The sequence below is a fragment of the Nocardioides pyridinolyticus genome, from assembly GCF_054653575.1.
The window spans coordinates 1-54,956 of sequence record NZ_BAAIFY010000021.1; the positions used below are offsets into that span (position 1 = coordinate 1).

At 69.8% G+C, this 54,956-nt stretch carries 59 protein-coding genes and 1 riboswitch (1 of these 60 running past the window's edge); of the genes, 36 read left to right on the forward strand and 23 right to left on the reverse strand.

Annotated elements, in window-relative coordinates; translation table 11 throughout:
- Positions 1-189 precede the first annotated feature (189 nt).
- Positions 190-1,956, reverse strand: coding sequence for a Fic family protein (locus ACYQ0U_RS16730; RefSeq protein ID WP_459974941.1), 1,767 nt, complete (start codon positions 1,954-1,956; stop codon positions 190-192).
- A 188-nt stretch (positions 1,957-2,144) separates the two neighbouring features.
- A complete protein-coding gene (locus tag ACYQ0U_RS16735; protein ID WP_459974943.1) occupies positions 2,145-3,098 on the reverse strand; it encodes a hypothetical protein in 954 nt (317 codons plus the stop codon).
- 521 nt (positions 3,099-3,619) lie between these two features.
- On the opposite strand from ACYQ0U_RS16735, the gene ACYQ0U_RS16740 reads away from it, so the two are divergent.
- The 20 genes from ACYQ0U_RS16740 to ACYQ0U_RS16835 all read left to right on the forward strand — a co-directional run bounded on the left by ACYQ0U_RS16740 (position 3,620) and on the right by ACYQ0U_RS16835 (position 25,070).
- Positions 3,620-4,573 carry a hypothetical protein gene (locus tag ACYQ0U_RS16740; protein ID WP_459974945.1) on the forward strand — a complete coding sequence of 318 codons (954 nt, stop codon included), beginning with the start codon at positions 3,620-3,622 and terminating at the stop codon, positions 4,571-4,573.
- Positions 4,574-4,622: 49 nt separating this feature from the next.
- The gene (locus ACYQ0U_RS16745) at positions 4,623-4,856 is read left to right on the forward strand and encodes a hypothetical protein (RefSeq protein WP_085894327.1); all 234 of its coding nucleotides are present in this window, start codon (positions 4,623-4,625) and stop codon (positions 4,854-4,856) included.
- On the forward strand, positions 4,853-5,707 hold the full coding sequence (locus ACYQ0U_RS16750) for a hypothetical protein (RefSeq protein ID WP_459974947.1): 855 nt from the start codon (positions 4,853-4,855) through the stop codon (positions 5,705-5,707). The genes ACYQ0U_RS16745 and ACYQ0U_RS16750 overlap by 4 nt, the downstream gene beginning before the upstream one ends.
- 48 nt (positions 5,708-5,755) lie before the next feature.
- Positions 5,756-6,040 carry a hypothetical protein gene (locus ACYQ0U_RS16755; RefSeq protein WP_041547548.1) on the forward strand — a complete coding sequence of 95 codons (285 nt, stop codon included), beginning with the start codon at positions 5,756-5,758 and terminating at the stop codon, positions 6,038-6,040.
- Entirely contained in the window at positions 6,040-6,906 is an 867-nt protein-coding gene (locus ACYQ0U_RS16760; RefSeq protein ID WP_459974950.1) for a hypothetical protein, read from the forward strand. Before ACYQ0U_RS16755 ends, ACYQ0U_RS16760 begins: the two co-directional genes overlap by 1 nt.
- A complete protein-coding gene (locus ACYQ0U_RS16765; RefSeq protein WP_459974952.1) occupies positions 6,906-7,682 on the forward strand; it encodes a hypothetical protein in 777 nt (258 codons plus the stop codon). The genes ACYQ0U_RS16760 and ACYQ0U_RS16765 overlap by 1 nt, the downstream gene beginning before the upstream one ends.
- Positions 7,679-9,649: a type IV secretion system protein gene (locus tag ACYQ0U_RS16770; protein ID WP_459974953.1), complete on the forward strand. Its 1,971-nt coding sequence runs from the start codon at positions 7,679-7,681 to the stop codon at positions 9,647-9,649. Before ACYQ0U_RS16765 ends, ACYQ0U_RS16770 begins: the two co-directional genes overlap by 4 nt.
- A 74-nt stretch (positions 9,650-9,723) precedes the next feature.
- On the forward strand, positions 9,724-11,229 hold the full coding sequence (locus tag ACYQ0U_RS16775) for an SCO6880 family protein (protein WP_459974955.1): 1,506 nt from the start codon (positions 9,724-9,726) through the stop codon (positions 11,227-11,229).
- Positions 11,229-12,764, forward strand: coding sequence for an ATP-binding protein (locus ACYQ0U_RS16780; RefSeq protein ID WP_170286127.1), 1,536 nt, complete (start codon positions 11,229-11,231; stop codon positions 12,762-12,764). The genes ACYQ0U_RS16775 and ACYQ0U_RS16780 overlap by 1 nt, the downstream gene beginning before the upstream one ends.
- A 28-nt stretch (positions 12,765-12,792) precedes the next feature.
- The gene (locus tag ACYQ0U_RS16785; protein WP_459974957.1) at positions 12,793-15,939 is read left to right on the forward strand and encodes a VldE C-terminal domain-containing protein; all 3,147 of its coding nucleotides are present in this window, start codon (positions 12,793-12,795) and stop codon (positions 15,937-15,939) included.
- 134 nt (positions 15,940-16,073) lie between these two features.
- Positions 16,074-16,619, forward strand: a complete 546-nt coding sequence (locus ACYQ0U_RS16790; protein ID WP_459974958.1) for a hypothetical protein — start codon at positions 16,074-16,076, stop codon at positions 16,617-16,619.
- Positions 16,616-16,897 carry a hypothetical protein gene (locus ACYQ0U_RS16795; protein WP_148615166.1) on the forward strand — a complete coding sequence of 94 codons (282 nt, stop codon included), beginning with the start codon at positions 16,616-16,618 and terminating at the stop codon, positions 16,895-16,897. Before ACYQ0U_RS16790 ends, ACYQ0U_RS16795 begins: the two co-directional genes overlap by 4 nt.
- The gene (locus tag ACYQ0U_RS16800; protein ID WP_459974959.1) at positions 16,894-18,372 is read left to right on the forward strand and encodes a type IV secretory system conjugative DNA transfer family protein; all 1,479 of its coding nucleotides are present in this window, start codon (positions 16,894-16,896) and stop codon (positions 18,370-18,372) included. Before ACYQ0U_RS16795 ends, ACYQ0U_RS16800 begins: the two co-directional genes overlap by 4 nt.
- Positions 18,369-19,070: a hypothetical protein gene (locus ACYQ0U_RS16805; RefSeq protein WP_056886535.1), complete on the forward strand. Its 702-nt coding sequence runs from the start codon at positions 18,369-18,371 to the stop codon at positions 19,068-19,070. Before ACYQ0U_RS16800 ends, ACYQ0U_RS16805 begins: the two co-directional genes overlap by 4 nt.
- Before the next feature lie 5 nt (positions 19,071-19,075).
- Positions 19,076-19,423, forward strand: a complete 348-nt coding sequence (locus ACYQ0U_RS16810) for a hypothetical protein (protein WP_459974962.1) — start codon at positions 19,076-19,078, stop codon at positions 19,421-19,423.
- A gap of 142 nt (positions 19,424-19,565) precedes the next feature.
- Positions 19,566-19,991, forward strand: a complete 426-nt coding sequence (locus ACYQ0U_RS16815) for a hypothetical protein (RefSeq protein ID WP_459974963.1) — start codon at positions 19,566-19,568, stop codon at positions 19,989-19,991.
- A gap of 72 nt (positions 19,992-20,063) precedes the next feature.
- Complete coding sequence (locus ACYQ0U_RS16820) at positions 20,064-21,263, forward strand: tyrosine-type recombinase/integrase (protein ID WP_459974964.1); 1,200 nt, start codon at positions 20,064-20,066, stop codon at positions 21,261-21,263.
- A 116-nt stretch (positions 21,264-21,379) separates the two neighbouring features.
- Complete coding sequence (locus ACYQ0U_RS16825) at positions 21,380-23,734, forward strand: tyrosine-type recombinase/integrase (protein WP_459974966.1); 2,355 nt, start codon at positions 21,380-21,382, stop codon at positions 23,732-23,734.
- Positions 23,735-23,943: 209 nt separating this feature from the next.
- Positions 23,944-24,552, forward strand: coding sequence for a hypothetical protein (locus ACYQ0U_RS16830; protein WP_459974968.1), 609 nt, complete (start codon positions 23,944-23,946; stop codon positions 24,550-24,552).
- Positions 24,549-25,070 carry an RNA polymerase sigma factor gene (locus ACYQ0U_RS16835; protein WP_459974970.1) on the forward strand — a complete coding sequence of 174 codons (522 nt, stop codon included), beginning with the start codon at positions 24,549-24,551 and terminating at the stop codon, positions 25,068-25,070. Before ACYQ0U_RS16830 ends, ACYQ0U_RS16835 begins: the two co-directional genes overlap by 4 nt.
- Positions 25,071-25,241: 171 nt before the next feature.
- Here the strand turns inward: ACYQ0U_RS16835 and ACYQ0U_RS16840 are convergent, their stop codons facing one another.
- On the reverse strand, positions 25,242-25,571 hold the full coding sequence (locus tag ACYQ0U_RS16840) for a hypothetical protein (RefSeq protein ID WP_459974972.1): 330 nt from the start codon (positions 25,569-25,571) through the stop codon (positions 25,242-25,244).
- A 97-nt stretch (positions 25,572-25,668) separates the two neighbouring features.
- On the opposite strand from ACYQ0U_RS16840, the gene ACYQ0U_RS16845 reads away from it, so the two are divergent.
- Positions 25,669-26,121 (forward strand): M48 family metalloprotease, encoded by a 453-nt coding sequence (locus ACYQ0U_RS16845; RefSeq protein ID WP_459974974.1) that lies wholly within the window; start codon positions 25,669-25,671, stop codon positions 26,119-26,121.
- 466 nt (positions 26,122-26,587) lie between these two features.
- Here ACYQ0U_RS16845 and mobF read toward each other — a convergent pair whose 3' ends face one another.
- The gene (mobF, locus tag ACYQ0U_RS16850) at positions 26,588-32,497 is read right to left on the reverse strand and encodes a MobF family relaxase (protein ID WP_459974976.1); all 5,910 of its coding nucleotides are present in this window, start codon (positions 32,495-32,497) and stop codon (positions 26,588-26,590) included.
- A 311-nt stretch (positions 32,498-32,808) separates the two neighbouring features.
- Between mobF and ACYQ0U_RS16855 the strand changes: the two genes are divergently transcribed.
- Both ACYQ0U_RS16855 and ACYQ0U_RS16860 read left to right on the forward strand, forming a co-directional pair.
- Positions 32,809-33,198, forward strand: a complete 390-nt coding sequence (locus ACYQ0U_RS16855; RefSeq protein ID WP_459974978.1) for a hypothetical protein — start codon at positions 32,809-32,811, stop codon at positions 33,196-33,198.
- On the forward strand, positions 33,176-33,703 hold the full coding sequence (locus tag ACYQ0U_RS16860; protein WP_459974980.1) for a hypothetical protein: 528 nt from the start codon (positions 33,176-33,178) through the stop codon (positions 33,701-33,703). The genes ACYQ0U_RS16855 and ACYQ0U_RS16860 overlap by 23 nt, the downstream gene beginning before the upstream one ends.
- A 67-nt stretch (positions 33,704-33,770) precedes the next feature.
- Here the strand turns inward: ACYQ0U_RS16860 and ACYQ0U_RS16865 are convergent, their stop codons facing one another.
- Together ACYQ0U_RS16865 and ACYQ0U_RS16870 are read right to left on the reverse strand one after the other, a co-directional pair.
- On the reverse strand, positions 33,771-34,115 hold the full coding sequence (locus ACYQ0U_RS16865; RefSeq protein WP_459974982.1) for a hypothetical protein: 345 nt from the start codon (positions 34,113-34,115) through the stop codon (positions 33,771-33,773).
- Complete coding sequence (locus tag ACYQ0U_RS16870) at positions 34,112-34,291, reverse strand: hypothetical protein (protein ID WP_459974984.1); 180 nt, start codon at positions 34,289-34,291, stop codon at positions 34,112-34,114. Before ACYQ0U_RS16870 ends, ACYQ0U_RS16865 begins: the two co-directional genes overlap by 4 nt.
- Before the next feature lie 153 nt (positions 34,292-34,444).
- On the opposite strand from ACYQ0U_RS16870, the gene ACYQ0U_RS16875 reads away from it, so the two are divergent.
- A complete protein-coding gene (locus ACYQ0U_RS16875; RefSeq protein ID WP_459974986.1) occupies positions 34,445-34,576 on the forward strand; it encodes a hypothetical protein in 132 nt (43 codons plus the stop codon).
- Positions 34,577-34,658: 82 nt separating this feature from the next.
- On the opposite strand, the gene ACYQ0U_RS16880 is transcribed toward ACYQ0U_RS16875, so the two are convergent.
- From ACYQ0U_RS16880 to ACYQ0U_RS16895, 4 genes are all read right to left on the reverse strand, one after another.
- Complete coding sequence (locus ACYQ0U_RS16880; protein WP_459974988.1) at positions 34,659-34,898, reverse strand: hypothetical protein; 240 nt, start codon at positions 34,896-34,898, stop codon at positions 34,659-34,661.
- Positions 34,895-35,191 (reverse strand): hypothetical protein, encoded by a 297-nt coding sequence (locus ACYQ0U_RS16885; RefSeq protein ID WP_459974990.1) that lies wholly within the window; start codon positions 35,189-35,191, stop codon positions 34,895-34,897. Before ACYQ0U_RS16885 ends, ACYQ0U_RS16880 begins: the two co-directional genes overlap by 4 nt.
- Before the next feature lie 76 nt (positions 35,192-35,267).
- Positions 35,268-36,272: a DUF932 domain-containing protein gene (locus tag ACYQ0U_RS16890; RefSeq protein ID WP_459974992.1), complete on the reverse strand. Its 1,005-nt coding sequence runs from the start codon at positions 36,270-36,272 to the stop codon at positions 35,268-35,270.
- A 116-nt stretch (positions 36,273-36,388) separates the two neighbouring features.
- A complete protein-coding gene (locus tag ACYQ0U_RS16895; protein ID WP_459974994.1) occupies positions 36,389-37,930 on the reverse strand; it encodes a ParB/RepB/Spo0J family partition protein in 1,542 nt (513 codons plus the stop codon).
- A 311-nt stretch (positions 37,931-38,241) separates the two neighbouring features.
- Between ACYQ0U_RS16895 and ACYQ0U_RS16900 the strand changes: the two genes are divergently transcribed.
- The 5 genes from ACYQ0U_RS16900 to ACYQ0U_RS16920 all read left to right on the forward strand — a co-directional run bounded on the left by ACYQ0U_RS16900 (position 38,242) and on the right by ACYQ0U_RS16920 (position 41,362).
- Positions 38,242-38,697, forward strand: coding sequence for a hypothetical protein (locus tag ACYQ0U_RS16900; RefSeq protein WP_459974996.1), 456 nt, complete (start codon positions 38,242-38,244; stop codon positions 38,695-38,697).
- Between the two features lie 242 nt (positions 38,698-38,939).
- Positions 38,940-39,329, forward strand: a complete 390-nt coding sequence (locus tag ACYQ0U_RS16905; RefSeq protein WP_459974998.1) for a single-stranded DNA-binding protein — start codon at positions 38,940-38,942, stop codon at positions 39,327-39,329.
- 14 nt (positions 39,330-39,343) lie between these two features.
- Positions 39,344-40,372, forward strand: coding sequence for a DUF4192 domain-containing protein (locus ACYQ0U_RS16910; RefSeq protein ID WP_459975000.1), 1,029 nt, complete (start codon positions 39,344-39,346; stop codon positions 40,370-40,372).
- Positions 40,373-40,383: 11 nt separating this feature from the next.
- Positions 40,384-40,539 carry a hypothetical protein gene (locus ACYQ0U_RS16915; protein ID WP_459975001.1) on the forward strand — a complete coding sequence of 52 codons (156 nt, stop codon included), beginning with the start codon at positions 40,384-40,386 and terminating at the stop codon, positions 40,537-40,539.
- Between the two features lie 253 nt (positions 40,540-40,792).
- On the forward strand, positions 40,793-41,362 hold the full coding sequence (locus ACYQ0U_RS16920; RefSeq protein ID WP_459975003.1) for a hypothetical protein: 570 nt from the start codon (positions 40,793-40,795) through the stop codon (positions 41,360-41,362).
- A 26-nt stretch (positions 41,363-41,388) separates the two neighbouring features.
- Here ACYQ0U_RS16920 and ACYQ0U_RS16925 read toward each other — a convergent pair whose 3' ends face one another.
- A complete protein-coding gene (locus tag ACYQ0U_RS16925) occupies positions 41,389-41,700 on the reverse strand; it encodes a hypothetical protein (RefSeq protein WP_459975005.1) in 312 nt (103 codons plus the stop codon).
- Between the two features lie 152 nt (positions 41,701-41,852).
- Between ACYQ0U_RS16925 and ACYQ0U_RS16930 the strand changes: the two genes are divergently transcribed.
- Entirely contained in the window at positions 41,853-42,332 is a 480-nt protein-coding gene (locus ACYQ0U_RS16930) for a DNA-processing protein DprA (protein WP_459975006.1), read from the forward strand.
- A 147-nt stretch (positions 42,333-42,479) separates the two neighbouring features.
- Positions 42,480-42,758, forward strand: a complete 279-nt coding sequence (locus ACYQ0U_RS16935) for a M28 family peptidase (protein WP_459975008.1) — start codon at positions 42,480-42,482, stop codon at positions 42,756-42,758.
- Here ACYQ0U_RS16935 and ACYQ0U_RS16940 read toward each other — a convergent pair.
- Together ACYQ0U_RS16940 and ACYQ0U_RS16945 are read right to left on the reverse strand one after the other, a co-directional pair.
- Positions 42,755-43,012: a hypothetical protein gene (locus ACYQ0U_RS16940; RefSeq protein ID WP_211730936.1), complete on the reverse strand. Its 258-nt coding sequence runs from the start codon at positions 43,010-43,012 to the stop codon at positions 42,755-42,757. The genes ACYQ0U_RS16935 and ACYQ0U_RS16940 overlap by 4 nt on opposite strands.
- Positions 43,013-43,020: 8 nt before the next feature.
- Entirely contained in the window at positions 43,021-43,182 is a 162-nt protein-coding gene (locus ACYQ0U_RS16945; protein WP_459975010.1) for a hypothetical protein, read from the reverse strand.
- Between the two features lie 206 nt (positions 43,183-43,388).
- On the opposite strand from ACYQ0U_RS16945, the gene ACYQ0U_RS16950 reads away from it, so the two are divergent.
- Positions 43,389-43,895, forward strand: coding sequence for an ATP-dependent DNA ligase (locus tag ACYQ0U_RS16950; protein WP_459975012.1), 507 nt, complete (start codon positions 43,389-43,391; stop codon positions 43,893-43,895).
- A 91-nt stretch (positions 43,896-43,986) separates the two neighbouring features.
- Here ACYQ0U_RS16950 and ACYQ0U_RS16955 read toward each other — a convergent pair whose 3' ends face one another.
- Both ACYQ0U_RS16955 and ACYQ0U_RS16960 read right to left on the reverse strand, forming a co-directional pair.
- Positions 43,987-44,193 carry a heavy-metal-associated domain-containing protein gene (locus tag ACYQ0U_RS16955; RefSeq protein WP_459975014.1) on the reverse strand — a complete coding sequence of 69 codons (207 nt, stop codon included), beginning with the start codon at positions 44,191-44,193 and terminating at the stop codon, positions 43,987-43,989.
- 23 nt (positions 44,194-44,216) lie between these two features.
- Positions 44,217-44,585, reverse strand: a complete 369-nt coding sequence (locus ACYQ0U_RS16960) for a DUF2752 domain-containing protein (protein WP_459975016.1) — start codon at positions 44,583-44,585, stop codon at positions 44,217-44,219.
- 750 nt (positions 44,586-45,335) lie between these two features.
- On the opposite strand from ACYQ0U_RS16960, the gene ACYQ0U_RS16965 reads away from it, so the two are divergent.
- Positions 45,336-45,716, forward strand: a complete 381-nt coding sequence (locus tag ACYQ0U_RS16965; RefSeq protein ID WP_459975018.1) for a M23 family metallopeptidase — start codon at positions 45,336-45,338, stop codon at positions 45,714-45,716.
- A 298-nt stretch (positions 45,717-46,014) separates the two neighbouring features.
- Here the strand turns inward: ACYQ0U_RS16965 and ccsB are convergent, their stop codons facing one another.
- The 7 genes from ccsB to ACYQ0U_RS17000 all read right to left on the reverse strand — a co-directional run bounded on the left by ccsB (position 46,015) and on the right by ACYQ0U_RS17000 (position 51,944).
- Positions 46,015-46,959, reverse strand: a complete 945-nt coding sequence (ccsB, locus tag ACYQ0U_RS16970; RefSeq protein ID WP_459975020.1) for a c-type cytochrome biogenesis protein CcsB — start codon at positions 46,957-46,959, stop codon at positions 46,015-46,017.
- Entirely contained in the window at positions 46,956-48,248 is a 1,293-nt protein-coding gene (gene resB / locus ACYQ0U_RS16975) for a cytochrome c biogenesis protein ResB (RefSeq protein ID WP_459975022.1), read from the reverse strand. The genes ccsB and resB overlap by 4 nt, the downstream gene beginning before the upstream one ends.
- Before the next feature lie 33 nt (positions 48,249-48,281).
- A riboswitch (NiCo riboswitch) is annotated at positions 48,282-48,390 on the forward strand.
- A 169-nt stretch (positions 48,391-48,559) separates the two neighbouring features.
- A complete protein-coding gene (gene lgt, locus ACYQ0U_RS16980) occupies positions 48,560-49,399 on the reverse strand; it encodes a prolipoprotein diacylglyceryl transferase (RefSeq protein WP_459975024.1) in 840 nt (279 codons plus the stop codon).
- Between the two features lie 9 nt (positions 49,400-49,408).
- Positions 49,409-49,660, reverse strand: coding sequence for a hypothetical protein (locus ACYQ0U_RS16985; protein ID WP_459975026.1), 252 nt, complete (start codon positions 49,658-49,660; stop codon positions 49,409-49,411).
- An 85-nt stretch (positions 49,661-49,745) separates the two neighbouring features.
- Positions 49,746-50,597, reverse strand: a complete 852-nt coding sequence (locus ACYQ0U_RS16990) for a M56 family metallopeptidase (RefSeq protein ID WP_459975028.1) — start codon at positions 50,595-50,597, stop codon at positions 49,746-49,748.
- A 91-nt stretch (positions 50,598-50,688) separates the two neighbouring features.
- Complete coding sequence (locus ACYQ0U_RS16995) at positions 50,689-51,084, reverse strand: BlaI/MecI/CopY family transcriptional regulator (protein ID WP_459975030.1); 396 nt, start codon at positions 51,082-51,084, stop codon at positions 50,689-50,691.
- Positions 51,081-51,944 carry a WD40/YVTN/BNR-like repeat-containing protein gene (locus tag ACYQ0U_RS17000; RefSeq protein WP_459975032.1) on the reverse strand — a complete coding sequence of 288 codons (864 nt, stop codon included), beginning with the start codon at positions 51,942-51,944 and terminating at the stop codon, positions 51,081-51,083. Before ACYQ0U_RS17000 ends, ACYQ0U_RS16995 begins: the two co-directional genes overlap by 4 nt.
- A gap of 83 nt (positions 51,945-52,027) precedes the next feature.
- Between ACYQ0U_RS17000 and ACYQ0U_RS17005 the strand changes: the two genes are divergently transcribed.
- The 3 genes from ACYQ0U_RS17005 to ACYQ0U_RS17015 are packed head-to-tail and all read left to right on the forward strand — an operon-like array spanning position 52,028 to position 53,867.
- Positions 52,028-52,624 carry a TlpA family protein disulfide reductase gene (locus tag ACYQ0U_RS17005; RefSeq protein ID WP_459975033.1) on the forward strand — a complete coding sequence of 199 codons (597 nt, stop codon included), beginning with the start codon at positions 52,028-52,030 and terminating at the stop codon, positions 52,622-52,624.
- A 14-nt stretch (positions 52,625-52,638) separates the two neighbouring features.
- Positions 52,639-53,394 (forward strand): cytochrome c biogenesis CcdA family protein, encoded by a 756-nt coding sequence (locus ACYQ0U_RS17010; protein WP_459975035.1) that lies wholly within the window; start codon positions 52,639-52,641, stop codon positions 53,392-53,394.
- Positions 53,395-53,441: 47 nt separating this feature from the next.
- On the forward strand, positions 53,442-53,867 hold the full coding sequence (locus tag ACYQ0U_RS17015; RefSeq protein ID WP_459975037.1) for a hypothetical protein: 426 nt from the start codon (positions 53,442-53,444) through the stop codon (positions 53,865-53,867).
- A gap of 63 nt (positions 53,868-53,930) precedes the next feature.
- Here the strand turns inward: ACYQ0U_RS17015 and nicT are convergent, their stop codons facing one another.
- A protein-coding gene (nicT, locus tag ACYQ0U_RS17020) for a Nickel transporter NicT (protein WP_459975077.1) crosses the window boundary here: on the reverse strand, positions 53,931-54,956 show its 3' portion. 66 nt of this gene lie beyond the right edge of the window; only the last 1,026 of its 1,092 coding nucleotides appear in the window; its start codon lies off the right edge, out of view; the stop codon is at positions 53,931-53,933.

Genomic DNA, 54,956 nt, shown 5'->3' on the forward strand with positions numbered 1-54,956 from the left:
GAGCCCATCCCGCACCGGGTCGCTCCGCGAGCCCATCCCCGTGGGGGACGGCAGTGGCAACCTCGTCAATGGCGGATAGACGCATCATCGCGGCATAGGACGTTCGCGTCGCAGGCTGCGGAGGTACGTCGAGCCGTGGGTTCAAACAGCGATGGGAGGAGTCCAGCGGCGACGAGTGCGGTGCGACAATTAGGACGGCCTGCCGATGAGCTGACGATGAGCGCGAGCGAGATGTTCTGCTGCCTTGTTCGCGGCCTCGTGGACTGGATAGCGGTTGACCGCTGCGTTGCGACGGATGAGCACCTCGCCTGTGTCGACGAGTGGATGGAACTCGTAGGCGAAGGACCCTTGGCTGCCGACTGGGAGGTACTGGCGTGCGTCGAGCGGTCGGGTGTTTCTGATGCTCACGAAGATGGACGGGGAGGGCGCGGTGGCGGCGGTGCTGCGGCGCGGTCGAATGGTTGCAGCGGCGACGTGGAGCAGCAGGTCGCGGCTGGTGGCGTCGGTGGCGATCTTGGCGACCCAAGCGTTCTCGAGTCTTCCGCGGCCGATGCGTGTGAGGTCTGCTGCGGTGATGTCGCCGATGAGGTACGTGTTGAGACGGTGGAGGAGGAGGTGGGGTGCGAGCTCGGTGAGGAACTCGGTGAGTATGTCGCTCCATCGAGCTTGCACGGACTCGGGACTGGGTTGCGTTTCGGTCTTGTAGACCTGCGTTGCGAGCGCGGGGTCGGCAAGGTCTTGTACGCCTCGGCTGAGGACGTCGCGGAAGACGCGGGCGAGGGGGAGGATGTCGCCGCCCTCGTCGGAGGAGGCGAGCGCGTCGAGGTATGCGCCCCGGTCTGAAGCGGCGCTGACGATCAGTGGCGGCATTCCGTTGCGGATGAGGACGAGGTTGGCGAGTAGTCGTGCGACTCGGCCGTTACCGTCGTGAAACGGGTGGATGTGGGTGAGCCAGGCGTGTGCGACGGCGGCACGCCAGAGCGGCGAAAGTTGCGTGTCGGCGAGCCAGGTGACGAGGTGGGACATGGCCGCCGGGGTGTCGGATGGCAGGAGCGGGATGTGGCTTGATCCGCCGATCTCGTTGGTGAAGGCCTTGTAGCTTCCGCCGCGTCGGTCGCCGACGAGGATGAGTTCGTGCAACTCGCGGATGTCGCTGCCGGTGAGAGGCCTGGTCGGGTCGGCGCAGAAGTGTTCGGCGAGTAGTCGTGCCGCGCCGAGGCCGACGACGTCTCTGATCTTCGGCTCGGCGTTGAGGCAGCGCTCGATGGCGCGTTCGGCCGCCCAGACGCCGGTCGTCGCCCGCAGCAGGTCGTGGTCGTGCAGGACCTGGTCGGTGGTGGCGAGGTCTGGTCCGAGGCCTTCGATCTTGTTGCTTTCGTAGATCTCGGTCGAGCGGGCGATGCGCTTGAGGCGTGCGGTCCGGGTTGTCGCTATCCGGCTCTGTTCACGTTGCGCACGGAGGGACAGCGCTGCCACGCGTGGGAGGAAGTTAGTGGTGAGGTAGGTGGCTTGCTCGTCCGGGAGGGAGTAGGGCGACCCGGCCAGGCCGTTGTGTACGTGGGTCAGGTCGAGGCCCGCGTATTCTGCGGCGCTCGTTCCGAGTGCCGGCTCTTCGCGTTGTGAGCGACGCCGGGTCTCGCGTGGCCAGGCGTTCTCGAAGGCAAGCGTCGCCTCGAAGCGTCGCGACCTCCATGACTGCCAGCCTGTTCGTGGCCGTGGAGCGTCATACCGGATGGTCGCCCGGTTCGGCAGCAGGTTGTCGACGACGCGGACCGGGGGCAGAGGTACGGGCTGGTCGATGGTGAACTCGAATTTGAGCCACTCCACGGCCTGGGCGTCGAGCCGTGACGTGGTGCTTCGGACGGGAAAGCCGCGTCGCCACAGGATCTTCAGGAGGGCCTCGGGGGTGGTTCCGAACTCGTGCGCCAGCTCGCTGACGCGTGCACGTTCCTTCACAACCTGCTCTCCCGTCGCATCGCTGGCCCGGGTGGCTGGCCCGGCGTCTGCGACTCGGCGCCGGCGCGACATACGCCGACCTCTGCAGAGTGCGCCTCCTTGACCATGTCGCGAAAGTACCGGCCGTCACCGACACTCGCTGGGCAGACGGTGGATGACGACACCTCATAGCTCAGCCCGGGCACCTTTCACATGAGGTTGGTGAACCACTCGATTGCGCGGCGGGTGCCTTCGCTCGTGGCCGTCGTCAAGGCGACGTCACCGACGCGACCAGCGGCGCGGTTCAACATATTGGCCCGCCTCTTCACCTGCTCCACGTCGACCTGCTCCGCATCAACCGCAGTGATGAAGTCGTCGACGTGCGTCTGCAGTTCGTCGCGGTCTTCCGCGTTAGCCACGGCTTGCACCGCGGCTGTGAGGAGGTCCCGAATCGCTGCGATGTCGGCGGCGCTTGGGCCATTGGTCGCTACGGCCTGCGCGTGGTTGCCCTGAGCGACCGGGCCCGAAGGCTGGTAGTTCACCTGCATGTACGTCGGGGAATCAGGCGACTGCGGGCGTCTCATCTGAGCGGGATCGGCGTCGAAATCCTCCACACAACGCACACCATCCGGCGTGAGCGCCGTGCGGATGGGGGCGCCTTGCGAGCCCCATGCGGTGGGTCCGTGGATGAGCCCCGCGTCGAGGAGGTACCTACCGGCGTTGATGACATCCTTCTCGGTGAACGCCTCGCCGTAGAACAGCGACGGCGGGTCCTGGTCTAGCAACCTGGTCGTGACCGGCATCGCCGCTCCCGCGTCGTAGAGCCACATCAGCAGTTCACAGCGCGCGGCCCTCGCCCTTGCAACAGCGTCGGTGCGGCGGCTTCGGACATCTTCCACGTACGACGCACCCTGCCCGGTTAGCCGGGCACCCGGGTACGCCTGCGCCAAATTCATGATGCGCCGCGGCTGCAGCTCCACCAAGTGGCGCCGCTCGAGGTCGTTGAGGAACGCGTACAGGTCGTCACGTTCGACGCCTAGACCGTCGAGGTCCTCAACGAACTGCCGGCTGGTGTCCGCGAGGTGCTCCAGCACTCGCACCGCCTGACGTTCTACCGCACCCAGCCGCCACGGTCTCGACATAGACGAACCCTCGACACCCATGCGCGCAGCCTAGGCGTCACGAGTGCACAAGGCCGGCCAGCCGGAAGATGTCGCCGTCGTGGCAGAAGCCGCATGCCACCCACCATGAGTCGCTCCCCCGGCATCTCGCATCGACTTGAAGCGCACCCGACCTCCCACCTGCCCATAAAAGTCGACCACCCTTGTAGATCTTGACGTTGACAGCGAATTGTCAAAGTTCGCTGCATCTCGACACCATCACGCCACGGAGTGACGAGCTAGCACCTTCGACTTCGCCGTCACTGACCGTGAATAGTCGACCACGCCAGTAGATCTTGAGCGACTTGTCGTTTGCTCAAGATTGGCTGCATCTCGACAACAGGCCTCGCGCCACCCTGGTCAAGAAGTTTCTGCAACTTTCGGGGGGACGCCCTCTGACCTGCGGAAACGCGCGTCCCCCCTCTGCGTCCCCCTCCAAATCAGGGGTTTGGGGGGACGGATGCGGGGACGCCCGCTCGCGACCTTTCTGCCGTGCACAGCCACGGACGAAAGGAGCGAGTGCGATGAGTGTGGGTGACCAGCTCGGCCTCGACGACAACAGCGAACTGCTCGACCAGGCCCGCCAGAAGTGGCCGGCCTGGGTGGCCGCGGATCCACGGCTTGGAGTCGTCGAGGAGTTCGACGACCTCCGGGCCTGGCTGCCCTCGGTGGGCAGCGCAGCCTCTGACGAGGTCCTCTTGGCGCTGGCCATGCTGGCGGCTCCCGAGGGCGGCGACGACATCGCCGCTGCGGCCGCGCTCGCCAAGTGCCTACTGCCCGGCGCGTGTCGGCTGGCCGGCTGGCTGAGCACCCTCCCTCCCCGCGAGGTCTTTCGCGACAGCCAGCCCGTCGCGGCAGGCTCCTGGTCGGCCGTCGAGCGGATCGACGAGCTCGTGGCCTCCCAGCTGTGGATCGAGGTCCGGACCTTCAAGTGGCGCCGGCTGCGCAAGGTTGCCGCGAACATCCTGATCAACACCCGCGTCGGCGTCCTCCGCGAGGTCGGTGACTTCTTCTACGTCTCCCGGGCCGACCGCACGTGGGCGAACACCACCCTCGTGGAGTCCTTCTCGTCCGGCGACTTGGCCGACGGCGACGCAGGAGCGTGGAGCGCCGCCGCGATGCCGACCGAACGGGTTGCCGGCGCCCTGTTCCACCGTCCCGAGATCCTCGCCGACGCCGGTCCCGAGCAGGAGGAGCCGTCGGCTACCGAGGAGCTCCTCGAGCTGTTGGCGTGGGCCTGCGACAACCAGGTGATCAGCCCGGCCGACCGGTACCTGCTGCTGTGCCTGGTCGACGAGGCCGACCGAGTCGAGACCCGCAACCTCGCTCGCGGCTACGGCGGCCTGCTCAGCAACGAGGTGTCCAGCCGGGTCGCGCCGCGGGTCGGGGTGTCCGAGGCAACCGTCCGTCGCCACGGCTCGCGCAGCATGCGCGCCCTCGCCGCGGCCGTCCCGAGGAAGTTCGGCCATGACGAATGACCGCAACCGTGATCGCTCCCACCGCCCCACGACACATAGGCGACTGGAGGTGGTGAAGCCCATGACAAACACCCAGGACGACGGCGAGTGCCGGACGCCGGAGAAGATCGCCGAGCTGTTCGCGATCGCCGGCCGCGAGATCGAGGCGATCGAGCAGCTCACCGGCTGCGTCGCCCAACTGCACGAAGTCCAGGCCGCCAAGGCAGAGCTGGCAAGCCTGACACCGGCTGAGGTCCGTGCCGCGCTCGAGTTCCGCCGCGGCGGTATCGGGGAGGCCAAGTGAGCACCCAGACCTCGAGCCGCCCGGTCGGCGTCGACGAGCTCAAGCGAGCCTGGGACGCCGTGAACGCCGGCGAGTTCCGCGCCGGCGCCGGCGCCGGCACCGGCAAGGGACCCCGCGGCCGCGGCACCGCCGCCGCGGGCGACTGGTCGCCAGCCGCGGGGGAGCACACCATCGCCGTGTTCGGATGCGCCGGGTCGGTGGGAGCCAGCACCATCGCCCTGGCAGCCGGCCTGGCCGCCGCCGCCCCGGTCCGGGTGATCGAGTGCTGCTCGGTCACCGCCTCTGGTCTCGCCGCGGCAAGTACCGCCGAGCTCGGCCTTCACCCGACCGACTGGCGTCAGGGCAAGCGCGACCACGTCCTGCTCGAGCGGGCCAGCGAGGTCCTCGCCGGCGTCGACGAGATCCCGCTGCCGATCGACGCAGAGAACGAGATCCAGCTGACGATCCTCGACGTCGGCTGGGAAGCCGGTCAGCTGCTGGCCACCGACTGCTGGCTCGCCGAGGCCGTCCGCACCGCCGACCAGATCGTCCTGGTCACCACCGCCACCGTCCCCGGGATGCGCCGCGCCTCGGTCGCGCTCGAGCTGCTGGCTAACCACTGGCAGCCCGAGCAGATCGCCCTCGCCGTGCGTGGGCCGCGCCGCAAGAAGTGGCCCCGGGGCCTCGAGCACGCCGGCGGCCCCGCCGTACGCCGCGCCCTGGTCGCGGACCGGTGCGTGGAGATCCCCGAGGACCGCGAGCTCGAGGTCAACGGCCTGGACTCCCGGCCCGTCCCGGCCCCCCTCATCTCGGCAGCCCGTCAGCTGCTCGAGCCCGCCCACCTACCCACCGACACCAGCGAAAGCGCCTGACCCGCACCGGGTCAGCAAACCCAGAAGGGAAGTCCACCCATGGACGTCATGACCGCTCTCCTCCCGATGGCCGCCCAGGTCTGCCCGAAGGCGCCGCCGGGTGCCGTCGGACCCACCAACGAGATCACCAGCTACGTGCTGTGGGGCGTCATCGTCCTGTTCGGCCTCGGCATCGTGATCGCCATCGGCGCGATCATCGCCGGCCGCGTGTTCTCACTGCCGCACGCCTCCAAGGTCGGGGTGATCTCGGTGGTGGTCGTGTTCGCCTGCGCGATCGCCTACCTGGTCCTGCCCGGCATGCTCAACGGGATCCTCGGCAAGGGCTGCATCTGATGCGGCGCGCAGCCACGAAGAAGGCCGAAGGCGCCACGGAGTGGGGCCGGCGCCGCCTGCTCGGAATCCTGGTCGCCGCCGCCGTCGTGGCTGCGCTCCTGCTCGGTGGCCTCGGCTACGCGCTCTACCTGGCCGTCGCCGGGATCGGCGAGGAAGCCAGCGCCAACACCGACGTCGCCACCGGCGAGACCGATCGCTCGACGGTGGCCCAGGGTGCCGTGCACCGCGACCAGGTAGCGGCCGAGCCGATGCTGGCCGTTCCCGAGAACGCCGCCTTCCCGGCCGAGACCACCAGCGCCAAGGCGCCCCTCATCAAGATCCCGGCTGGCACCGGTGTGAACGGACCGGCGTTCGTGATGACCGGGTTCCCGCACACCCCCGAGGGCGCGATCGGGCAACTCGCGCAGATCGACCTCGCGGTCCTTCAGTCGATGAGCCTGACGACGGCGGCGGAGGTCTACAACGCCTGGGCCCTGCCCGGCGGGGTCCGCGCCGACGAGTGGTGGATCACCGCCAGCGTCCAGGCCTTCTTGACCAGCACCGGAATGGGCGAGGTCAAGGACCCCAGCTCCTCGGTCTCCCTTGAGCCGGCCGCCGCGCTCGTGAAGGGCACCGACGGGCCCGACTGGACCACCGTCTGCGTGCTGATGAAGGTCACCGCCTCCTACAAGCAGGAAGGCCAGATCGCCTTCGCTCACTGCGAGCGCATGCAGTGGGTCGGCGGCCGCTGGATGGTCGCCCCCGGCGCCCCGCCCGCACCCGCCCCCGCGACCTGGCCCGGCACGCAGCTGGCCCACGAGGCCGGCTGGCGCACCTGGTCGACCGACGACACCACTGACCCTGACCACATCGAAGGGGACCACTGATGAAGAACCTGACGACCGGCAACGACGACTCACGGGCCACCCTGGTGCACATCGGCATCCTGGTGGCGATCGCCTGCATGGTGGCCACCGTCGTCTGGCTCGGTGCTCGCACCCGGGCCGACGACGACTCCGGCGGCCCCGACACCACCGGCGGGGACAACTCGAGCCAGACGGTCGAGAACGCATCGGTCGAGCAGGTCGCACCGGACACCGCACCGGCCGACGGCGTCGTGATCCCGACCGGCGACGACCAGGTCGACGGCTACCCGACAGGATTCCCGGCCACCGACCTGGGCGCCGTGGCGCTTCAGGTCGAGCTGGCCAAGGCACAGCTCGGGTTCGACTACGACCAGGCCGTCACCGTCGCCCGCCTCTACGCCAACCCCGAGGACAAGGCCGTCTTCGAGGAGCGCTCCCGCGCCGCAATCGCGCTGCGCCGCCAGCAGGCCGGCGTCGCGAAGGAGGGCGACGTGCCCGCCCCCGCGTCGTACGCCGTCACCCCGGTCGCCTACACCCTCGAGCAGCTCGACACCGGCTACTACGCGGTGAACCTGCTCAGCTACGTCACCCTCACCACCGCCGACGGCCAGGTCAAGGACAGCCTCTACGCCGGCACCCAGCTGATGCGGTGGCTGGACGGTGACTGGCGACTGGTCCAGGGCAGCGACGCGGACATCGAGCACCTGGTCTCGGAGGGCCAGCCGCAGGCGGTGTCGCCCGGCACCCCCGAGTTTGAGAAGGCCGGCTGGATCCGGATCAACGGAGCTCCCCAGTGAACACCGTCATCACCGCCGTGCGCCGGGCGAGCCGACTCGGCATCGCCACCCTGGCGCTCCTGGTGCTCACCACGCTCCTCGGAGCTGCCTCGACCCTCCAGCCTCCCGCCGCAGCGGCCAGCGAGCCAGCCGCCAGCACAGCGCACCTCGCTCCAGTCGCCCCGGTGGCGACCAGCGGCACTTTGCCGGCCCGCAACCTCAAGATGGGCTGCCCGGGGCCCGACGCCCTGTGCGACCTCGGCGGCGACGCCGTCGACTGCGCCAAAGCCCCGATCGATTGCGGCAAGGACGCCGCCGGCGATGTGAAGGACGGTGCCAGCGACCTGCTCGACGGCGCGGGAGATCTGCTCCCCGACGGCTGCGGGATCCTCGACGCGATCTGCGGCAACATCGGCGGACTGCCCGGGCTTCCGGGCGTCCCTGGGCTGCCCGGGATCCCCGGTCTGCCGAACGTCGGTGACCTCTTCGGCGGCGGCATCCCCGGACTGGGCGACATCCCCAACCCGTTCGAGGCCATCGGGGACGTCATCGCCAAGGCCGCAGCCGACGCCTGGACCGCGGCCATGCTTGCGATCTGGAACTCCGGCCTGTTCGTGCTGCGCATCGTGCTCACGTTCAGCGAGCTATTCTTGACTCCGGACCTGAGCGCCGACGGCCCGGGCAAGGACGTCTACGCCTTCACCCTGTGGCTGGCGCTGGCCCTGGTGGTCATCTTGGCGATGATCCAGCTCGGCGCCGCGGCCTTCAAGCGCGAGGGCAAGAGCCTCGCCCGGGCCTTCATCGGGTCCGGCCAGTTCGTCTTGGTGTGCGCCTGCTGGTTCGGGTATTGCGTCATGATCATCGCTGCCTGCGGGGCGCTGACCAAGGCGCTGATGAAGTCGCTACTCAAGGTGCAGAGCTGGCCCGACTGGGACCCGCTCGGCGGACTCGGCATCGACGACATCACCGACGCCGGCGTGGCCACCGCTCTTGCCTTCCTCGGGATCTTCCTGTGGCTGGCCGCCATCGGGCACGTCCTGGTCTACCTGGCCCGCGCGGCGTCCCTGCTGGTGCTCACCGCCACCGGGCCGCTCGCGGCCGCCGGCCTGGTCTCGGAGTTCACCCGCTCCTGGTTCTGGAAGTCGCTGCGCTGGTTCCACGCCGCGGCGTTCACCCCGGTGCTGATGGTGATGGTGCTGGGCATCGGCGTGCAGTTCGCCAACGGAGTCGCCGCCCACCTCGCCGAAGACACCGCCAAGGCGTTCGGCACCGCGCTGCCGGCCGTGATGACGATTCTGATCAGCGTCGTCGCCCCGCTGTCCCTGTTCAAGCTCCTGGCCTTCGTCGACCCCGGCACCCCCAGCGGCGCGTCGTTCCGCCAGGGCATGGCCATCCAGGGCGGCCTCCAGGGCCTGCTCAGCGGCGGCGGCGCAGGTGGCGGCTCGTCGGCTGCGTCGACCACCGACGCCAACGGCCGCTCCTCAGGCGAGCAGAGCGCCGAAGCCTCGACCGGCGACCGGTTCAGCAAGTCGACCCAGGGCGCCCTGGGCAGCTTCGGCCCGGTCGGCCAGGCCATGTCGAGCGGCATGGGCTGGATCAACTCCGCCGGCGCGAAGGCGACCTCGCTGATGTCGGACGAGACCAACCAGGCCGGTGTCGGCCAGAGCACCTACGGCCCCGACTTCAGCGGCCTGGGTGGACGGCAGTCCGGTGGCCAGTCCGGCGGCCAGGGCGGGACCCACCCCGGGTCGCAGAACGGCGACCAGAGCGACGAGGACTCGTCGATGCCGACCCCGCCCACGCCTCCTGCGCCGCCCACCCCGCCGACGCTGCCCACCGGCGGCGGCCACGGCGGCGGTTCAGGCGGCCAGGGCGGCGGACGAGCTGACGCCGCTCCCAAGATGCCGGCCGCCGGCGGCGGGGGAGCAGCAGGAGGTGCCGGCGGCGCCGGCGCGGCAGCTGGCGGCATCCCACCGGTGGCGGTGTAACCGATGCGCCGACCGCCCCACCTCGAGCGCCGATCGACACCCACCGACCTCACTGACCAGAAGGGAAGCCGACGATGACCACCTACGCCGACTACCAGCGCGACCGCATCGGCTGGTTCTTCGGCCTCTCCGGAGGCCAGCTGATGTTCCTGGCGCTGGCCAGCCTGCCGGCGTTCTGGGCAATCAGCCGCGGAGCGTGGTTCTCCGCGTTTCTGTTCGCCCTGGTCTGGGTGTTCCTGCTGGCCATCACCGTGATCCCGGTGCGCGGCCGCTCGGCCACCGGCTGGGTGTTCGCCTCGACGATGTACGCCGTCGGCGGCCTGTTCGGCTGGACCTCGTTCCGTGCCAAGGCCACCCAAGGCCGCGGCGAGGACCTCGACACCCCGGACCTGCCCGGGGTCCTCCAGGGCGTCCAGATCCACGACGGCCCGCCGCACGGCTCGCAGCTGCAGCGCGTAGCGATCATCGAGGACCACGCCATGAAGACCTGGGCGGTCACGGCCTCGATCGTGCACCCCGGCATCGGCATGAAGGACACCGAAGAGCGCGCCCGCTACGGCGAGGCCCTGGCCGGGCTGCTCGACGTCGCCGGTCGCACAGAGAAGCTCGACGAGATCCTCTTCATGGTGCGCACCGTCCCCGAGGACGGCGCCGAGCGCGACCTGTGGGTCAACCGTCACCGCCGCCCCAACGCCCCGGAGCTGTCGGAGCTCGTCAACAGCGACCTGGCCCACGGCCTCACCCAGGCATCGGTGCGCACCGAGCAGTTCGTGACGATCCTGGTCCCGGAGACCCGGATCGCGAGGTCGGCCAAAGAGTCCGGGGGCGGCTTCGAGGGCCGCTGCCGCGAGCTCTACCTGCTCATGGCCGAGATCGAGGCCCAGCTGCGCGGCCCGATGGGGATGACGACGGTGCGCTGGCTCACCAGCCCCGAGCTCGCGCTGGCCTGCCGGACCGGATTCGCGCCCGGCGACCGCGCCGGCATCGTCGAGGCCCTCTCGCTGCGGGAGAAGGACCCAAGCGTCAACGCCGACGTCCCGTGGGCGATGGCCGGCCCCTCGGGTGCCGACGCCGCAGTGCGGCACTACAGCCACGACGCCTGGAACTCGGTCAGCGCCACCATCAAGCTGCCGACCCGCGGCGTCGCGATGGGTACCGTGGCACCGATCCTCACCCCCAGCGAGTTCGGTGAGCGGCGATCGTTCGTCGTCGCGTACCCGATCGTTTCCCAGACCAAGGCCGACCGGCAGTCCGGCAACGCCGAGTGGGCCGCCGACCTGGCCGAGGGGATGAACGAGAAGCTCGGCCGCAAGACCCGCGCCAAGCAGCGCGACGAAGCCCACAAGGCCCGCGGCCTGGACGCCAAGCTGGCCCGCGGCAACTCGCTCACCCGGCCCTACGGCGTGTGCACGGTCACCGTCCCCAAGTCGATGCGGATCACCGAGTTCGGCCGCCGCCTGGACGCCTCGGTCCGACGCGCCGGGTTCGCCCCGCTGCGCCTCGACCTCGCCCAGGACGTCGGGTTCGCCGCGTCCACCATCCCCCTCGGCACGAGCCTGACCCGGAGCGGAGACGCCTGATGACCACCACCCGCCGGAACCGCCGTGGCGGCCGCGACATGGCAGCCCTGCTCTCCGACTTCGGGCACGACCTGCCCACGATCCCCACGCTCGCCCCGGAGGCCAAGGAGCCCCGGCTCTTCCGCTACGCGCCGCGCCGCGGTGCCACCCGCCGCGGCCGAGGCTGGGCCGCCGCCACCGCCCCGGCGATGGCCTGGCGGATGACCAGCGACCAGGCCCCGGTGTTCTGGCCCTTCGTCTCCGCTCCCGCCCTGCCCCCGACGGGCGCCCAGATGGGCGTCGACCAGCTCTCCGGCGGCAGCTTCTACTGCGACCCGTTCGGTTGGGTGCTGCGCGACGACGTACCTGCGACCAACCCCAACATCTTCCAGTTCGCCAAGCCGGGAAGTGGCAAGTCCGGCACCACCAAGGCGTTCTGCACCCGGATGATGCCGTTCGGCTACCGCACCCTGGTCACTGGCGACGTCAAGGACGAGTACGAATCGCTGTGCCGCGCGCTCGGTGTCGAACCCTTCGTCATCGCCCCCGGCTTCTGGGCCCGGGTCAACCCGCTGTCCATGGGGCCGCTCGGCGACGGGTGGGAGAAGCTCTCGGCCGAGGAGGCGCAGCGCCGAGCCACGATCATCTTCAAGCGGTGGCTCGTCCTGGTCCGAGGCCTGGTCGGCAGCATGAAGATCGACGACGAGCGCCGGGTGCCGTTCGGCCCCGACGAGAGCGACGTCGTGCGCAACGCGCTGGCGATCCTCACCGGCTACGCCGCCGGCAACAGCGTCCTGCAGGAGACGACCATCCCGCGGCTGTGGGACCTGCTGCGCAACCCCACCGAGGAGCTCGTCCGGGCCTGCGAATACGCGAACACCCGCCAGTTCCTCGACGAGACCCGGCTGCTGCGCAACGCGCTCGGCGAGCTGGTCACCGGCACCCTGGCCGGCCTCTTCGACGACTTCACCAACATCGAGGTCGACTGGCGGGCCCCGATCCAGTCGTTCAGCCTCTCCCGGCTCGACGGCCTGGGCGATGAGGCCGTGGGCATCGCGCTGCTGTGCATGAACTCCTGGGGGCGTGGTCTGCGGGAGATCGCCGAGCCAGGCGACCTGCGCATCGTGGTGCGCGACGAGGTCTGGAAGCAGATGCGCCTCGGAACCGCCGCAGTGGCGAGCTTCGACGCCGACCTGCGGCTCTCACGCGGCATGGCCGGCAAGGGCGGCGACATCCAGTTCTGCAACCTCCACAAGCCCTCCGACCTGCTCTCGGTCGGCGACGCCGACTCCCAGGCCGCGATGATCGCCAAGGACCTCCTCGAGCTGGCCGACATCAAGATCCTCGGTGCCCAGAAGCCCCGTGTCGCCCGCGAGCTCGACTTCATGCTCGGGCTTGGCCCGATCGCCCAAGACCTCGTCTCCGGGTGGGCCATGCAGGACAAGGGCCGCGCCCTGTGGTGCATCGGCGACGCCACCTACAAGGTCCAGACGGTGCTCCACCCGCTGGAGAAGAAGCTCTACTACACCAACGAGGCCATCGAGTCCGCCGCCTGAGCGCGCGCGACCTCGGGACTGACCTGTCATGAAGAAGCTGCTGCTCGCGGGACTGCCCGTCCTGATCATCTTCATGGGGCTGCCATTCCTCGTGACGCTGATGGTGGTGATGACGACCACCGCGGCCGCCGAGTGCCGCACCCAGAGCAGCCAAGGCACCGTACCTACCGAGCTCGGTGACCTCGGAGCCATCGACGGCCCGGTGGGCGGCCCGGTCAACGGCAAGATCACCATGGCGCAGGCCAACATCCCGCGCCGCTCCGGCCTCGACGGGTTCCGGGCCTCCATGCCCAAGGTCCTGTCCCAGAACCCCGAGTTCGTCACCCTCAACGAGGCCAGCGGCTGGAGCCTGGAGCAGATCGAAGCCGCCACGCCGGGCTACTCAGCCTTCCGGGTGGCAGCCCCGGCCGGCACCGGCACGGGCGCCGAGCAGGCCATGGGCAACGTCGTCCTCTGGAAGAACGCGACCTGGACGAAGGTCAACGGCGGCCGGGTCCAACTCGTCGACGACGACAAGACCTTCTACGACGGGCGTCCGGTCACGTGGGACCGCTTCGCGACATGGGTGATGCTGCGCCGCGCCGACGGCTCCGTGGTCTCGGTGGTCTCCACCCACCACATGACCAACCCGCACCGTTGGCCGAAGCAGCACGGCAACCCGCCGCTGACCCGGCCCCAGCAGTACGGCGCCGGAATGGACATCCTGCTGCAGCTGCGCAACTCACTGGCCGCCCACGGTCCGGTGCTGATAGGCGGCGACATGAACACCCAGGCCTCCTACACCGACATCCCCTGGACAGCGGCCGCGAAGATGAAGGCCGCCGGCTACGGATGGCACAACCACGGAGTCGACTTCATCTTCTTCCCGCACCACCAGGGCGCCCGTCTCGAGCAGGGCTGGGACGGCACGATGGTGTCGGACCACCACTGGCTCTCGGCTCGCATCGCCATGAACGGCGCCGGCCCGGAGAGCGCGCCCGAGACCACCACCACGACCGACGGGATCGTGCCCGCGGCGACCACCCCCCGGACGTCCGCCGAGCCGCCGGTCGGCGACGTGCTCGCCCAGCTGATGCGCCTGCGGTTCGCGTCCAACTACCCGACCATGACCGCCGACCAGGCCCGCAACGCGATCACCATCGCCCAGGTCGCCCGCGACCTCGAGATTCCCCGCTACGGGCTGCAGATCGCGATCGCCGCCGCGATCCAGGAGTCCAAGCTCGTCAACCTCACCGGAGGTGACCGCGACTCCGGCGGCCTGTTCCAGCAGCGCCCCTCGGCCGGCTGGGGAAGCCGGGCCGAGATCACCAACCCCGTCCTCGCGGCCCGCGCGTTCTTCGGCCAGGCCCAGCACACCGGCAACCCCGGCCTCCTCGACATCCCCGGCTGGCAGAACATGCCGCTCACCCAGGCCGCGCAGGCCGTCCAGCGCTCGGGCTACCCCGACGCCTACGCCCAGTGGGAGGACGTCGCCGGCGACATCACCGATCTGCTCGGCGGCGACCTGCCCGACCTGCCCGACGACGGCTTCACCACGAACGTCGCCAACTGCCAGGGCGAGACAGTCAACCCCATCACCGTCGGCACCCTCAACCTGCTCGGCGCCGGCCACACCGACAAGCCGGGGGAGCGGCCCGGGTACGACACCTGGGACAAGCGACTGCCCGGCGCCATGCGCACGATCGAGAACGCCGACATCTCGATCGCCGGCCTCCAGGAGGTGCATGGCCCGCAGGCCCAAGCGCTGGAGAACCAGTACGCGGCCAAGTGGGGGATGTACCCGGCCAGCGGGAAGGCACAGAACCGGGTGATCTGGGACCGCAACGAGTGGGAGCAGACCGACGGCCGCCTCGTCGACATCCCCTACTTCGGCGGCAAGGACGTCGGCATGCCCCTGGTGCAACTGACCTCGACGACCACCGGGCAGGTGATCTGGGTCTGGAGCATTCACAACCCGGCCAACACTCAAGGAAACGCCGCCGGGCACCGCGAGGAGGCGCTGCGCCGCCAGCTGGCCACGATGACCGAGCTCGCAGGCGCCGGCACCCCTGCGGTGATCCTGGGCGACTTCAACGACGGCAAGGACGGCAACAACTCCTCGCACTGCGCACTGACCCCTGAGCTGAGCAACGCCTTCGGCGGCTCTGCCGAGCCCTGCAAGAAGCCCAAGCAGGACGCGCCGATCGACCACGTCTACGGCGCGAACCTCACCTGGGCCAGCGCCGCGGTCGACACCAGCACCCAGGCCAGCAAGATCGCCGACCACCCGCTGGTGACCGCCACCACCGCCGGCAGCAGCGCCGGGTGCGCAGTTGACTCCGGCACCGCGGAGGCCACGTACAACCTCGGCCCGGTCAAGCCGCAGCTGACCCAGCTGGTCAACATCCTCGGCCCTATGTTCGACATCAAGACCGTCGGCGGCTACCGCGAGAGCGCCACCGACCCCAACGGCCACCCGGCCGGGCTCGCGGCCGACTTCATGGTGCCACTCACCGCGGCGGGCCGCGCGCAGGGCGACCGTCTCGCCGCCTACGCCAAGGCCAATGCCCAGAAGCTCGGCATCGACTACATCATCTGGTACCAGCGGATCTGGTCGGTCGCCCGCGCAGGCGAGGGCTGGCGGCCGATGGAGGACCGCGGTAGCGCTACCGAGAACCACCTCGACCATGTCCACATCAACGTCAAGCCCGGCGCCTCCGTCCAGCCGGTCGGCCTCGAGGGCGCCTCCTGCGACGAGGTCGTCTATCCGGTGCCCGCGCAGTACGTCGGGACCGATAACCACAACTGGCACGAGACCGGCCCTTCCTGGTCCAAGTGGCACACCGGCACCGACTTCTCCGCACCTTGCGGAACCACCGTCTACGCCGCCCACGCCGGCACCATCGAGATCGACACCACCCAGCGTTCCTGGGCTGGGCCGCAGCTGGTCAAGGTCACCACCGGCGCCGGGTCCCTGACCACCTGGTACGCCCACATGGCGACCGTCAGCGTCAGCCGCGGCCAGACCGTCGCAGCCGGCGAGCCGATCGGCCAGGTCGGCAAGGAGGGCAACGTCTCCGGCTGCCACCTCCACTTCGAGGTCCACCTCAAGAACGGCTCCATCTACGGCCCCGACAACGTCGACCCCTCGACCTGGCTCGCAGAGAACGCATCACGCCCGAGTCACGCCGTGTGATCGCACCGGAGCCCTGACAGCACATAGGTGACCAGCGAGGCCCAACGACCCACGACCGCCTGGAGGTGGCCAGACCGATGCAGCGTGAGCGACGACGAGACCCCTACCCGTGGACCTGGGAGATCCCCGTAGCGGTGGCTTTGGCGACCCTGTTCGTCATTGTCATCGGCATCCAACTCGGACGATCAGTCGCGAACCTGGTCGCCGGCGCCGGATGGACATGGCCCGACGCCAACGCCGGCGCGTTCCCCTCACCCATCGGCACCGCCTTCTGGACCAGCCTTCCCGGCGTCCTCGGCGGACACGCCGACGCCGGGCTGCCCAGCCCCACTCCCGACGGTCTGGCCGGTCGCGGCCTGGTCTGGGTCAGCCTCGCCCTGACTGAGGTCGCGCTGCTCACCGCGACCGTCTGGCTCGGCGCGTGGGCCTACCAGCGCTGGGGCCCGGGCCGCATGCGCGGCATGGCGACCGCAGCCGAGGCCGAGAAGCTGCTCGGCGTCACCCGGCTCCGCAAGGTCGCCGGCATCGTCCGCCCGGACCTCTACGGCAAGCACGCCGCCGCGACACCAGCACCGGTCCAGCGCACCGCCGGCGACCTCACCGAACAACCCGGCCCGCATCTGGGTCACGGCCTCAGCCCGTGGCTCCTGCACGGCCGGCGAACGAAGGAAGACCGATGAGCAACGAGACCCCACTGCACGGCAACCCGACACTTCGCACCCGCGGCCGCCGCCTGGGCGGCAGCAGCTGTCGCCGCCGCGGACACCGGCCGGTCCTCGTCGAGCGCCACTACGTGGCTGCCGGCCAGGTGGAACTCCTCTGCGAGGCGCGCGACCTGCTGTCCGACGCCTCTTTCCTGCTCCTCGGTCGCCGAGCAGAAGAACGCCGCGGCAGTGCGGTGATCTGCCGTCGATGCCTCGCCCCGTGCGGGGACACCGTTCCGGAGGTGGCGCCATGAAGCTGAGGTTCGACCCCTGGGACATGGGCTGGCGCATCGGTGATGCCCACGAGCCGCGAGGCGGCGAACTGTGGGTGCCGTGGGACCGCACCGCCGGCGTAATCGGCCCGCAGGGATCCGGAAAGACCCTCGACCTGCTCACCCCTGCGCTGCTCGGCGCTCCGGGTGCCGCCCTGGTGACACTGACGAAGGTCGAGGACCTGCTGCTCAGCCTCACCGAGCGTTCTCGCGACGACCGACCCTGCGTGGTGCTGGACCCCTTCGGCCTGGCCGAGGGCGTCGTCGACGAGCTGATCTGGGACCCGATCGCCGGCTGCGTGGACCCGAAGGTCGCCGAGCGGCGCGCCAAGGCTTTCACCGCCGGCACCGTCAAGGGCGCGATCACCGGCGGCACCGGCGACGATGCTGCGCGGTTCTACGCCGCCGAGTCCGCGAAGGTGCTGCAGGGCTACTTCCACGCCGCGGCGCTGACCGATAGGACGCTCGAGGACGTGCTGCAGTGGGTCGCCAACCCCACGGCAGCCACCCAGCCGATGGAGATCCTGCGGCGGCACCCGCACGCCGAGCCGTTTTGGCACGGCCTCCTGCACGGGGCGCTGAACGGTGACGACCGCACCGCCGGAAACACCGTCACCACGGTGCAGCAGTCGGTCTCGCTGTTCTTCCAGGCCGACATCCGGCGACGCTGCATTCCCAGCCCCGGACGGCCAGCCACCGACCTGGCCGACGTGATCCGTCGACGCGGCACCATCTACCTGCTCGGCCGCGAAGACCCCTACGCCTCGGCGAGCCCGCTGATGACCGCCGTGGCCGAGCACGTCTTGGACACCGGCCTGCTGCTGGCCAACAGCTCCTCGTGGGGCGGCCGGCTGTGCCCGCCCCTGGTCTCGGTGCTCGACGAGCTGCCGTCGACCGCTCCGCTTCCGACGCTGCGTACCCGGATGGCCAACGAGCGCGCCCTGGGGCTGTCGTTCATTTGGGCCGCCCAGACTCGGCCCCAGCTGACCAGCATCTTCGGTGAGCACGAGGCCCGAGCACTGCTCGGCCTCACCAACGCCCTGGTGATGTTCGGCGGCTCCAAGGACGTCGCCTTTAACCAGGAGATCTCCGACCTGCTCGGAACGGTCCGCATCGGGCGGGTCACCCATTCCTCGGGCGGGTTCAACGGCGGCGGCCGGAGCTTCTCCGGCGACGACATCCCGATCATGCGGCCCGAGGAAGTCCGGCAACTGCCCGAACGCCAAGCTCTGGTCGTCGCCGAGAACGGCAAGCCGATCATCGCCAAGCTGCACCGCTGCGTCGAAGGCAAGGCCGGCGAACGACTGCTGGCCGACCAGCGGGCGCTGCGCGAGCGCCTCACCAACGACCGGCGCATGGTCATCACCCCCGAGGCCCGAGCCACCGCCGCGCTCGTCGAGGCACGCCGTCTCGGCTTCGTCGACGACGAGACCGACCACGCAAGGAGTGAACTGTGACCACCGAGCAACAGACCGGCCGGGCGGCACCCACGCTGATGGTCTTCCCGTTCCCCGTCCCCGGGGACCACGTCCGGCTCGCCTACCGCGAGCTCCACATCGCCATCAACGGCACCGAGGAGGAGAAGAAGGCCCTCGGCCACCACGCGCTGCTGTCGCGGCCCTGGGAGCCGGCGACCTGCCTGGACCCCGAGCTGCGTCACGACCTGTGGGAGTGGCTCGAGGACGTCGTGATCTGGCTCAACCGCGAGTACACCTGGGACGTCTCCGGGCTCATCCCCAGCTGCTGGCCTCTGCACCCGCACCTGGTCCACGAGATCGCCGTCCTGGCCGACCAGCGCCGGCGGGCCGGCCTGGCGATGACCAGCGACGCGCTCGAGGAGTGGCACCGCTACTCCCTGCCGGCGTTCACGGACCGGATGCGCAACAGGCTGCGCACCCACTGCGACGACGAGCACAAGAGCTGGCCCGCCAAGCCGCGCCACAGTGAGCACCTGGCCGACACCAGCCGCCAGCGCCGCGAGAACACGTTCGCCCACGACATCGACGCTCTGCCCGTCAACCGGCGGGCACACGAACAACCCCCGGCCGGTCCACCGCGGCTCGGCCTCGTCGACCTCGACACCGGCGAAATCCACGACGACGAGCGGGGCGGCGCTCAGCCGCGCACCCGCACCGAGAAGGGACCCCGCGAATGATGCAGATGAACGAACGCTCCGAGGCCATCGGCCGAGCCCAGCGCGCCCTCAAGGCTCTCGGCGAGCACCCGCGCTCAAGCAAAAAGGAGCTCGGCCACGCCCGCGAACACGTCAACGCCTGCTACTCCCACGGCTCGGGTGAGTACGTGTGGAACGCCGTTGCACAGGTCGAGGCGATGGCCGAACACCGCTACGGCGTATCGAGCACAGAGGAGCAGCGTCAGCTGGTCGAGGCGACCGAGGACCTCGAGGAGCCTGCGACAGCCGCCCGCGGCCGAGCGGCCGAGGACCGCGCAATCCCGTCGACGGGGTCGACCCCAGACGTGGAGCTCGCGCCCACTGCATCGCGATGAAGTGGGCACGACGGGCTCAAGACGGCGTTAGAACGCCGCTGAGAGAACGGAAACCCCTGCCAGCGGGTAGTCACACACCGCTTCGTTGTGGGAGAGCCATTCTGAGCGTTCTCGCCCCTTCGACCTCCCAGGCGTAGAACTGATGCCGGATCAGCTGACCTCAGCGCTCCTCATCGTGGTGGCTATCGCCTACCTCGGCGGAGCCGTTCTGTTGATCGTGGCGCTTGCAAAGGTCCTGCTCGCCTGGTCGGTCAGCTGGCGCGCCAGCGGGCAAACAAGCCCGGTCGACGTCGTGCTGCAGCAGCGGGCCGCCGCGGCGATGGCCGCCGTCGCCGCAGTCGCGAACGTCCCGCCTCCGGCAACCGACGTCGTTGCGATCCTGGGCGCCCCGGTCGCCGGGGAAGCCGATGGGACCGTGGGCGATGGTGGTCTCGCGGTGACCCGCTTCCGGGCTGGTCGTCCCCCCACCGTGGTGTTCGCGCGGGCCGCGCTCACCGGCCTCAGCGCCGGCGCAGTGCAGAGCCTGGCCGCCCACGATCTATTGACCGCACCAACTGGAGCGTCCTGAGCCGTCCCCGAAGCGTCCGGGCTGCCGCGACTCGCCGATGGAGGTGGAAGTCCACCGCTCGCGAGACTGTGCGTGCTGCCGTTCGACGCGACGAACGACGAGCGGAAAGGACGCATAGGGATGGAACGTGATGTGACGGGTTTGGTTGTCCCGCGGGTCGGCGCCGTGTCCCACATCGAGGCAGCGCCAGGCACGGTGTTGCTGGATGCCGCGGGTGAGCCGGTCGTGGAGGTCAGCGAGTTCTTCGCCACGATGCTGGCCTGTGGCGCGAGTTTCAGTTCGCTGCGCTCCTACGGGATGGCGCTGTTGCGATGGTGGCGGTTCCTGGCCGCGATCGAGGTGCCCTGGCAGCGCGCGGGTCGGATCGAGGCACGCGACTTCGTGTTGTGGATGCGGCTGGTCGGCCCGGCGGGCCGGGGGCGTGGGTACGCGCCGGCGACCATCAACCATGCGCTTGCGGTGGTGAAGATGTTCTACGCCGACCGGATCCGCGCCGGCGACGCGCCGCTGATCAACCCGGTGCCCAACGCCGACCACCGAGCCGGACGAAGGTCCCAAGCGCACCACAACCCGATGCAGCCTTTCGCGCCGGGACCGCGGGCACCGTTCCGACAGAAGATGCCCGAGCGGATCCCGCGACACCTGCCCGACCGGCTCTTCGACGAACTGTTCGCGACGCTGCGCTCGGACCGTGACCGGGCACTGATGGCGTTCTACGTCTCCACCGGCGCCCGCGCCTCGGAGCTACTCGGCGTCACCGTCGACCTCGTGCACGTCGGCGACCAGCGCATCGGGGTCCACCGGAAGGGTTCGGGTCGGCTGCAGTGGCTGCCGGCCTCAGCGGACGCGTTCGTGTGGCTTCGGCTCTACGAGCAGCAGACACGGCGCCCAGACGGCGAGCAGGCGTTGTGGCTGACTCGGCGCCGTCCCGTGCGCCCGCTGACCTACTCCGCGGCCAGGCGGATGCTGCAGCGCGCCAACGAGTCGCTGGGCACCGCCTGGACGTTGCACGACTTGCGACACACCGCCGCGCAACGGATGGTCGATGACCCGAAGATGTCGCTGAGCGACGTGCAGTGGGTGCTGGGCCACGCCCACATCACCACGACCCAGATCTACCTGCGTCCACGGGAGGAAGAAGTCGTCACCCGGGTGCTCGCTCACCACCGTGACCGGGCCGACCGCCCGACGCCACCACCGCCGCCACCGGTGGACACGGCCGGCTACTCGCCCGAGGTGCTGGCGGTGCTGTTCGGCGGGCCGCGGCCATGAGCGACCACATCGATGCAGTCGCGCATCTGCAGAGGGCCGCGCGTCCATCGCGCCACGCCCCCGCCGACAATGGCGCCCTACGCCCCAAGGCATCGACCCCGCAGCTGCCGACCCCGGTGATCGCCCGACCGACCGTGTGGGCCGCCTCCCAGATGAGCTACGAGGAGGTGCTCGACGCGGTCCGCGACCTGGAGTCCGCGAACGGCACCACCTCGCCGAAGCAGGTCCGCAGCCAGGTGCTGTTCGCGGAAACCCTGCTTGGGTGGCTGCTGAGGTTCCCCGGGGAGTCGTGGCAGCAACGTTGGCACGCCTCAGGCGCGGACGCGGCCGGGAAGGAGTGGCCCACCCTGGCCTGCGAGCCCGACAAGCACGGGCATCTCGTCGCTGCGGCGGGCCGGCTCCTGCTGATGGACGTGATCCGGCCCGACTACGCCTGGCTCTACGCCACGCACGCCACACCCAGGCTCTACGAACAGCTGCGGGCGCTGCGTGATCCCCTGGGGTTCGCCAACATCGCGGGCCTGTGCGACGCGGATACACGGATGCTGCCGAGCGACCGTCGCCAAGCCTTGAACCAGCTCACCAGGATGCTGGTCCACAACGGCGGCACGTTGGCCGGCATCTCCCTGCAGGACTGCATCGAGGCCCACCGTGCCCAAGATGGCTACCGTGGCCGGTCCCATCCACGCTGGTACACGCTGCTCCGGGAGGCCGCGATCCTGCCGGCCGACAGCCCGCCGACCATCTTCGCTGCGTCCCGGCGAGGACAGCTGACGATTGAGGAGATGGTCGACCGCTACGACGTCGTGTGCCACCCGGTCAGGGAGCTGTTCATCGCGTACCTCTATGAGCGCCGTCCCGCGATGGACTACAACTCCATTCGCTATCTGGCGGCCAAACTCGTGCTGCTGTTCTGGCGCGACCTGGAGATCCACGAGCCCGGCATCGACTCTCTACACCTGTCCGACGAGGTTGCTCGCCGGTGGAAGACGAGGCTCAGCGGTCCGGTTCTGTACGGCAGCAACCGCGTCGGGAAGAAGCGCGAGGACCCGTACGCGATCCTCATGGCCGTTCGTGCCTTCTATGCGGACCTGTCCCACTGGGCGCTGGAGGACCCGGTCCGCTGGGCGGCGTGGGCGGCGCCTTCGCCGGTCGACTCCAGGGACCTGGCAGGTATGACCAAGATGCTCAAGCAGTCGCGGTCACGGACGCACCAGCGCATCCGGGAACTGGCGCCGCTGCTTCCGCGGCTCGTCGACGCAGCCAGCGACAACCGAGCCGCGGCCAAGGAACTGCTCGATACCGCCTCCGCGAGTCCGCCCGGCGAGTCGTTCACCGTGGCCGGGCGGATGTTGCGTCGGGCCTCCCTGATCGACAGCGCGAGCACGGGCACGAGGGTCAGTCGTGGGCATGTGTACGTCGATACTCCGGTGCGCAATCGCACGAGCGACCGGCCGCAGGACAACCGGAGAAACCTGAGCCTTGAGGCCGACCGGGCGTTCTGGGTGTGGGCGCTGGTCGAGGTCCTGCGTCACACCGGAGCAAGGATCGAGGAGGTCCTCGAGATCACCCACCGCTCCTTCGTGTCCTATCGGCTGCCGTCGACCGGTGAGGTGATCCCGATGCTGCAGATCACTCCGTCCAAGACCGACAAGGAACGGCTCTTGGTCATCGGCCCCGAGCTCGCGGTGGCTTTCGCCGAGATCATCTCCCATGTCCGCGGCGACAAAGAGCGGTTGCCGCTGGTCAGCCGCTACGACAGCGCCGAACGCGTCCACAGCCCGGAGCTTCCGTTCCTGTTCCAACGGCCATGGGGCACAGGCAGGATCGCGATCAACTCCACCTACGCCGTCAAACTGCTCGATGAGCTGGTCACCAGCGCGAGGATCACCAACACCGACGGCACACCGGCCAAGTTCAGCCCGCACGACTTTCGGAGGATCTTCGCAACCGAGGCCGTCGCGTCCGGGCTGCCCGTGCACATCACCGCCAAGATCCTCGGCCACGACTCGATCGCGACCACCCAGACCTACGTCGCGGTTTACGACCACGACGTGATCGACCACCACCGCGCCTACATCACCCGTCGGCGGGCACTTCGACCATCGCAGGAGTACCGCGAGCCCACCGACAGCGAGTGGGACGAGTTCCTCGGCCACTTCGCCCAACGCAAGCTCGAGCTCGGCACCTGCGGGCGTGCCTACGGCTCCGGGTGCCAACACGAACACGCCTGCATCCGCTGCCCGATGCTCAGACCGGATCCCGATCAGCACGAACGGCTCCAGGGCATCATCGACAGCCTCGAAGAACGTGTCGCCGAGGCCGTTGGACGGGGCTGGCTCGGCGAAGTCGACGGCCTGCGGACCAGCCTCGCCGCCGCCGAGCAGAAGCTCACCCAGATGCAGCGCACCGCGACCAACCTCGGCATGCCGATCTTCCCGCCCCGGCCCAACGCCGCACGGGAGTCCTGACGGCGTTGTGCTCGTTGGGAGCGCGTAACCGCTACGTTTGGATGTTCGTGGCACGGAGCCATCAGCAGCCCCAGGCGAGGCGCGAAGCGTCCGACTCTGTCCGATAGTCGGGCGTCAACGAAGGCGAAACTTTGGTCCTCATGCAGCACTTGGGGCCGTGCGGGCCATGTACGGGTTGAAGGATGATCAATCCGACGAACGGAGTCACAATGAACGAGCACGATCTGGATCTACTGCTTGCAGATGCACGGAAGGACGCGACGGCACCGTCGGCTGCCCTGGCCCGACTCGTCGCTGCTGAGGCAATCGACCAGGGCACGGAGAAGTCGAAGCTGTCGCGTCGCTGGCTGCGCCGGGGCATGCTCGTTCCAGTCGGTATCGGTGCTGTCGCCCTTTCCGCGGCGACCACGTACGGCGCCTACCAGCTGTCCATCCCGCCGTTCGTGGAGACCGAGCCTGGAGTCGAGCGCGTGTTGGAGCCGATCTCGGTTGATTACACGACCGACAAGGGCACGGTTCTCGATTGCGACCTCTACGTGGAGTTCACCGACGTCACTCAGGCGCAGCGCGACGCCCTCAATGCGATGAGCAGCAGTCCTAAGTGGGATGGGTTCGGCCAGCGGACCTATGACAGCCTTCCCGCCGCGAACCGCAAGACGCAGAACGGGCCCGAGCCGCTCTGGTCGGAGCGGGTCAACGAGGCCGTCTATGCGGAAGCCCTTGAATCGATTCCCGGCCTGAAGCTGCGCGCGAGCGACGGCATTCCGAGTATCCACGGCGCCACCACGCGGTGTGAGTACCCGGACGGTCAGCGTTGACCGGCCCGAGCCCCGCTGCCATCGAGCGGATCGTCGAAGACCTAGCACCCGATATTCTCAACTACTTCCTACGCCGCGTGGATGTTCCTGAAGACGCGGCGGACCTGCTCGGCGACACGCTGTTAGTGATCGCACGTCGGCCCGAGGTCGTCCCCAGCGACACGCAGGAAGCGCGGCTTTGGGCCTTCGGGGTCGCGCGAAAGACTCTGGCAACGGGTCGTCGAGCAGGGCGGCGTCGGACCGCTCTGATCGAGAAGCTCCGGGACGAGGTCGCCGCCGAGAACCTCACACCTCCCCCGAGTGCGCACGAGGCGCTGCACGCAGCACTTGAACGCCTCGTTCCACTGGATCGCGAGATCATTCGCCTCATCCACTGGGAGGGGTTCTCCCAAGAAGATGCTGCACGCATCGTCGGCAAGCCTGCCGGGACCATCCGCAGCCGTTACTCCCGAGCGCGCGCGACTCTCCGTGCCCAGCTTGATTGGGTCAGCAGCATCGGTACCGAGCCCAAGCCGTAGCGGGCAAGAAAGGCGGCAAGCTCAAGTCGCTGGCCTTGCCCGCTCGCCGCCGCGCCAACCCTTGGCGGATTCCTATCGGTCCTCGCGGCACCCGCGCGGGCATGCCGCGTACAGGGAACTCACCCAACCGCGATGAGCGCGCACTTGATGTTGGGAGGCTGGGCCGGGGCCTCAGTCATCCTTGATGTAGCCCGTAGTGGCGTCCACCATGGCGAGGAAGTCACGGATCCTTTGCTGGTGCTCCTCCAGTGACGGGTTCGGCGGCCCTCCGGTGCCGAACCCGTACCCCTTGTTCGGGCCGCTCAGCCATGTGTAGTCCGTGTCCGTGTAGCCGTTCGCGGGGTCTACCACCACGCGAACGGCGAACTGCTCCCCGTCGACCTCAAGATCGAATGTCCTTACGTTGTCCGCATCCGGTTGGCTTTCGGCGTCCCGATACACGCTTGGCATAGCAGCAGAATGCTCGCGACCACCGTTGCCAGGTTTGCGCTCACCACCCATGGAGCCAACGATGACCGTCCGAGACGTTAGTGTCCATCGCGAAGAGCAGCGTTCAATCCGTCAGGGCCGGGCGGTCCGCGAGGTACACCTGAGCAGCATGACCAACGAACGCATGCCCCGATTGCCTTGGTGCAGAAAAGAGCTCGGCCACGTCATCCGCCGCGAACGCAGTTCGGCCGCGGCGCGGTACTCGTGGCTGGTCGGTTACCTACTCCTCGTGTTGGCAGGCGCTGGTCTCACTGCAGCTGCTCTTGCGGCCTCGCCCCAGCTGGCCGGCCCCTCGTTGCTGGCCACGATGAGTGCGGCCGTGGCGTTTCTCGGTCTCCGCTTCACCTTCGACCGACGCGAGGAGGCCGCCGCCGATCTCTTCGCCATCGACCTGACTCGCGACCTGGACGCGGCCGCCGAGCTGATGCGGTTCTACGAGAAAAGCCTGGCGCGGCCGACGCCCGACGGCGGCCCCGCATGGTCGCCTCTGGAGCGGCGGTGGTTCGCAACCCACCCCGAGCCGCAGGCGCGGCTCGCAGCCATGCGCCGTCGCCTTGGGTGACGTCTCGAACGCGGCGGCGAAACACCTCTGGTAGCAGCCGGGCCGACCTCGTTGGCCCATTCAGCGGCTGGCAGCCGACGTAGTCCATCCGGTCGGCCGCGGCCTGGGTAGACCCTGGCTTCTTCGCTGCGTGAGGATGACGATCGTGACTCCAACCGATCAGGGACCAGTTTGGCGGCAGCACAATTGCTCACGTAAGCACAGGACCTATCTGACGATGGCGAAGTGCATCTGGAACGACGCTCCGTGGGTCTCCGGCGAAGGAGCTATCGCGTTGGTGGCGTGCAGACCTTCTGGGCCTGTCAGGTACCGGCACGGAGCCGTGTCCCTGCACCAGACGGCTGATAGTGCGTTGGAGGCCAAGACGTTGATCGACGAGACCGGCTGCGGAGGCCGCTGTCACCGCGACCACAGGATCGTTCAGCTGGTCTTACCGTGACGCCAGCCTGCGGGCTTCCGGAGCGGCTCAGCGGCGTGGGGTACCGCGGCGGGGCGGCCGCGGACGGTTCACGTCCTGCCGATCTCGTGCCACGCCCGGCGACTGGGTTGGCGCCGGGGTGCCTCCGCCGGTGTCGATCGGGATCTCGAGGCGGGACACGATCCGGTAGCGCAGGTCACGCGCAGGGCTGTCGCCCAGGGGCTGCTCAGCGACCAGGCCGCGCGTGGCGGCGCCGACGTCGTGACCCTGCTCGTGGGCCTGCTGCAACATCGCGGCGGTGGCCGGCCAGTCGCCCTGCTCGAGCAGCCGCGGGTCGAGCTCGAGAGCCAAGGTGGCCCACCGCTCGGCCAGGGTCTTCTCTGCCGCGGCCGAGAGCCGTCCGCGAACCTCGCTGCTCTTGTGGAGCTCGGCCAGTGCCGCCTTCCGCGGGTCGGCATCCCAGCTCTTGATCGCGTCGCCCAGGTCGCGTCGCGCCTGCAACTGGGAGAGCTGCAGCCGGGCCCGGACCTGGTTGACGCCCGGCTCCCAGGCGCGGCTGGGACGTGCCGAGATGACCCGCATGGCGGCCAGATGTGCCTTCTCCGGGGCGAGGTTGTCCAGCCGCTCGGTGAGCAATTGGTCACCGAGCGAGCGGAAGGCGGGCTGGCCGCTGGCCACCGCGGCAGTGAGCGCGGCGGGCCCGCGCTGGGCGAGCAGGTCGGCGGGGTCGAGGCCGTCGGGGAACCGCGCGAAGCCGGGGTCGAGGCCGTGCGGGGTAAGCATCCAGAAGTCCCGCTCGGCCGCGACCTGGCCAGCGAGGTCGGCGTCGGTGGCCACGATCGGGTCGCGGCCGACGGCAGCCAGCTGGGCGGCCTGCTCATCGGTCAGTGACGTGCCGAGCGGCGCCACGCCGAGGTAGAGGCCGGCGCTGGCCAGCGTGACCGCCACGGCGTCCATCGGGCCCTCGACGATCACTGGGACCGCACCCTCGGCGAGCAGTTCGTCGACGACACCGAATAGCTGGGCGCCCTTGTGGAACAGCGGGGTGTCGGCTGTATTGAGGTACTTCGGGCCGCCCTTGTCGGCGTCGGTCAGGTCGGGTCGGCGGCGGCCGACGAAGCCGAGCACTTCGCCCTGGTGGATCACCGGGAACATCACCCGGTCGCGGAACCGGTCGATGAGGCGACCGGTGCGGGCCTCGGTGGCGACGCCGGTGGCCACCATCTCGGCGTCGCTGACACCGTGGCCGCGCAGGTGGTCGACCAGGTTGGTCCACCCGGCTGGCGCCTGACCGGGACGGAACCGCTCGTCGCCGGCGAGGTCGATGCCGAACCGTCCGGTGAGGTACTCGCGGCCCCACGAGTCGGTGAACCGGGCCTCGAAGAAGGCCCGTGCCATGTCGTTGATCTCGAGCATGCGCTCACGCGAGACGGGAGAGGAGTGCCACTCGTCGGCCCGCTGGTACATGACCCGGAGGTCGGCGTCGGTGGGCTCCAGTCGGCTGCCGCCGAGGTCGCGGATGTAGGCGGCCAGCGTCAGGTCGGGCTCGACGAACTGGTCCACGTCGACGTCGACCAGGTCGCCAGCGACGGCGTCGACCACGTGCTCGTCGGCCGCGAGCTCGTCGTACGGGCCGGGGTCCTCGGCGAGCGGCCAGTCGGCCCAGTCGGGGTCTGCGGCGTGGTCGACGAGCGTCGCCGGGTCCGGCTCGATCCCGTCCCACAGGTCTGCGGGCGGCTCGTCGAAGTGGTACTCGTGCGCGTGCTCGTCGGGAGCGGTCTCCAGCGCGATCGAGGTCCGCCAGACCAGCGCCTGGCACTCGTCGACGCCCTCCCAGCCGTCGCTCGGCATCGCCCGCCCGGCACCCAGCAGAGCCTCGACCTGCCAGCCGCGCTGCAAGCCGTGGTCCACGTTCGCGACGAGCGCGGGCCACCAGGTGCTGGCCTGGATGCTCGCGGCGCGCTCGGGACCGAACAGATCCGCGAGCCGCGGAGTCCACTGGGCGGTGACGCTGTCACCGTGGGAACCGTCGCCGATCTGGGAGGCAACGGCCGGGGTGAGCTGACGGGCCATGCGCCACCACACGGCCGCCGCGGCGTGCTCATCGGGCAGCGGCCCGGCCGGGTGATCGGCCGCGGTGGCGGTGCGCAGCAGCTCGTGGGCGGTGACGCCCGCGCGGGACATCGCGGCGAGCCGCTCGGCGAGCAGCGGAGTGAACTCGTCGTCGCGGACCTGTGGGGCCAGCGAGGAGAGCAGCTGGCGCCATTCCTTGAGCGCCGGCGTGTGGTCGCCGGTGACGGCGCGGTTGAGCCGTCGCTGCCAAGTCGCGGAGGCCTTCTGCAGCTGCGGCGCACCGGTCGGTCGCCGGTCGTCGACCGGGACCTGCATGGCGGCCCGCCAAACCTCGACGTTGGCAACCGTGGCGGCCTCGGGCCGGAGGCCGTTCTGTGCCCACGCCGGCAGTGCTGCCTGGTCAGTCGCCCGCGTTCGGACCTGGTCGGCGAGCTGCTGGACCAGGTGAATGCGCCGGGAGAGGTAGGCGCCCCAGTGCGGGTCCTCAGCCAGGCGGGCCGGGACCGCGGGCATCCACGGCAGCGGCCCTGCGCCGGCGTTGCGCAGGCCGGAGGCGTCCAGGCGCCAGTCGAGGACCGCGGCGCGGTCGTGCGCGGTCTCCAGCTCCCGGTCGCCGGCGGCCGCCCGAAGCGCGTCCACGGGGTTCTCGCCGGCCGCGCCGAGCAGCAGCAGATGGGCACGCAAGGTCGGCCAGGCGGCCTCCTCCGAGAGCCCGGGGACGAGCGTTTCGACCGCGTTGTCCAGGGCGTCGACCACGTTGATTGGGGCGCCGCTGGCGTCCTGGCCGACGTGGTCATGGCGCAGGAGGTCCTCCGCGGCGACGTAGAGGCTGTCGAGGTAGCGCTGTGCGGCCTCGCCGAGCCGGGTGGCCGGATCGGCCTGCTCGCGCAGCAGGCTGGTCGCGGACCGCTGCGTGTCGTCGCGCGCCAGCATCGACTCGAGGATGTCGGTCGGCGTGAGCGGCCGGACCAGCGTCGGGTGGATCACCGAGTGCGGGTCGCCGTCGCCGACGACCTCGAGGTAGACGTGGTTCGCGTGCGCGCCGCGGGTCATCATCGTGTAGAGCTGCTGGCGCGACTCGCTGCCGGTGGCCAGGCCGTGCATCGTGTCGGCGGTGACGCCCTGGGAGGTGTGCACGGTGCACGCGTAGCCGAGCTCGGAGGATCGGGCGACGTAGTCAGCGGGCAGCCGCACGGTGCGGCCGTGCTGGGTGTGCTGGACGGTCAGGTCGCCGCCGTCGTGGATCTCCAGCACGTTCCAGCGGTCGCCGTTCTTGACCCAGTCGGTGGCCGAAGTACGCAGGCGACGGTCGTTCTCGCGGGTGATGATCAGTTCGCCGATTGAGGCCTCGTTGCCGTCGGCGAGCCGGCGGACCGGCCCGCTGGCGGCAACGTCGGCCGGGTCGATTCCTTCGAGCCGGTGGGCGCGGGCCTGCTGGTTCAGCTCGCTGACCAGGTCGCGCGTGGGGGCGAGCATGATCGAGTCCAGGCCGGCGGCACGGTCGGCCTGCCAGGCCGCGAAGACGTCCTCGGTCATGGTGCCCAGGTCGCCTACGTGGACGCGGTCGCGGTCGAGGTAGAAGCCGAGAGACTCGGGCTTGCCCTCGCGCAGCGCGAGCGAGGCGGCGCCCTCGGCGGGGTCCTTGAACCGGACGAGCTCGGTCAGTTGCAGTGCCCCGTGGGTGGCGCGGATGTCGCGCAGCACGCCGCCGGCGCCGATCGCGGAGAGCTGCTGGTCGTCGCCGATCAGTCGGACGCTGCCGCCGCGCTCGAGGATGTAGGAGACCGCCGCGTCCAGCGAGAGGGTGTCGGCCATCCCGGCCTCGTCGATGACCACGAGGGTGGAGGAGTCGATGCCGGCGACCCAGGCGGGCATCGCGGCGCCGGACTCGCGGGCCTGCTCGAGCGAGTGGGTCAGCTTGGCAAGGGTGTCGGTCTGGGTGTCGATTTGGGAGTGCAGGGCGTCCGCGGCCGCCGCTGAGGGAGCCAGGCCGATGATGGTGCCGCCGCCATCAGCCCAGGCGCTGGCCAAGGCTCGCATCGCGGTGGTCTTGCCGGATCCGGCGGGCGCGATCGCCAGCTGCAGCCGGGCACCGGAGGTGGCCATCTCGCGGACCAGCGTGGCCTGTCCGGCGTTGAGGGTGATGCCGTTGGCGGTCGACTCGAGCAGCGCCAGGTCGACCGAGTCGGTCGTGACGGCGTACCCGTCGTGCCGGCCGGCGACCTCGACCAGGCGCTGCTCGGCGGCCAGGACCTTGCCCGAGGTGAACAGCTCGGCGCCGCTCTGGGTATAGACCGAGGCCCCGTCCGCGCGCCGCAGCTCGACCGGCTCGCTGAAGGCGTCCCAGGGTCGAGCCATGCTCACCGAGCGGCCGTCGAGGACCTCGCTGACGAGCAGGTCGACGACCCGGGAGACCTGGTTGGTGGGCACGTTGGCGCCCCGGACCTGCCGCTGGGCCTCGGCGTAGACGTGCCAGAACTGCCAGGTGCTGCGACCGCCCTCCATCGTCGCCACGATCCGGTCGGAGGTCTTGGCGAACCAGGCCGAGTCGGCCAGCGACCGCGCTGCGCCTTTCGGGTTCAGTGCGCCGTGGACCATCTGCTTGACCCGCTGAGGGGTACCCAGCACCTCGATGGCCTCACGGCTCCAGGTCTCGCGCTGCTCGGCCAGCGAGCGCGGCTCGTGCTTGGCCTCGCGGGTCTCCAGCGTCGCCTGCTGGGACAGCTGGATGGTCTCCACCGGCGTCGGCGGGCGGCCGTGGGTGGCCTGGAACGCGGCCGCGAGGACCTTGCGGCGGTCCTCGACGCTGGCGCGGCGCTTAGAGAAGCGGCGGTTCAGCTCGGGGTCGACGCCGACGATCTCGCGCACCGGCCGTTTGCGGGCGTCCTCGTTCGGCCGCTCCTCAAACCGCACGCCGAGGGCGTCGACCAGGTGCCGCTCGAGCGCGGTGTTGTAGGTCTCCGAGGCCGAGACCACCGCCTTGTGCAGTGGCCGGCCATCGATGGCCAGCCACTTGCCGTCGAGCGTCTGGACCTTGTTAGCCACGGCGACGTGCGTATGCAAGTCAGGGTCTCCCGCGCGGGAGTCGCGGTGGGTGAACGCCGTGGCGACCAGGCCGCGGACGTCGACCTGGCGGACGCCGTTTGTGCCCCGGCGGGTGAACAGTGCCTTGGACTCGATGAAGCCCAGCGCGTCCTTGATCGCCGCCTGGTGGGCCCGCTCGATCACCGCGGCGGTCTTCGGGTCGGAGATCGCCCACAGCACCGAGACGCTCTTGACCGGGGAGAAGGTCAGGTCGTAGCCGGCCACCGCGTTGGTCTTCGGTCGGGAGTGCTTGGCGATCGCGGCGGCCAGCTCGCGTGCGTCGGCGGGTTCGCGGCCGTGCTCAGCACGGAAGAACTCGGTGCCGACCTCGGTGCGGACCTTGGCCCGGTCGGCCGCGGGGACCGGCCAGTCACCCGGCAGGCCGGCGGCCTCGTTAAGGGCCGCGATGCGCTTGGCGACCTCGATCCGGAACGGGCTGATGTCGTTCTCGTAGACCTTGTACGGCGTGCCGAGCTGGCGGGCCGTCTTGTAGTCCGCGTCGGTCGGCCGGTCGACGCCGTCGCGGCCGATGCGCAGGTCTAGGTCCTTGGTCCGCTGGGTGGCCAGCGGGTGGTGACCGGAGCCGAACAGGCTCTGCATGTGGTCAGCCGTGACGACGTCGCCGGCGTCGAGCCCTTCGAGTCCCTCCATGCCGGAGCCGACCCACACGCCGGGTGTCTCGCCCTTCTCGGTGTAGTAGCTCGCGAGGCCGGTGTGGCCCTTGTCCGTGGCGTCCATCGCTGCGACCTGGCGGGTCAGGTAGTCGTACCCCGACCCCGCCGTCAGCTTGTGGAGGCTCATCGTCACGGTCACCTACGTGCGCGCGGGCGTGCTGTGCGATCACTTCCGGCCGGATTTTTGCTGTGTTCTTTCTATTCGGCGAACCGAGAATGCAAGAGGTGTGTGGCACTTGGGGGGTCGCGGAAATCTGGGGGGACGCTGAGGGGCGTGGGTGACGGCTGGGGCGTCGGGTTCGGGCCGCCGGGGATCAGCTGGGCTGGATGGGTCGAGGGGGAGCGGGTTTGAAGGTTTCTGGGGTTCGGTGATCGCTCGGGCTCGGGGAAATGTCGTAGGTGACTGTCAGAGTCCATGTCGACACGAGTGAGGACCGGATGAGTCAGCAGACGATCAAGCAGCAGGCGCGGCGTACGGCGCGGGAGATGGCCGAGAAGCGGCGCAAGGAACGCGAGGAGCGGGAGCGCCGGGTGATCGACCTGGCCGAGCAGGTCATGGTCGCGATCGGTGAGCGTGACGCGGCGGTGGCAGAGACCGAGAAGCGCGCCGGTGAGGCGCTGCGGGAGTTGACCGAGGCTGAGGGCCTGTCGCTGGGCGAGGCCGTCGAGTGGTGCGGCGAGACGGTGACGGTGCGCGAGGCGACGCGGCTGCGGCGGCTCGCTAACGAGCCCCAGGCCGACGACGGCGGCCGCGAGCAGGGCGGCGAGGGTGACGGCGCGCAGGCGGCCGGGAGCGGGGGAGCGGGTGCCGGTTCGGCGGCTGGATGACGCCGGCCTCGCGGCGGTCGCGGCCGCGATCGCTGATCCGGCGGTCCTCGCGCGGTATCGGGCGAAGGTCGCCACGGTGCCGGGCAGTGAGTGCCTGTGGTGGACCGGAGCGGTGTCGGGCCGGTCCGAGCGCGAGCGCACCGACGGCGGTGGCCATGGCCGTTTCTGGTACGCGCCGGGGCGGGTGATCATCGCGCACCGGTTCGCGTTGGCGGTCATGCACGGCGTGGACGCGCTCGAAGAGGCGCGGCTGCTCGGGCACCGCTGTCACAACCCGCTGTGCCAGCGGATCGCACCGGAACACGTCGTGGTCTCGACGGCGCGCAAGAACCGGCAGGAGTGGGCTGTCCAGCGGCGACTGCCCTATAGCCCGTTGGCCGACCCGCGCGGGCCGCATCGGCGGGCGCGGGAACTGCGCGACCTGGCGCGTGAGGACCCGCAGCTGGTGGCCGACGACCTCGCGCGGCTCCAGGAACTGCTGGGCGAGCAACTGACGCTGTGGTGAGGCTGGGCCGACGCAGAAGGCCGCCCGTAGCGGAGAGCGCTACGGGCGGCCTTCTGGCTGTTGCGGGTCAGGCGGGCTCCCCGTCGAGGAGTCGACCGAGCGTCTCCCACAGGTCGAGGTAGCCGTCAGCGTCCTCGGGTGACTGCTCGCCCCACTTGGCGTGCAGGTCGCGGATGCGGTCGAGTCGGTCGAGCCGGTCGGGGAGTGCGTCACGGGCGGCGGCGATGAACTCGACATCGGCGGCGTGGCCGGTGGTCTTGAGGCCGAGCCGGTGGTCGTGCCCGGTGTAGTAGGCCACGAGGATGTTGTCGGGAATCAGGGCGGCGGCGGCGCGGATCTTGTCACCGTCCGGAGTCCACGGGCCGGGGGTGGCGCGGGCCTCCAGGGCGCGGAGCGTGGCGTCGTCGCTCATGCTGGCTGGTCCTCCCGCGCGGTCGCGGCGGCGAGGTCGAGCCGCCCGGATGCGGCGGTCGCCACGGCGGTGATCCGGGCGGCCAGCGCCCGCAACTCGGCGGGCGTGCCCTGGATCGCCACCACATCGTCACCGGCCAGCGTCAGGACCGGCTGGCGGTGCTCACCGGCACCCACCCAGTCCTCGCCGGGGGGTGAACACCTGGACGCTGGTCTCTCGGGCTGCCAGCCAGTCGATGTGCGCGCTCACGGGGTCACCTCGGCGGGTGCGGTGCCGATGACGCGGCGGAACGCCTCCACGTCGGCCTCGAGGGAGAACAGGCGGCGCCGGTGCTTGTCGCTCTCGGCGGCGACCTCGCCCAGGACTTCCGCGAGCCCTCCAGGAAGGCCACGACGGCGTCGGCGTCGACGGCATCGCCCATGGCCACCCACGGCTTGGGCACCCGCTGGGTGGCGGCGTAGGGCATCGCGGACATGGCGGCTCGGATGCGTCGCTGATCGCGCTCGCTGATCACCGTCGTGGTTGAAGCTGCGTCGTGGTTGGTCATGACTGCTCCTGTTCGGTGGTGCGGTGGGTGTGCTCGGCGTGCAGGGCGTCCAGCGCCGTGGCGAGGCTGGACAGGGCCGCGTCCAGGTGGGCGCGGGCGGTCTCGGGGGTCCAGCGGCGTACGTCGCGCAGCCGGTGCTTGATGACGATCAGGTCGCAGGCCGTTTCGCTGAGGGTGTGCCGATCCTTGGCGGCGCTGGCCTCGATGTCGGCGGCGGTGGCGGTCGGCTGGCTCATCGCAGAACGTCCTCGGCTGCGCGGCGCTTGGCCTCGTCGAGCGTGCCGGTGCGCATCCCCCAGTGCTGCCCGTAGCCGCCGTCGATGTCGGCGTAGAACCCCGGCGCGAGGTAGGTCGCGTGGTCACCGGGCGTGATCCGGATCAGGTAGATGCGCCCGTGCGCGTGGACGCTGGCGGTGTGCGCGGTCCAGCGACCGGGCCAGCGGTCGTCGGCGTCCACGGTGTGCCACTCCACCGGCGTGCTGTCGGGCGTCGTCGGTGCGGCGCTGGCGTGGGTGGTCGTGTCGGTCATGGCTCCTCCTTCGGTTGGGCCGGTGGCGGGCCGGACTCTGGGTCTCAGCCCGCCACCGGAGGAACTGGCGGGACGGTCAGGCCGGGGCGAGCGCGGTCCAGGCGCGGCGCTTGATCCGGTCGGGGTCGTCGCTGGTGAGCACCCGCGTGGCGCGGGCGGTGTGCTCGTCGCCCTTGGTGCGGACCGGGGCGTAGTGGTCGACGTACTCCGCCACGGCCTGGTAGCCGGCCCACGCGGTGTCGCGGATGCCGGCCTGCGTCTCGGCGTCGGCGAACAGCCAGTGCAGCCGGGAGCGGCGACGGCGCTCGGTCTCGCGGACTCGCTTGGTGGCGTTCGCTTCGGCCTTGCCGAACGTGGCGTCGATCAGGGCGTCGAACGCGGCGTCGGTCATGGTCTGCTGGATCAGCCGCTCGGCCTCGACCTGGAACGCGTCGACGTAGGTGAACGTGAGCCCGAGCGCGTCGCGGGCGGCCTGCACGGCGGCCTTGGCGTTGCGGGTGTGCCGGATCGAGAACGACGACTCGTGGTTGCGCAGGGCCGCGCTCTGGGTGTTCGCGCACACGACGCGGACCGGGGTGACGAGGATGCGGAACGCGCTGGAGCCGTCGTGGCTGTTGAGCGCGGCGATGTTGAGGTCGACGCGGTCGGTGCCGCCGACCGTGAGCGAGTCCGGCAGCTGCATGGTGATGAACACCTGCCGTACGCCGCGCAGCGACCCGGCGGTGTCGAAGATCGCGCCCGACTCGTCGGCCAGCAGGTTCAGGAACTCGGCGTGGTCCTCGTTCTGCAGCGGGGTGTAGCCGCCGCCGACGACGCCGAGCGCCTTGGGCGCTCCGGTGAACGGGTTGGTGCGCACCGTGGCGAAGCCGGGGACCTCGATCGCGGTGACGCCGCCCTCGCTGACCTCGGCGGTGGTGAGCGGCAACTTGCGGACGTCCCAGCCGCCCAGGTGGCCGAGCCTCATGGCCTCCTCGGCGGTGAACGCGCGGTCGCGGACGGTGGTGCCCAGGCGGTGCCATGCGTCGTTGCGGGCGAAGACTGCTGCTGCCTGCGTGCCGTGGGTCTCGATCTCGTGGGCCATGTCGGGGTCCTCCCGTTGTCGGAATCAAAGGAACTGAGTTCGTGCTATGGTTTCTATTCCACTTGGGGCGGTTCTCCACAGGAAGAACCGCCCTCGGGTGGGGGGAGGGGAGCCGATCAGGCGGCGCTGTCGCTGGCCTCGGTGCTCGACTGCGGCTCTTCGCCGAGCAGGATCCGCTCGACCTCGCTGGGCTGGTAGCCCCACTCCACGAGCGCGCCGAGCACGCGGGCGTCCCACGCGGTCGGGTTGCGCCACGAGTGCTTGCCGGTCGTGGCCTCCCATGCGGCGACGACGGCGGCGAGCGTGGTCATGGTCGCGGCCTTCGGCGTGCTCGGCTTGGTCGCGATCTTGTGGCACTCGTCGTGGCCCGCGCCGTAGTAGCCGGTCGGGACGTCGATCCCGAGCAGGGTGAAGAGCATCGGGTGCCGGTGGTCCATGGCCTTGCTCAGCGAGTGGTGGCCGGTGACGACGGCCTCGCAGATCAGGGCCTCGGCACCCTTCGGGGCCGTTTTGCGGGCAACGAACCCGGTCAGCCACTCCCGGCGCACGGTCTCCGCGCTCGCCCAGGCCTTGTTGTTGGCGATCACGCGGCGGCGCTCCTCACGGCGCGCCTCTGCCTCCTCCTCGCTCTCGCCGTCGTCGCCGCTGTCGGTGGTGGTGCTGCCGGACCCGCCGCCGCGACGACGCAGGCCGGAGGCGGCGAGGTCGGTTACGACCCACACCGGCATGTACTGCTGGTAGGGCTCGGCGGGCTCGTGGTCGTTGTCCTCCTCGTCGGTGCCGTCCTCGCTCTCCTCGTCGTACGCGTCCTCGGGGTAGACCCACTCCTTGACGACATGGACGCGAGCGCCGGGAACGTTGGGCCACTCCTCCTCGGGCAGCGGCTCGCCGTCCTCGGTGACCAGCCGCTCGATGCGCAGCACCTCGTCGGCCTCCTCGACCTCCTCGGCGCTCAGCACCGGCATGCCCTCGGCGCGCAGTCGCTCGACCTCGGCGGCGTCGGCGTCGCGCTCGGCTGCCTCGTCGCGCAGCCGTTGGGACTCGTGGGCGAGAGAGCGACCCCACCGCTTGGTGTTCTCCAGACGCTGCACGGCCTCGGGGTCGTGTTCGAACTCGGCGAAGATCGCGGCCTCCTCCAACGTCAGGTCTCCGGAGTCGAGCCGGTTGCGGGTCTGGTCGGCCTTGGTGACTGCCAGGGCGGCGTTCACGGTGGGGCGGTCGATGCTGGTGCGCATGGCGATCTGCGCGGCGCTCACGCCGAGCAGGGCCAGCTGCTCCACGCCCGCGACGATCTCGGCCTCGCGCATCCCGGCGCGGTGGATGTTCTCGACCATCTGGTCACCGATCCGGTCGGCGTCGGCGGGCTGGGGCACGACGCGGGCCGGGATCAGGCCGGTGGGGGTGCCGACCTCGGCGGCGGTCACGGTGCGGCGCTGGCCGCGCAGCAGGACGTACTGGCCCTCCTCGTTGCGGTAGACCGTGACGGCCTCCAGCACGCCGCGCTCCTTGATCGACTTGCGGAACTCCTTGTGGTCGGGTCGCAGGTCGGCCCGGACGTTGGTGCCGATGATGATGTCGGCGGGGTCGATGTACAGGAACTCCTCGGCCTGGACCGCGTCGGTGGCCTCGTCGGCGGTGGTCTGGATGGTGTCGGTCATGCGGCTGTCCTCCGTGAGTAGAATAGAAAGAACTGACAGGACTAAGTCTCCCAGCGGGGGCCGACGCCTACCGGGGCACAGGGCGGACCTGTGGAAAGGTGGGCACCCGGTGAGGGTGGGGATATCCCCGGCCTCACGGGGTGCGGACTCTGCTGCGGCGGCGTTGCGCAGCTGCACCTCGTAGCTGGCTGGAACGGAAGGAATCGAGCGAGGGTGGGAACGGCGGTGCAGGGCCCCGACCGGGAATGCAGCGGCGTTGGTGTTAGCCGCTGCAGCTCGACGCAGGCGGACGAGACCAGGGGAGTGATCAGGTGACGAGCCAGACCACGATCCCGGTCGGGATCTACTGGAAGCCCGGCGTGTGGGACCTCGCACGATCGGCCTACATCGCAGACCTGGACACCGACGCCGACTCACCCGGCTCGTTCGTCGGCTGGCTCGCCCAGGCGCTCGAGCTCCACGCCCGGCGCTCACCGCAGCAGCGGTCCGAACTCGCGGCCGCGGGTGAGAAGCATCCCGCCCTGGTCAGCGTGACCCGCAAGAGCTTCAACAAGAAGCACGACCTCCCCGCCGCGACCATCGAGGCGGTTGAAGACGCGCTCGTGGCCGACCGTCAGGAGCTCGGCCGGATGCTCGCCCGCTCGGCGTTCGCCCAGGAGGCAGTGATCGCCGCGGCCGAGGGGGCCCGCCGGCGGCTGGGCCGCGACCTGCCGCCGCCACCGCAGAAGCTCAGCAATCGACCGCCGCGGCGCCGGCCTGCCCGGTAGCCGACGAGGACGACGCCGGCAGTTGTGTTGGCACCTCGTCCTAGCGTGCTTCCCAGCGCCCCGATCCGGTACCCGAGAGCCGGTCGGGGCGCTACTGCGTGCCCCGGGTGATCTCCCGCCGTGCCGCCAGCCGAGCTCGAGCGGTGCAAACGACTTCGGCCGAAGTGATCGCTGCCGGGCCTGGAAGACACCTAGGTGACTGCGGGACCGATCAACGTCTCGCAGTCACCAAGGAGGAAGCCATGTCCACCACCGTCACCTTCGCCGGCAACCTGGCCGAGGCACCGGAGCTGCTCTACACGCGCGAGAACAAGCCGTTCGTCAGCTGCCGGGTCCTGGTCAACCGCCGGATCCAGAACGACCAGGGGGAGTGGGTCAACGACGAGCCCACCGCCCACAACGTCAAGGTCTTCGGCTCGGCCGCCACCCACGTGCACGACAGTTGCGGATCCGGCGACCCGATCTTCGTCCACGGCCTCCAGCGCACCGAGAGCTGGCCGGACAAAGAGACCGGCGAGAAGCGCACCAAGGACGTCGTGGTCGTCGACAACCGCTTCGGCGAGGTGGGCATCTCGCTCAAGTACGTGTCCGCGCGCATCGACCGCGCCCCGCACGCGGCCCAGGCCAGCTGAGGAGGTTCGCTCCGATGGATCTCGTCGTACAGTCCCGGGACGAGTTGCTGGCCGCCGTGCCGCACGTCCTCGGCTTCAAGCCCGAGGAGTCGATCGTCCTCGTACCCTTCCGGCCCGGGCTCCCCATCACCCGCGTCGACCTGCCGAGGACGGCCGCCGATCGCGAGGAGGTCTGGGACGCACTCAGCGGCCCCTACGGCCGACACGCCCGCCCCGGAGCGCGCCTGGCGATCCTCTGCTTCACCGAGGACCGACGCAGCGCCGAGCTGGCCAGCCAGCATCTGTCCAACCACCTCGACACCGTGGGCATCACCACCCACATCCGGCTGTGGGCCGACGGGGAGCGGTGGCGTGAGTTCAACACCGGCCAGACCGGGCTGCAGACCCAGGCGACCGCCGAGCGGATCGCGGCTGCGACCGTGCTGACCGGCGCCGCGCAGCCGGCGGCCAGCTGCGCCGCACTGGCCGCATCCATGGTCGGTGACCGCGAGCCGATCGCCCAGCTGATCCCCGCGGCCCGAGCCGCGGCCGCCGACACCACCCCCGCCGTCGAGCGGGACTGGGCACTGGACCGTCTCGAGCAGTTCCACACCGACGGCAACCGGCTCTCCGACGTCGACGGCGCACGGATGCTCGTCGCATTGGAGACGATCAGCACCCGCGACGCGGTCTGGGAGGACATGAGCCGGGAGAACCACACCTCCCACATGGCTATCTGGACCGACCTCACCCGCCGCGGCCCGGACGAGGTCCGCGCGGCGCCGGCCTCCATGTCTGGCTTCGCCAACTGGCTGCACGGCGACGGCGCCAAGGCCTGGTGCGCGCTCGACCAGGTGCCCGCCGACCGGCCCTACTCCATGGCCGCCATCGTCGCCTCGGCCCTGCAGAACGGCATCCACCCCCGCGAGTGGGAGCGATACCAGACCCAGATGCGCGACATCGCCGCCGAGCTCGACGAGTCCTTCGTCCCCAAGCCACCCGGCCAGCAGCGCGACCTGCCGCCCACGCAGCCCGTCACCGATCGCTCGGCCCCGGGCCGCTGAGGAGAACCGCGATGAACCACCACCACGACACCCCGGTGCAGCCCAGCGCCACCGAGCGACAGCTGCGCCGCCTGGTTGTGCCCGAGCCCGCGGCCTACGCCGCCGACAAGCGCCTTGACGTCATCCACGAACCCGACCTCGATCTGCTGTGGGGAGACGTGGAATGAGCACCCCTCACACCGACGACGTCGACGACGCCGACCGGCTGACCCGCGTCAAAGCTGCAGCGCCTGCGAGCCCGGCGACCTGCGGATCACTGGATTGGCCCGGTGACCACTGCGAAATCTCGGCCCCGGCACGACGCCAACACAGCTCAGCGATCGCCTGAGCCCATGAAAGGAGAACCAGTCATGCCTAACCCCGCACCGGATCCGGGTGTCGACGAATGGGTGCTTGCGAGTGCGGCGGAGGTCGCCCGGAATGTTTGCACGCCACGGCGTGCCCATCACGTGGTCGGAGGCAGCGGAACGGCTGCGACGCACCGTCGAACTGTTGTCCGGGCAGGTTTTCGTCATCGACGACGGTGGCACGTTCACTCCGTTGCCCCAGCAGGAAACTCCCCGGTGGCAGGAGACCGGGTTCGCAGAGTCTGTCGCCTGCGCTGCCGTTCACTACGCAGGCCAGCCCTACTACCCCGACAACCCCCATAGTTCGCGAGTCGAGCTCGCGGTTCCCTGGGACACCGCAACTGCGCTGGTGCATCTGCTCAGCGCACTATTGGTTGCTCGGCTCACCGGCCCCACTCCCAGCTGCGACCAGGAGCAAGTTGAAGCGGCGCAGCTGCTAAACAGGCTAAGCGTCGACGTGGCCTTCGAGTTCTCGCGTGACGACGACGAACTCCTGGGCGACGAGAAGAAGGTGGGGGAGCGCGTCTACCTCCTGATGCGATCCTGCGATGTCTGGCAGGCACTCGACCTCCTGGGCAACGGGAGGGAAACGCTCCGGCTCGCCGGCGTAACAGACATGGAGATCTTGGACCTCACCCTTTGAGAGGCCCGCTGCTGGCTGTTCGGACCCTACGAGCATGCGTAATGAGCACCCCGCACGCCGACGTCGACGACGCCGACAGGCTGGCCCGCGTCAAGCTGAGCAGTGCCATCGAGCCCGGCGACCTGCGCGTCACCGGGCTGGTCGGCGAGCTCGGCGCCGTCAAGGTCCTCGACTACCTCGAGGCCGCCGGCGAGGTGGAGAACCACTGGGGCTTCGGCATCGGCCAGGAGCTCGCCCGCGCCGACTCCGCCAGGCTGCTCGAGCAGGCCGCCGTAGCCGGCATCCGGTTCCTCATCCCCGGCGACCCGGAGTGGCCGGACCGCCTCGCGGGCCTCCACGACGCCGGCGCGTTGCACGAGCGAGGCGGCGAGGCGGTCGGCCTGTGGGTCAGGGGAGGCGGCGACCTAACCCAGCTTGGAGCCAACGCCGTGGCCGTGGTCGGGTCGCGCGCCGCGGTGCGCTCGTCGCCGGACGACCGACCATCGCCGTCATGCCCGGCGGCGCCGACCGGCCCTACCCGGCCGCGCATACCCAACTACTCGAGGCGATCGCCGAACGTGGCCTCGTCGTCGCTGAGGCGCCACCGGGAACCGCGCCCACGCGCGCCCGTTTCCTCGCCCGAAACAGGATCGTCGCCGGTCTGGCCGAAGGCACCGTGGTCGTAGAGGGCGCCATCCGCAGCGCCGCCCTCAGCACAGCACGGTGGACCGAGGCCCTGCACCGGCCCGTCATGGGCGTCCCAGGGCCCGTCACCAGCGCCGCCTCGGTCGGTGTGAACCAGCTGATCCGGCTCGGCCAGGCCAGCATGGTCACCACCGCCCAGGAGGTCATCACCGACCTCACCGCCCACGCCTACTCGGCTGCCGCGGCGAGGGATCAGCTCGACGAGTCCTTCGTCCCCGGGCCGGTGCGCTCGCCGCAGGGCCAGGCCCCGAGTTCGATCGCGCCGACCGCCGCGCCTCGACGTTGAGCCCAACCGCGTCCCTGTGGATAACCCGATGTCGCCGGTGTCCGCGCCTACGCTGCTGAACTGACAAGGAGGCAACACCGATGATCAACCTGACTGATCCGCCGGCCGCGCCGGCCGTCCGCGTTGACGGGATCTGGACCGTGAGCGTTGAGCGCGTCCTGGAGGGTCCGCCGGACCTGCTCAGCTGGGCGAGCTGACCAGCTTGCTCGTGACGATCTCGACCGATCCGACCACGAGCAGTTCTGGCGCCGCGGCATCCCCGCCGTGCTGCTGACCGGAACAGCGACCCTCCGCAGCCCGCACTATCACCGCGACTGCGACACCCCGGACACCCTCGACTACGCCCGGCTCGCCCAGGTCGCCGACTCCCTGGCCGCCACACTTGCCGCTGCTCCGGCCGACCTCGGTCTCGCCGAGCGGCGCTAGCCGACCTGGCCGGTCCAGTTCGGGTCAACCGGGACCGGGATCAGGTCCTCGACCGGCAGCCAGTCCATCTTCACGACCGGCTTGAGCGCGGCATCGTCGTGCCAGACGACCAAGGCCTCCCAGCGTCGGCCCTCGCGCTTCCAGTCGAGGATGAGCCCCCGGGACGGCTTGAGTCGGCCTGTGTTTCTGATCAGCACGAACCGCACGTCGCCGTACGGTCGCCACGCGTCGTTCTTCGGCGGGTTGGCAGACACGACGTCACTCACTCGGTGCTGAGCAGCTCGGCCGGGACCCACTCCTCGACCGTGGCCAAGCGCCCAGGCCGCAGTTGCGCCACGTAGACGACCCGGCCCTCCCACCGGTGGCCAGCGCGGCGCCACTCCAGGAGCAGGCCCGGGCGTGGCTGCGAGCCGTCGACGGGCACGCTGACCCAGCAGTGTCGCCCTGGGTGATCCTGTCCTCCGTCCGCGCTGCTGTTGGCCGGCGGCCGCGCTGGCTCTTGGGCCTGGTCGACGCGCACACGGTCCTTCAAGGGGATGCCCGCCCCGCGCCCGTAACCGCCCGCCATGGCTCCTAGAGTAGAACAGGTGTTCGACCAGCGCCGCCGGAGCGGGTTCGTACGCTGAATGAGTGCCAACCCGCTGGGAGCCCATGCTGGCCAAGCCTGCAGCCACGCTGCCGGCCGGCTCGGCTCTGCCCGGCGGCACCGTCTACGAGCCCAAGTGGGACGGCTACCGGGCAATCCTCGAGCGGACACCTGAGGGCTGTCGGGTGTGGTCCCGCAACGGCGCTGACCTCACCGCCGGCTTCCCCGACATCGTCGACGCCGCGTGTGAGCAGCTGCAGGCGGGCACCGTGGTCGACGGCGAGCTCGTGGTGTGGAGCGAGGGGCGCCTGGACTTCGCCGCTCTAGCCCCGCGGCTGGCCTACCGCGGCCGCCGCAGGCCACCAGCTCAGCTGGCGCCTGCGGCCTTTCTGGCCTTCGACCTACTGGCCGCCGACGACGCCGACGTGCGGGGGGAGCCGTTGACGGTGCCCATCCGTAGGTGCCGCATCACTGATGGTGTGCTCGGCGTCGGCGAACGCCCCTTGCATACGAAGGTCCTTCGAGGCGTCGGCCACGGAGCAGCACGCTGATATGCGGACTCGCCCCGTGAGCCCGCCGTACGCCAGGGCGCCGAGGACCAGCACGACCGGGATTCCAAAGACGAGGCCATCGCGTTCCTCCCTAGGCGAGGTGGTAGCCGGCTTCTTCGACTGCCGCCCTGACGGCAGCCGGGTCAATCGGCTCGGCGCTGGTGATCGTGACCACGCCCGAGTCGAGGGCGACCGCGGCGTCCTCGACGCCCGCGATCGCGGACACCTCCTCGGTGACCGAGGCGACGCAGTGGCCGCAGGTCATCCCGGTCACGGTGTAGGTGCTGGTGGTGCTCATGACGTCCTTTTCTGTATCGGAGCTCAGTAGGGCTTGAGGAGAAGGTCGGCGCGTCCCTGCTGGCGGATCTCTAGGGCAACGGTCGCGATCGCCAGGACGGCGAGGGCAAGTCGGATTCGCCTCGGGGTCCACGCGACTCGAACGTTGAGCCAGCGCCGCATGACGACCCCCACCGCAAGTCGAGCGACCGCGAGCGCGGCCGCTACGGTGGCGAGGATGCCGAGCGGGTTGTATCGCCACGCTTCGAGGAGGTGCCCTCGGGCGGTCAGCCTGGCCGCGCGCGTGCCGCCGCAGAGGGGGTCCATGATGCCCATGCGGTGGAGCGGCCCATGGAGGTCGACGGGCGGCAGACCGAACACGGCCATCGCGACCGAAGCGACCAGTCCAGCCACGCCGAGCACGGTGACGACTCGCACTCGATCGGACTTCGACCACTCGATCGCCAGCAGCGAGCCGACTCGATCGGTCGTCGGATGAGCGCCAGCCATGCGCCCCTCCTCACGTCTCCCGACACACCTCGTTTGGTCCGCCAGTGGCACTCTACTAGGGTCGATAGTAGAGCCGGGCGTGTCCACGCCCAAGGTGGGTGCCCGGCTTCCCCGTTCCGGGCACCCACCGTCCCATGCTCCGTGTCCGGGTCGTGCTGTGGGCGATGGCGGAAGGGAAACTGCGTGGGCCGGCACCGTTCGGGCACTCCAGACCCATCGTCCGGGCGGTACGACGGAGCTGGAAAGCGCAGGAAGGTCCGTGCCGACGAGCCGGTCCTGACTATCAGCGGCCGCCACCGCGCGCCTCAGAGGCGTTCGTCGCTGGTCCGCGTGCCTCTTGCGGCCCCGCGTATCGCCGGAGCGGCGGCGCTGGCCGCCGCGGTCGCTGGCAGCCTGGCCGTGAGCGGTTCCAGTGGCGCGGGGACCGCGTACGAGGCCGCGACTTCGGTCTCTCCCCGGCGGGCGACGGCAGAGGAGCTTGAGCGACGTGACCTGTCGGTCAGCCGCTCAGCCTCCCGTTCTTCTGTCAGCGGGTCCGGTCTCCGTGCTGCTCAGGTCGACCGCCTGGCCCGCGAGCGGTTACGGGCGCTCGAGCAGTTGACCCGTCAGGCGGCTCTGCGCGCACGGGAGCTCGAGAGGCAGTGGGTCCTTCCGATGTCGTCCTACCGGCTTACGGGGACGTTCGGGGAACGCAGCTACCTCTGGAGTACCGTCCACACCGGCCTCGACTTCGCGGCCCCGACCGGCACTGCGATCCGCGCCGTGGCTGGCGGCCAGGTGACCGAGGCGGGCTGGGCCGGCTCCTACGGCTACCGGACGATCGTGACGCTCCCCGACGGGACCGAGATCTGGTACTGCCATCAGTCGCGCATCGACGTGAGTTCCGGTGACGAGGTCGAGCGCGACCAAACGATTGGAGCGGTGGGAAGTACCGGCAACGTCACGGGCCCACACCTGCATCTCGAGGTGCGGCCGGACGGGGGCGACCCGGTGGACCCGGATGCTGCACTCGCCGCGCACGGCGTCGCCCCCTGACTGGCGAAGTGTCTGCTTGCCGGCGCATGAGGTGAAGATCCCGATTAGTGTGGAGTCCAGGCGTCAGCCGCGGGCGCGGTTCTGCTCGGCGGGAATGACTATGTGTCATGGCAGACAGCCACAGTTATCCGGTGGCTTCGCGCGGGCTGCCACGGGTGACTCCGACCGGTCTTCGCTTCTGCCGCCTATGCCGTGTGATTCGGAGTAGTCCTGGTTGTCTGTTCGGGGGTACCGCTTCATTGGACCGCATGAGCCCGCTGTCGGAAGCGGAGATCCCTCTGCCGAGTCGGCTCGTTGTCTACTTCCCGGAGTAGGAGTGGAGGCCACCGCCCCAGAGGTTGATGCCGACGAAGTTGAACAACAGCGCTGCGAATCCGATCAGAGCCAGGATGGCGGCCCGCTTTCCGCGCCATCCCGCGGTCGCGCGGGCGTGTAGGTATGCGGCGTAGGCGACCCATGTGAGGAACGCCCAGACCTCCTTGGGGTCCCAGCCCCAGTAGCGGCCCCAGGCGAACCGTGCCCAGATCGGGCCGGCGATGAGCGCCGCGAAGGTCCAGACCGGAAATCCGAACGCGTGCACACCGTAGGCGATCCGGTCGATGCTCTCGGAGCCCGGCAGACGGGAGCTGAGGCCGTCGCTCTGAGTGCCGCGGGCCTCCGCGCGGGCGCGGTAGAGGTACAGCAGGGAAGCAAGCGCGCCGATCGTGAACGCGCCAGTTGCCAGCAGGGCTGCCGTGACGTGGATGTAGAGCCAGTAGGAGTGCAGGGCTGGCACGAGCGGTCCGGCGGGAATGTCGAGCAGCAGGACCGCGATCATCAGCAGGACGACGACGAGCGCGGTGACCGGCAGACCGAGCCAGCGGATCGGCTGGAAGCGCAGCAGCACCAGATATGTTGCCACGGTCGCCACGCATCCAGTGATGACGAACTCGTACATGTTGCCCCAGGGCACCCGCTCGGCCGCGAGTCCGCGGGTGACCATGCCCGCCGCGTTGAGGGCGAACCCGATGGTCGTGAGTGCGACCCCGAAGCGCCCGGCGAACTCCTCGCGGTACGACACCAGAGGGCCGGTGTCGGGTTCGGCATCGCGCTGTCCGACTCCGACCGTGGCGAGCACCGCCGCGCCCTTCGGTGTGCGGTGCATGGCCCATTCGGCGACGTGGGCGAGGAGGGCCAGGGAGTAGACGATCGCGGCGAACATGATCGCGGTGTTGCTGAACTGGGCGTATTGGACGGTGGTCATGTGACTGCCTTCTCGATGTCGGCCTCGATGTCGGCGAGGAGTTGGGTGAGGGAGCGGTCGAGGCCATGCCCTTCGCGACGGTCTAGGCCGGCCAGCTCGACGTCGGCACCATCGTCCGGGCGCTGGCGTGCCCGGAGCCAGATTCGGCGTGGCCGCACGTAAAGCGAACCCACCAGGCCGATTAACCCGAGGACAACGCCGCCGAGCGCGAGAGGTTCTGCCGGGGTTGCGCTGATCTGCAACTTGGCCCAGCGGCGGACGCCGTCGAAGGTGATCGTCCCGATCCCGTTGGGCAGTCGGCGGGTCTGGCCCATCGGGATGGTGAGGGTCAGGGGTTTCCCGGCCGTGTCAGTGACGGCGGTGAGCTTCTTCTTGTCCAGGGAGTAGACCGACTGCGGTATGCCGGAGCCGAGTCCGAGGTCGCCAGTGTAGGCCGTCAGGGACAGCGTCGGAGCGAGGGCGTCCGGGAACTGGGAGAAGGCGCCGCCCTGCTTGTTGTAGCCGTACGTGGGGAGGAACTGGCCCTCGAATCCGAGCTGGGTGGGCTGTGCGTCGGGCACCTTGACGACGCCCCAGGAGGCGTAGGTGGCGTTCTCCGGGAGGAACACCGTCGGACCGGCGTAGACGGTCTTGCCGTTGCCGTCGCGGACCGTGATCAGGGGGGCGTAGCCGTTGCCGACCAGGAACACGCTGGTGTTGCCGATGGTGAGGGGATCGTTGACCTCGATCGTCTTCGAGCGCTCCGCCGCCCCTGGGGAAGGCTGGTAGGTCAGGTCTGCGCTGAACGCGGTGGGCTGCCCGAGGGTGGGACCGGCCGCCATGAAGCTTGCCTTGAAGTCGTCGAGGGTGAAGTTGAACGGTTCGAGGCCGTTGGCGCTGAACAGACCGCCCGGTGCGAAGTCGTCGTAGGACTGGCGGGCGTTGGTGAACGTCTGGCCAGACACGACGATCACGCCGCCGCGGAAGCCGAAGAGGTTCCCGAGCGCGAACGAGACCAGGACGATCACCAGGGACAGGTGGAACAGCAGGTTGCCGGCCTCGCGCAGATAGCCGCGCTGCGCAGCGACCGTGACGGTGCCGTCCTCGTCGCGGGTGGTGCGGACGCGGAAGTGCTGCCGTCGCAGTCGGGCCCGTGCACGCTCGGCGGTCTCCTCGGCCGTCGCGTCCAGGCTGGCCGACACGGAGTTGGGAAGGCGCGAGAGGTTGCGAGGTGCACGTGGGGGTGTCGCGGTTGCTGCTCGCCAGTAGACCTTGAGTCTGGGCAGGATGCAGCCGACGAGTGAGGTCATCAGCAGGATGTAGATCGCGCTGAACCAGACCGACCCGTAGACGTGGAACAGGCCGAGCCGCTCGTAGAGCGGCGTGAGGCCGGGGTGGGCGATCTTCCAGCGGGAGACGGCCATCGCGTCGACCCGGTCCTGTGGGACCAGGGAGCCGGGGATCGCCGCGAGGCCGAGCAGCATCAGCAGCATCAGTGCGGTGCGCATCGAGGTGAGCTGTCGCCATGCCCATCGGGCCAGCTCCAGGGGGGTGAGCGCCGGCGGAGTGGGATCGGGCTCGCTGGGCTGGGAGGTCAGCGGTGGTGTCTCGTCGATCTGAGTCATGGTGCCGGGCTTACCTCGGCGTCACGTTGGTCGTCGCGGGTACGTGCGCGACGGCCGGCGATGACGAAGTACGCCGCGGCGGCGGCGAACACGATCACGCTGGTCCACACGTTCAGGCGAAGGCCCAGGACGTGGTTGACGGTGTCGATGCGCAGGTACTCGATCCATCCGCGGCCGGCGGTGTAGCCCATGACGTAGACCGCGAAGAGGCGGCCTCCGGTGATCTTGAAGCGGGCTTCGACCCAGAGCACGAGTCCCACGACGCCGAGATCCCACAGGGACTCGTAGAGGAAGGTGGGGTGGAAGGTGGTGTAGCCCTCGTAGCCGTCAGGGCGGCGGTCCGGGGCGATCTGCAGCCCCCAGGGCAGGTCGGTCGGGTTACCGAAGAGCTCCTGGTTGAACCAGTTGCCCCACCGCCCGATTGCCTGAGCCAGCGGGATCGCCGGGGCCAGAGCCGCGGCGACCTCGCCGAACCGGACACCCTTGCGACGGGCACCGATCCAGGCCCCCAGGGCGCCGAGCGCGATCGCGCCCCAGATCCCCAACCCGCCCTGCCAGACGTAGAGCGCGGCCCACGGGTCCCGTCCGGCGGTGAAGTAGAGCTCGGGGTCGGTGAGTACGTGGTAGAGCCGGCCGCCCACCAGACCGAAGGGGACCGCCCAGAGCGCGATGTCGGAGATGGCGCCGGGCTCGCCGCCGCGCTTGGTCCACCGCCTCTCGGCGAGCCAGACGGCGGCGACGATGCCGGCGATGATGCAAAGCGCGTAGGCGCGCAGCGGGAACGGGCCGAGATGCCAGACGCCCTGGCTGGGGCTCGGCAGCGACAGTGGAAGCACGCGCGGGCCTCAGATCCGCGGGTTCGGGTCGAGCGCGATCGCGGCGATGATGGCGAGAACGATCGCCGTGGGGTAGCCGATCAGGATGTCCTGCCATCCCATCGAGATAGGGATCGGGCGGAACCCGGCGTGGGCGACAAGATGTTGGATGGCGACGAGGCCGGCGAGGCCGAAGAGTGACCAGGAGAGGACTCGACGTTTGGTCCAGTTGGAGAGTTGCTTGTCGATGTCGCTCTTCTTGGTGCGACGACGGTTGCTCATGAGAGCGGACCTCCTTGCGTGCGGACCCCTGCGGCCAGCAACTAAGGAGAATAGTAGATGCCTGCCGGGCGGAGCTGCGGCGCGGTCAGCCGAGGAGGCAGATTCCTTCCCAGGCCATCGCGAGGGCGGGGGCGGCGGCGAGCGCCAGCGGGACGACGATGGCGGCTCCGATACCCGCGGCCGCCAGCGCCGACCCGCGCCGGGTCAGCTGTCGGTGCTGGCCGTCCAGCCGCAGGAGCCGGGTCTGGACATCGTGGGCACTGGCCGCGAGCGCGCCGGGGGGAGCAGGCAGGCAGGCGAGTGTGGCGAGGGCCTCGCGCAAGGGACTCGCGCCGACGCGACGTCGCGCGGAGTCGTCGGCGCTCAATTCTGCGAAGAGGCGGACGTGGGGCATCGCCCGCCGGAATGCCGGGAAGATCGGCGCCAGCGCGCCGAACAGGGCGCGACAGGTCACCATCGCGACGTGGTGCCGCTGGCGGAGGTGGGCGTGCTCGTGGGCGAGGACGGCGTCGAGCTCGGTGGCACTCAGGCTGGCGAGCAAACCGCTCGTGACGACCACGCGGTGCTGCTTGCCGCCGATGCAGAATGCGTAGGGTGTCTTGTGGTCGAGGACGAGTGCGCCGGGGAGTACGTCGGTGCGGCCGACCAGATCGAGAACGGCCACGCGGGCGGTCCGTTCGCGTCGGTCCGAGGTGGCCGCGCGCACCGCACACCAGACCAGGCGGGTCAACAAGCCCAGGAAGACAGCCACGCCCGCGACCGCCGTCATCGTGCCCCCTGGTGAGGCGTAGCCGTGCTGCAGGTTCTCAGCGCAGAGGTGGAACAGGAGAGCCAGGTCGCTGCTCACGTGGGGGAATGAGATCGCGAGCGCCAGGCCTGCGGCTGCGAGGGCGAGCAGGGCCGATGCGGCGAGGGCCTGCCAGGCGACGATGGCCATGCGAGGGGCGAGCCTCGGCCAATGCGAGTCCCGCAGCCATCCGGCTCCGAGCGTGCCGGCGGTGACCGCGTAGGTCGCGAGAAGCAGTGCGCTAATCAACGAGGGCTCGCTTCAGTCGCTCGACCTCGGTGGGAGACATGTGGTCAAGGAAGCGGAGCAGTGTGACCGAGGCGTCGCCGCTGTCGCTGAGTAGCTCGTGCATCAGCTCCGCGGTGTGCTCGGCCCGGTCTTTGGTCGGCTGGTAGTGGAAGGCGCGCCCCTCGCGCTCGCGGCTGAGGAAGCCCTTGCGGTGGAGGTTGTCCATCACTGTCATCACGGTGGTGTAGGCCAGCGGAGGCTCGCGGTCGATCTGTTCCAGAACGTCTCGCACCGTGAGTGGGTGATCGGCCGTCCAGAGGTGCTCCATCACGACGGCCTCGAGGTCCCCGAATGGGCGCATTCTCGCCGGCTCCCTTCTCGATCGCGAGCTGCGACCGTGCTTGCTCATGTCAGGGGATCCCACTTCGTGCCATCCTGCTGGTAGACCTTGGCTCGATCACCGGCGAGGGCGGCCACCACGAGGTCCCCGGTAGCAGTGTAGGAGGCTGCGCTGGTGCGGTCCGGAACGTCCAGCGCGGTCCACGAGGCACCGCCGTCGGTGCTTAGCTGTGCGCCGTCCATGCCGATGGCGAGCAGCCGCGAACCTGTCTTGTCTACCGCCACGGCCATCGACCCCGTCGCGCTGCCGAGCGGAGTCCAGGTCGCCCCGCCGTCGGTCGTCCGTACGGCGCCCTCCTGCATGGATGGGGCGATCGCGAGGTCGGGGTTCGTCGGGTCGACCCAGATGGTCCCCATGAGGTCCTGGCCCGCCGCGCTGCGCGGCTCGAACGTCGTACCGCCGTCGGTGGAGACGAGGGTGCCGGCCTCGGGCGAGGCGAGGTACACGATGTCGCCGGAGGCCCCCAGCGCGTGCACGTCGGAGACGGGAAGCCCGTCGACCTGGTCGAAGGTGGAGCCGTCGTCGGTCGAGGCGTAGAGACCGGTGTGCCCACCGGCGAGAACCTTCGCTCCCGTAGAAGCCCATCCCATGACGTCCGTGTCGTCTAGGGAGTCGATCTGCCTCCACCCGCCCGCGCTCGCGCGGTAGCCGGCGCCGCCGTGCCCGCCCACGAAGAGTCGAGACCCCAGTTCGCCGACGGCGTGCAGGTCCCCGCCTACGACGGGGCCGGTCCCGGAAGACCCCTCCGACTTCCTGCTCGAGACATAGCTGATGGCGATGATCACGGCCGCGATCGCAAGGAACGGGATGACGAACCGGCGGGCGCGGGGCGAGAGTCCTAGGATGCGTTTGTCCGCTGGCTTGCTCATGCCTGTCGTGTCCTTTTGCTAGCCCCGATTACCTGATGGCGGGGATGTCCCATCTACTATCAACTACTGAAGATAGTAGATGGGTGGAGGGTGTGCGCGAAACGCTGCGGAAGGCTCGGACGGTTGTGGTGCTCCTGGTCATCGCCGCGGTAGTTGGCGTGGGCTGGTGGCAGATGGATCATCTCAAGTCGCGGGCCTCGACGGACGGGAGTGATGCCGGGGTCGGTCTGACGCTCTACCCTGGCAATGACGGGATCCCGCTGCCGCAGATCGAAGGCAAGGCCGTCGACGGGCAGATGCTGGACCTGGCGGATCTTCGCGGCCATGTCGTCGTCCTCAACGTGTGGGGCTCGTGGTGCGCGCCGTGTCGTGCCGAGGCGCCGGATCTCGCCGCGATCTCGAAGGAGACCGAGTCGCGCGGGGTGCGGTTTGTGGGCATCGACGTGCGCGACAACCCGGCCGCCGCGCGGGCGTTCGCCCGTAGCTACGGGATCACCTATCCCAGCTTCGACGACCAGAACGGCCTCGTCCTTGCCCAGTTCACCGGAATCATCCCGGTCAGCGCGGTCCCCTCGACCCTGGTCGTTGACAAGTCCGGCGTCATCCGCGCCCGCGTCGTGGGCCAGGTGGACGGGAGTACCCTGCGCGGGCTCATCCAGGACGCGGAGAAACTCGGATGATTCACGCCTTGTCCGTGGGAACGACGGTCGCCTACGGTCCGCTGCTGGTCGCGGTGCCGATCGCGATCGTCGCCGGGCTGGTGTCGTTCCTCAGCCCGTGCTGTCTGCCGCTGGTACCCGGCTACCTCGCCTACGTCACCGGGGCGGCCGGCGCCGACGCCGGCAACCCGTCGATTCCCGTACGTCGGTCAGTCACGGTGGTTGGTACAGCGCTGTTCGTGCTCGGGTTCGCGCTTGTCTTCACCAGTTATGGCGCCGCTTTCGGAGCAATCGGGAACACCCTGATTCGGCACCAGGACGTCATCATTCGCGTCCTCGGAGTGTTCACGATCGTCCTGGGGTTGATGTTCGCCGGGGTGCTGGGCGCGGTTCCGTGGGTGTCGCGGACCCTGCAGCTCGGCTACCGGCCGAAGGTCGGGTTGGCGGGTGCGCCGCTGCTTGGCGTGATGTTCGGCATCGGTTGGACGCCCTGCATCGGCCCGACCCTTGCGGCGGTGCTTTCCCTTGCGACGACGTCGGGGACCGCGGGTAGGGGAGCGATCCTCTCCTTCGCCTACAGCCTCGGGCTCGGCATCCCGTTTCTCCTCGCAGCGCTCGGGATCAGCCGCGTCTTCCGGCTCTTCACCTTCGCCCGCCAGCACGCTTTAGCGGTGATGCGGATCGGCGGCGCACTACTCGTCGTGCTCGGGACCCTCGAGGTCACCGGCCTCTGGGGCGCGTGGCTGGCAAGCCTGCGCACCCTCATCGGGACCTGGCAGACGCCGCTATGAGAGGTTCAACCGTCGTTCCCTGGCTCGCGCGTCACCCGGTGGTCGCTGTGCTCATCACGCTCGCTCTGACCGCGGCCGTCGCGGTGGGGCTCGCCGCTGCGCTCAAGCCTGAGCCGGCGCGGTCGCGACCCGTGGTGGCAGTCCAAGGACGCACGGCGGAGTCCAGGCTCCCCAAGCCGACACAGTTCCCGCCGAAGGCGCGGGTCGAGGCGGCCCACCGTGCGCTCCACGCCATGGGGCGTGCCTGCAAGCAACCCCTCGCGACACGCGACCCCGCATCGGTGCGACGCCCCGTTGAGGTAATGGAGCAGTTCGCGCGGGACTACCCCAACGGCGGCTTCACGATCGACGATGAGCCCGGATCCACCCTGTCGTTGCTGGTCGTGCTTCGTTACGAACTACAAGACTGCGAGCCGACGCTGGTCACCGAAGTGGAAGAACTGCTGCCCGAGCGTGTCCGCGACCCGGCCTGACGGCGCGACCGCGCAGTGACAGGTTCCGCGCCGTCGGGCGTTTTCGCGTTGCTCGGCAACGCGTCACTCAGATCCGCGTAAAACGGCGGGCGAGCGCCCAGCATCTCTCCGCCGTTCCAGAAGTTGAAGAGCTCCGACGCTACCGACCCAGATGAGGACGAAGACTGTGACCAGCGCGAACCCGACGTACTGAAGGTCAACAGAAGCCACCCACTCCAGCGCAGGGACGCTGAACTCGTCGGCTATCAACTGCAACAGCACGATGACGCCGATCGAGAACGCGACCAGCACCGACAACGCGGTAACGGTGAAGTTGTAGAAGATCTTGCGGGCAGGGTTGAGGAATGCCCACTTGTAGGCGTGCGCCATGAACAGCCCGTCGATGGTGTCGAAGAGCGTCATGCCCGCGGTGAACAGCACCGGCAGCACGAGGATTGCGTACCACGGGAGCGCGTACGCCGCCGTGCCGCCGGCCAGCACCAGTAGCGCGACCTGGGTCGCGGTGTCGAAGCCGAGGCCCATTAGTAGTCCGACGGGGTAGAGGTGCCACGGCTTGTTCACCCTCTGCGTGGTCCGCTTGAAGATCCGCGCTAGGAAGCCGCGGTTGTGTAGGTGATGCTCGAGTGCGTCGTCGTCGAAGGTGCCCGCTCGCAGATGCCGGTACGCGTGCACGATACCGACCAGCGCGCTGAGGTTCATCAGCCCGATCACGACGAGGAACATGCCCGCCGCGAGCGTCCCGACCACGCCGAACGAGTGCTGCAGTGCAGAGCCCTCGTCCTGAACCGGGCCCGCCAGCGCACGTACTCCCAACGCGAGGAGCAGCGATAAGCCGAAGACGACGCTGGAATGACCGAGCGCGAACCAGAAGCCCGTGCCCAAGGTCGACCTTCCCTCGCCCACCAGCTTTCGGGTCGCGTTGTCGATGATGGCAATGTGGTCCGCGTCGAACGCGTGCCGGGCACCGAGCAGGAACGCGGTCACCCCGATCCCGACCCCAAACCCACCGGCGTCGCCGAGCTGGAACTCGCGCGGCGCGACGACGGCGAGCAGCACGCCCCACCCGACGACGTTGATCAGCACCACCAC

What these genes read in the sequence shown, in the direction of transcription:
- ACYQ0U_RS16785 (WP_459974957.1), top strand. Translation starts at nt 12,793, where the DNA reads ATGAAGAAGCTGCTGCTCGCGGGACTGCCCGTCCTGATCATCTTCATG.
- resB (WP_459975022.1), bottom strand. Translation starts at nt 48,248, where the DNA reads ATGACCTCACTCGTCGGCTGCATCCTGCCCAGACTCAAGGTCTACTGG.
- ACYQ0U_RS16740 (WP_459974945.1), top strand. Translation starts at nt 3,620, where the DNA reads ATGAGTGTGGGTGACCAGCTCGGCCTCGACGACAACAGCGAACTGCTC.
- ACYQ0U_RS16955 (WP_459975014.1), bottom strand. Translation starts at nt 44,193, where the DNA reads ATGAGCACCACCAGCACCTACACCGTGACCGGGATGACCTGCGGCCAC.
- ACYQ0U_RS16930 (WP_459975006.1), top strand. Translation starts at nt 41,853, where the DNA reads ATGCCCGGCGGCGCCGACCGGCCCTACCCGGCCGCGCATACCCAACTA.
- ACYQ0U_RS16810 (WP_459974962.1), top strand. Translation starts at nt 19,076, where the DNA reads ATGAACGAACGCTCCGAGGCCATCGGCCGAGCCCAGCGCGCCCTCAAG.
- mobF (WP_459974976.1), bottom strand. Translation starts at nt 32,497, where the DNA reads ATGAGCCTCCACAAGCTGACGGCGGGGTCGGGGTACGACTACCTGACC.
- ACYQ0U_RS16965 (WP_459975018.1), top strand. Translation starts at nt 45,336, where the DNA reads ATGTCGTCCTACCGGCTTACGGGGACGTTCGGGGAACGCAGCTACCTC.
- ACYQ0U_RS16760 (WP_459974950.1), top strand. Translation starts at nt 6,040, where the DNA reads ATGCGGCGCGCAGCCACGAAGAAGGCCGAAGGCGCCACGGAGTGGGGC.
- ACYQ0U_RS16995 (WP_459975030.1), bottom strand. Translation starts at nt 51,084, where the DNA reads ATGAGCAAGCACGGTCGCAGCTCGCGATCGAGAAGGGAGCCGGCGAGA.
- ACYQ0U_RS17000 (WP_459975032.1), bottom strand. Translation starts at nt 51,944, where the DNA reads ATGAGCAAGCCAGCGGACAAACGCATCCTAGGACTCTCGCCCCGCGCC.
- ACYQ0U_RS16775 (WP_459974955.1), top strand. Translation starts at nt 9,724, where the DNA reads ATGACCACCTACGCCGACTACCAGCGCGACCGCATCGGCTGGTTCTTC.
- ACYQ0U_RS16890 (WP_459974992.1), bottom strand. Translation starts at nt 36,272, where the DNA reads ATGGCCCACGAGATCGAGACCCACGGCACGCAGGCAGCAGCAGTCTTC.
- ACYQ0U_RS16765 (WP_459974952.1), top strand. Translation starts at nt 6,906, where the DNA reads ATGAAGAACCTGACGACCGGCAACGACGACTCACGGGCCACCCTGGTG.
- ccsB (WP_459975020.1), bottom strand. Translation starts at nt 46,959, where the DNA reads ATGACCACCGTCCAATACGCCCAGTTCAGCAACACCGCGATCATGTTC.
- ACYQ0U_RS16905 (WP_459974998.1), top strand. Translation starts at nt 38,940, where the DNA reads ATGTCCACCACCGTCACCTTCGCCGGCAACCTGGCCGAGGCACCGGAG.
- ACYQ0U_RS16865 (WP_459974982.1), bottom strand. Translation starts at nt 34,115, where the DNA reads ATGAGCGACGACGCCACGCTCCGCGCCCTGGAGGCCCGCGCCACCCCC.
- ACYQ0U_RS16780 (WP_170286127.1), top strand. Translation starts at nt 11,229, where the DNA reads ATGACCACCACCCGCCGGAACCGCCGTGGCGGCCGCGACATGGCAGCC.
- ACYQ0U_RS16735 (WP_459974943.1), bottom strand. Translation starts at nt 3,098, where the DNA reads ATGGGTGTCGAGGGTTCGTCTATGTCGAGACCGTGGCGGCTGGGTGCG.
- ACYQ0U_RS16800 (WP_459974959.1), top strand. Translation starts at nt 16,894, where the DNA reads ATGAAGCTGAGGTTCGACCCCTGGGACATGGGCTGGCGCATCGGTGAT.
- ACYQ0U_RS16895 (WP_459974994.1), bottom strand. Translation starts at nt 37,930, where the DNA reads ATGACCGACACCATCCAGACCACCGCCGACGAGGCCACCGACGCGGTC.
- ACYQ0U_RS16795 (WP_148615166.1), top strand. Translation starts at nt 16,616, where the DNA reads ATGAGCAACGAGACCCCACTGCACGGCAACCCGACACTTCGCACCCGC.
- ACYQ0U_RS16830 (WP_459974968.1), top strand. Translation starts at nt 23,944, where the DNA reads ATGAACGAGCACGATCTGGATCTACTGCTTGCAGATGCACGGAAGGAC.
- ACYQ0U_RS16840 (WP_459974972.1), bottom strand. Translation starts at nt 25,571, where the DNA reads ATGGGTGGTGAGCGCAAACCTGGCAACGGTGGTCGCGAGCATTCTGCT.
- ACYQ0U_RS16910 (WP_459975000.1), top strand. Translation starts at nt 39,344, where the DNA reads ATGGATCTCGTCGTACAGTCCCGGGACGAGTTGCTGGCCGCCGTGCCG.
- ACYQ0U_RS16815 (WP_459974963.1), top strand. Translation starts at nt 19,566, where the DNA reads ATGCCGGATCAGCTGACCTCAGCGCTCCTCATCGTGGTGGCTATCGCC.
- ACYQ0U_RS16845 (WP_459974974.1), top strand. Translation starts at nt 25,669, where the DNA reads ATGACCAACGAACGCATGCCCCGATTGCCTTGGTGCAGAAAAGAGCTC.
- ACYQ0U_RS16755 (WP_041547548.1), top strand. Translation starts at nt 5,756, where the DNA reads ATGACCGCTCTCCTCCCGATGGCCGCCCAGGTCTGCCCGAAGGCGCCG.
- ACYQ0U_RS16855 (WP_459974978.1), top strand. Translation starts at nt 32,809, where the DNA reads ATGAGTCAGCAGACGATCAAGCAGCAGGCGCGGCGTACGGCGCGGGAG.
- ACYQ0U_RS16915 (WP_459975001.1), top strand. Translation starts at nt 40,384, where the DNA reads ATGAACCACCACCACGACACCCCGGTGCAGCCCAGCGCCACCGAGCGA.
- ACYQ0U_RS16990 (WP_459975028.1), bottom strand. Translation starts at nt 50,597, where the DNA reads ATGGCCATCGTCGCCTGGCAGGCCCTCGCCGCATCGGCCCTGCTCGCC.
- ACYQ0U_RS16885 (WP_459974990.1), bottom strand. Translation starts at nt 35,191, where the DNA reads ATGACCGACACGACCACCCACGCCAGCGCCGCACCGACGACGCCCGAC.
- ACYQ0U_RS16880 (WP_459974988.1), bottom strand. Translation starts at nt 34,898, where the DNA reads ATGAGCCAGCCGACCGCCACCGCCGCCGACATCGAGGCCAGCGCCGCC.
- ACYQ0U_RS16985 (WP_459975026.1), bottom strand. Translation starts at nt 49,660, where the DNA reads ATGAGCAACCGTCGTCGCACCAAGAAGAGCGACATCGACAAGCAACTC.
- ACYQ0U_RS16920 (WP_459975003.1), top strand. Translation starts at nt 40,793, where the DNA reads ATGTTTGCACGCCACGGCGTGCCCATCACGTGGTCGGAGGCAGCGGAA.